Below are 57671 nucleotides of genomic sequence, written 5' to 3' on the forward strand. Positions count from 1 at the left end.
AAGATGGTTATCTTGTACTGAATACATAGGTGCAAGAGGCGAACCAGGGGAACTGAAACATCTAAGTACCCTGAGGAAAAGAAATCAACCGAGATTCCCTTAGTAGTGGCGAGCGAACGGGGACTAGCCCTTAAGTGGCTTTGAGATTAGCGGAACGCTCTGGAAAGTGCGGCCATAGTGGGTGATAGCCCTGTACGCGAAAATCTCTTAGTCATGAAATCGAGTAGGACGGAGCACGAGAAACTTTGTCTGAATATGGGGGGACCATCCTCCAAGGCTAAATACTACTGACTGACCGATAGTGAACTAGTACCGTGAGGGAAAGGCGAAAAGAACCCCGGAGAGGGGAGTGAAATAGATCCTGAAACCGTATGCGTACAAGCAGTGGGAGCCCACTTTGTTGGGTGACTGCGTACCTTTTGTATAATGGGTCAGCGACTTATTTTCAGTGGCGAGCTTAACCGAATAGGGGAGGCGTAGCGAAAGCGAGTCTTAATAGGGCGTCTAGTCGCTGGGAATAGACCCGAAACCGGGCGATCTATCCATGGGCAGGTTGAAGGTTGGGTAACACTAACTGGAGGACCGAACCGACTACCGTTGAAAAGTTAGCGGATGACCTGTGGATCGGAGTGAAAGGCTAATCAAGCTCGGAGATAGCTGGTTCTCCTCGAAAGCTATTTAGGTAGCGCCTCATGTATCACTGTAGGGGGTAGAGCACTGTTTCGGCTAGGGGGTCATCCCGACTTACCAAACCGATGCAAACTCCGAATACCTACAAGTGCCGAGCATGGGAGACACACGGCGGGTGCTAACGTCCGTCGTGAAAAGGGAAACAACCCAGACCGTCAGCTAAGGTCCCAAAGTTATGGTTAAGTGGGAAACGATGTGGGAAGGCTTAGACAGCTAGGAGGTTGGCTTAGAAGCAGCCACCCTTTAAAGAAAGCGTAATAGCTCACTAGTCGAGTCGGCCTGCGCGGAAGATGTAACGGGGCTCAAACCATACACCGAAGCTACGGGTATCACGTAAGTGATGCGGTAGAGGAGCGTTCTGTAAGCCTGTGAAGGTGAGTTGAGAAGCTTGCTGGAGGTATCAGAAGTGCGAATGCTGACATGAGTAACGATAATGGGTGTGAAAAACACCCACGCCGAAAGACCAAGGTTTCCTGCGCAACGTTAATCGACGCAGGGTTAGTCGGTCCCTAAGGCGAGGCTGAAAAGCGTAGTCGATGGAAAACAGGTTAATATTCCTGTACTTCTGGTTATTGCGATGGAGGGACGGAGAAGGCTAGGCCAGCTTGGCGTTGGTTGTCCAAGTTTAAGGTGGTAGGCTGAGATCTTAGGTAAATCCGGGATCTTAAGGCCGAGAGCTGATGACGAGTTAACTTTTAGTTAACGAAGTGGTTGATGCCATGCTTCCAAGAAAAGCTTCTAAGCTTCAGGTAACCAGGAACCGTACCCCAAACCGACACAGGTGGTTGGGTAGAGAATACCAAGGCGCTTGAGAGAACTCGGGTGAAGGAACTAGGCAAAATGGCACCGTAACTTCGGGAGAAGGTGCGCCGGTGAGGGTGAAGGACTTGCTCCGTAAGCTCATGCCGGTCGAAGATACCAGGCCGCTGCGACTGTTTATTAAAAACACAGCACTCTGCAAACACGAAAGTGGACGTATAGGGTGTGACGCCTGCCCGGTGCCGGAAGGTTAATTGATGGGGTTAGCTAACGCGAAGCTCTTGATCGAAGCCCCGGTAAACGGCGGCCGTAACTATAACGGTCCTAAGGTAGCGAAATTCCTTGTCGGGTAAGTTCCGACCTGCACGAATGGCGTAACGATGGCGGCGCTGTCTCCACCCGAGACTCAGTGAAATTGAAATCGCTGTGAAGATGCAGTGTATCCGCGGCTAGACGGAAAGACCCCGTGAACCTTTACTATAGCTTTGCACTGGACTTTGAATTTGCTTGTGTAGGATAGGTGGGAGGCTTTGAAGCGTGGACGCCAGTCTGCGTGGAGCCAACCTTGAAATACCACCCTGGCAACTTTGAGGTTCTAACTCAGGTCCGTTATCCGGATCGAGGACAGTGTATGGTGGGTAGTTTGACTGGGGCGGTCTCCTCCTAAAGAGTAACGGAGGAGTACGAAGGTGCGCTCAGACCGGTCGGAAATCGGTCGTAGAGTATAAAGGCAAAAGCGCGCTTGACTGCGAGACAGACACGTCGAGCAGGTACGAAAGTAGGTCTTAGTGATCCGGTGGTTCTGTATGGAAGGGCCATCGCTCAACGGATAAAAGGTACTCCGGGGATAACAGGCTGATACCGCCCAAGAGTTCATATCGACGGCGGTGTTTGGCACCTCGATGTCGGCTCATCACATCCTGGGGCTGAAGCCGGTCCCAAGGGTATGGCTGTTCGCCATTTAAAGTGGTACGCGAGCTGGGTTTAGAACGTCGTGAGACAGTTCGGTCCCTATCTGCCGTGGACGTTTGAGATTTGAGAGGGGCTGCTCCTAGTACGAGAGGACCGGAGTGGACGAACCTCTGGTGTTCCGGTTGTCACGCCAGTGGCATTGCCGGGTAGCTATGTTCGGAATAGATAACCGCTGAAAGCATCTAAGCGGGAAACTAGCCTCAAGATGAGATCTCACTGGGACCTTGAGTCCCCTGAAGGGCCGTCGAAGACTACGACGTTGATAGGTTGGGTGTGTAAGCGCTGTGAGGCGTTGAGCTAACCAATACTAATTGCCCGTGAGGCTTGACCATATAACACCCAAGCAATTTGACTACTCGAAAGAGCATCAGATTGCGGTGTGTGAAGACGCAATGAACCGAAAGTTCGATGCTCACAAAACACCGACAGCTGTCACATACCCAATTTGCTGAAGCGAGGCCAACTGGCCGCGACTCAGTACCCGAATTTCTTGACGACCATAGAGCATTGGAACCACCTGATCCCATCCCGAACTCAGCAGTGAAACGATGCATCGCCGATGGTAGTGTGGGGTTTCCCCATGTGAGAGTAGGTCATCGTCAAGATTAAATTCCGAAACCCCATTTGCGAAAGCAGATGGGGTTTTGTTTTTGTAGAAGTACATGAATTTCATCGGCACGTTACAAACGTAACGCACCGGTACACAGAATTTCTTGACGACCATAGAGCATTGGAACCACCTGATCCCATCCCGAACTCAGCAGTGAAACGATGCATCGCCGATGGTAGTGTGGGGTTTCCCCATGTGAGAGTAGGTCATCGTCAAGATCAAATTCCAAAACCCCTGTCTGCTAACGCAGCCAGGGGTTTTGTCGTTTAGAGGGTTTGGAGAACAAGCGCCGAAATTTAACAGCAGATACGCCAACCGAACTCCAAAAATACGGGTCATAGCCCCCGGGCGCGCGCAGGCATCAATGAAAAATCATCGCACCGTTTAAAGGAAGAAATGTTTACTCCTAAGGCTTGTACGACAACCTTCGGTCGGGCTTCCTACGTAAAAAGAAGATTCATCCCACAATCCCCTAAGTTTTCCTTCTGCTTAGCCGAAAGCCTTATGAGCCATGCGTGCACCGAAATAGAGCTGCCCATTAGGCTGCCTATACCGTTACATGGAATGTTCCACTCGGCACGCTCATCCCCCTTTGGCAAAAAGAAGTCGATGAAATGAATCTCAAGTTCAGTCATAAAATTCTGTTGGCCGCGTCAGGCGTTGTGGTTCTAGCCTTCGCGTTATTTACTCTTTACAACGATTATCTGCAGCGCAGCACCATCAAACAGAATCTGGAGTCGTCTATCCAACAATCCGGTGAGCTCACCGCCAGCAGTGTGCAGAACTGGCTCAGTGGTCGAATACTGGTGCTCGAAAGTCTGACGCAAAACGTTGCCCACCAGGGTAGTAGCGCTGACCTGCCAGGGTTGGTCGATCAACCGGCGTTCACCTCAAACTTCCAGTTCACCTACGTAGGTCAAACCAACGGTGTGTTCACCCAGCGCCCGGACGCAAAAATGCCTGACGGCTACGATCCTCGCCAGCGTCCCTGGTACAAACAAGCAGTCGCTGCCGATAAACCCATGCTCACGCCGCCCTACATGGCCGCAGTGGGTGGGCAGATCGTAACTATTGCTATGCCGGTGAAAAAGAACGGCGAGCTACTCGGTGTGGTCGGTGGTGATCTGAGCCTGCAAACCCTGGTGAAGATTATCAATTCGGTAGACTTCGGCGGCATCGGCCATGCGTTTCTGGTCAGCGGCGACGGTCAAGTCATCGTCAGCCCTGACGAAGATCAGGTGATGAAAAACCTCAAGGACATCTACCCAGGTACTAACGTCCGCATCGAGAAAGTTAACCAGGAGGTAGTCCTCAAGGGGCAGGATCGTATTCTGTCGTTCACGCCTATCAGCGGCTTGCCCGGGGCAGATTGGTACATTGGCCTGTCGATCGATAAAGACAAAGCTTACGCACCGCTTGGTAAATTCCGTACGTCGGCATTGATTGCCATGTTGATCGCCGTAGTCGCGATTGCCGTGCTCTTGAGCCTGTTGATTCAAGTGTTGCTGCGGCCTTTGACCACCATGGGCATTGCCATGCAGGACATCGCCCAGGGTGAAGGCGACCTGACCCGTCGCTTGACGGTCACCAGTAAAGACGAGTTCGGTGAAGTGGGCAGTGCGTTCAACCGATTTGTGGAGCGTATCCACGCCTCGATTTCCGAAGTGTCTTCTGCAACACGCCAAGTGCATGATTTGTCTCAGCGTGTGATGGCTTCATCCAACGCCTCGATCATTGGCTCTGACGAGCAGAGTGCGCGCACCAACAGCGTGGCCGCCGCTATCAACGAACTGGGGGCTGCTACCCAGGAAATCGCACGTAACGCCGCAGATGCATCACAGCACGCCAGTGGTGCCAGCGAGCAGGCCGATGATGGGCGTAAGGTGGTCGAGCAAACCATCCTGGCCATGTCGGAGCTGTCGCAGAAGATCAGCCTCTCCTGCACCCAGATCGAAACCCTGAACGCCAGCACCGACAATATCGGCCACATCCTCGATGTGATTAAAGGCATCTCTCAGCAAACCAACTTGCTCGCACTCAACGCTGCGATCGAAGCGGCACGTGCCGGGGAAGCAGGACGCGGGTTTGCGGTGGTCGCCGATGAGGTGCGTAACCTGGCTCACCGTACCCAGGAGTCGGCGGAAGAGATTCATAAAATGATCACTTCGCTGCAAGTGGGTTCGCGTGAGGCAGTGACAACCATGAATGCCAGCCAGACCTCCAGCGAAGAAAGCGTCCAGGTGGCTAACCAGGCCGGTGAACGCCTGGTCAGCGTAACGCAGCGAATTGTTGAGATCGACGGCATGAACCAGTCCGTCGCTGCGGCGACCGAGGAACAGACTGCCGTGGTGGAAACCCTCAACGTCGACATCAACCAGATCAACCTGCTGAACCAACAGGGCGTGACTAACCTCAACGAAACCCTGAAAGACTGTGATGCCCTGTCGCAACAGGCCAATCGGTTGAAGCAACTGGTCGATAGCTTCAAGATCTGACCCGCTGAGCGTGTGAGTAGGAGCGAGCCGGTTCGCTCCTACTGCTTACCCAGCAAACGGCGAACATTGTCCAGCGCGTCGTCGGTGAAACCCTGCACAAACTGATCAAATCCTGCCTGTGCCGGGTCTACAGGGTCGGCAATAATGGTCCAGGTTACCTGGGAGCAATGCGCTCCAAGAGCCTCTACTTGGATTGCCGCCCACAACCTTGCCACTCCCAGAGTGTTGTAGATCGTAGTCCAGGTCATGTGCATCGCGTGCTCATCCCGGCTATTGAGCTGTTCCACCACGCGGTTGCCATCGCGGAAAAATTTGGTGCGCAAAGCGCCCACACCAGTACCGGTCATTTCGATATGCGTCAGGGAAGGGATGAACGCATCGAAGCTTGCAAACTGCCCCACTACGTCCCACAGACGGGTAGCAGGGCAGTCGATCACCACAGAGGACACTATCGGCTGGCCGTTCGGGTTATGAATCAACGTATCGGGTTGCAGCGGTTTCATAACGTTGTCCTGAAGCGGTTCAAAGAAAGCCGATGGCCTTGAGGTAGTTGCAACCTTTACTCAGCAGTGCCGGATCTTTTTCGGGGTACTGCTCCCCCATCAGCTCAACGCCGCGTTGCGCGTTGTCATGGAGGATCGTCGAAGTGTCACCGATGTCCTCATCCAGTCGATCAAGGTAAAACCCGAGTACGCCAAACATCGCATTGTCCTGGCTTACCGTTCGCAGCGCCCGCTGCCAATGCGCAGCACTTACCCGTTCGAACCGGTGGCCTGCCCGATTGAATGCATCCAGGTAGTGCTCCCAGCTCAATGGTTGTGGGTTGTGCAGGTTGAATACGCTTCTATCGGCTTGAAAGCGAGTGCAGTGGAACGCGATGAAGCGAGCCAGAAAGTCCACGGGCATCAGGTCGAAATTCAGATCCAACCGAGGCAGCATGCCCAATTGCAGTGACCCCTTGAGCATCAGCATCAGGCGATTCTTCTGTGGCTGGCAGACCCCGTTACCGCTGTTGAAGCTGATATTTCCAGGGCGATGGATGTTCACCCAGGCACCTTGCTCAACTGCCCGTCCCAGCACCCGCTCGGCTACCCACTTGGACAGGTTGTAGCCATTGCGGATGTACAGCGGCAGAGTCGCCGCAGCCGGGGCTTCGAGCACATGCCCCAACGTGTCGATGCTACTGGAGGCAGACAATGTCGAGATAAAGTTGAAGACCTTCTTGCAGCGGGTTTCACACAAGCGCAGGCATTCGAAAATGGGGTCGACGTTGTCCCTTGCCAGTGCGGCGTAATCCATGACGTGATTGACCCGCGCGGCGTTGTGCACCAGCACGCCGAAGTCTGCGGCGAGTGCGTCATACACGTCGCTTGCCAAACCCAATCGGGGCAAGCTGATGTCGGCGGCAAATACCCGTACCCGGCTCAAGTCCAAATGTTCCAGATGGTATTCACGCAACGCCTGGGCAAAGCGTGTAATTGCAGGGAGCCCCGGTAACTCACGCACCAGGCACGCCACCTCGATGGCTCCAGCGGCCAGCAACGCTTCGACAACATGCACGCCGACGAAGCTGTTCGCCCCTGTCACGATCACCTTGTGCGGATTGCCAGCGCAGTCTGCTTGCAACGGATTGAGCTCCCACTCCCGTTGAGCGTCCAGAAACGCTTGGGCAGAGGATGCGTCGGGCAGTTCACCATCCTCCATCAGCGTTGCGAGCGTACGAATCGTCGGTACTTCAATGAAATGGCTCAAGGCGAAACTACGGCCGCATTGTTCTCGAACCCGCAGCAACAGCGTCGACAACAAAATCGAATGGCCGCCCAGTGCGAAGAAGCTTTCATCGATGGACAACTGGCTCGCAGGCACCCCCAGCAACTCGCCCCACAAGCCGCTCAACTGCGCTTGAAGCGGTGTCTGTGCTGCCCGGGGAGTGGTGTGCAATATGGGCCGCAAGGGCAATGCCAGCAGCGCCTTGCGGTCGACTTTGCCATTGTTGGAGCGCGGCATGCCTGGCAGTTCCACCCAGAAACCGGGTTGCATGTAGTCCGGTAGCCACTGGCGCGCATGTTGCTGAAGGGTCACCAACGTGGCGTTATGTTCAGGTTGGGCGACAAAAGCACAGATCCGGCTCTCACGGTCGATCACCACTGCCAATTCGCGATACAGCCGGCTGTTACGCAGATACTGCTCAATCTCCTGAGGGTCGACTCGAAAGCCGCGGATCTTGACCTGATCGTCGCGACGCCCACCGAGCAAAATTCCCTTGGCCGTCCACTGCGCCAGGTCCCCGCTACGATAGGCCTTCAGCCTCTGGCCGCCCGGCACCAACAGTTCGACGAACGGGCTGTTAGCCTGCTGTGGCGCATTCACATATCCCAGGCTCACGCCGGGCCCGATGATGTACAACTCGCCCATCACCGCTTCATCCACCGGTTGCAGATCGTCATCGAGGATCAGCACCTGGCTGTTGCCGATGGGGTGGCCGACGTTGCGATTGTTGTCATCGAGGGCGAACGTCCGGTGTGTAATCAGGACTGTGGTTTCTGTAGGGCCATAGAGGTTGTGCAACTGACACTGGCCGGCCAGCCGCTCGATTACATGGGGTTCGCAGGCATCGCCGCCGGTGAGCAGATGCGTCACGCCCAGGGGCTGATCCAGCGGCAGGATATTAAGCAGCGCGGGCGGCAGGAAGGCATGAGTGACGCGTTGTCGGCGGAGCAACTCCACCAGTTGCCCAGGGTCGCGCCGCTGTTCTTCACTGGGCACGATCAACTCGGCGCCGGCAATCAGGGCGGGAAAGATGTCGATCAATGACGAGTCGAAACCCAAGGGCGAAAACTGCAGCACGCGGCTCTGTTCATCTTGCGCCATGCAGGACCCGAACCAGGCCGTGAAATGCGCCAGGTTACCTTGGCTCAGCAGCACACCCTTGGGCTGACCCGTACTGCCCGATGTATAGAGCACCATGCACGGCATATCCGAGCAGGGGCGATTGTGCATCAACGAGGATGCCGGATTGGCGCTGCACGGCTCGACTGTGCTCACATCCAAAGAAATGAAACGCTCCCTTAATGGATGTTGGCCTGCATCCAGCAATACGCTGGCCCCGGCGTTTTCGAGCATGACCCGATGGCGTTGTGCGGGCTGATCAGATCCCAGTGGCAGGTACACCGCACCACAGCCCATTACGGCAAGAATACTGGCATATAACGCCATGGATTTTTCCAGGCACACGCCGATCACCGCTGGCACCTCAAGCCCCCCCACCAGCGGGCGCAATCGCTGTTGAATCGCCATGGCCTGCAGGTGCAGTTGGTGGTAGGTCGCGCAATCCCCAGCAATGTTCAGCGCTGGCCGTTCGGCGAACAGATGAAGGCTGGCCTGCACCCGTTCGATCACCGGCACCTGGGATTCGCGGATCAGATCGGGGTCCGTCGTATGGTTGAATCGATGCATGAATGCCAATGGCTCAAGCCCATGCAGGTCGTGCTCGGGCCAGTCAGTGGCAACCGCGCTCGTAAACAGAGACTCGGGGTCACGTGAAAAGCCACTGACGAGGAGCGCGACCCAATCCACCAGCGCCTCGGTTGCCCGTTGACGCAGTCGCTGGCCATTACCACTGGGCTCTGCGGCGATGTCCAGTACCGCAGACAAACGCCGGTCATGATCATAGGCGCGCAATTGCAGCATGGGTAACCCGCAGTCGGTTAACGGGCCAACCCCCAGGCGCAGGCTTATACAGGTGGTGTCGCCCACGTCATCGGGCAACGGTAGGCTGCCGTCTTCAATCCAAAGGTCGACGGCTTCATCCGCCGACACATGACCGTACTGTTCCAACATTGGCCTGATTGCGCCAAGAGCCTGGCTTGTGCCGCACCAGCCGATTGTCAGGCACCTCATGGCGACACCGGCAGGTAGTCGTTCAGTGCCTGCGCCACGCTCGGCGTTTGCAGCAAGCCGCTGCGTTGCAGGAAGCCCATGATATTGCCCATCAACGGGTGCTGGCGGGTGATGGGGAACGCCAGTGCCGATACTTCATCGCGCAGCACACCGCGCAGGCGGTCGCTGATGTCGAGGTGTTCGATCAGCCGCAGGTCGAAGTTTTTCTGCAGGTCGTTGGTCAGATAATGCGCCAGGAATGTTGGCAGTACGCGAGCGATGCTGTCACGGTCATCCGGGCTTGCGGCTTGCCAATAGAGGCGCACCAGCCGCGTCCAGAACAGCGCGTGACGACCTTCGTCAAACAAGTGGTCGTCCATCAGGCCGCGTATAGAGGCCTTGACACTGCTGTCCCTGGAAAATGCTGCTACATCGTGAGTGACGGTGTTTTCAGCGATGGCCACGCCAATCAGTTCCACCGCATCGCTTAGATGTGCAGGCGCCTGCGCCTGGGCCGCCGGCAGCGCGCGACTCAGTTCGATATGCCCGGGCAGGTCGAGCGGTTGGATGCCTGTCATGGCGACAGTCTGTTGCATGAAATCCAGTGCCACCAAGGCGTGGTAGTCCTCGTCCACCACGACCGTCATCGCATCCACGCGACAGGCGAGGGGGAAGGGCAGCGAGAAGTGATTCTTGGCAATACTGCGCGCAGTCTTGTCGACGATTTCGGTTTCGAAAATAACCACGTCGTTGATGAATTTGTAGAAGCTTTGCACCAGCACGAAGTCGCGCCATTGCGGGCAATGTTCCACGAAGCTCGCGCTGAGTACCAAGGGTTGACGGCACAGTGGATAGATCAGCTTGTCGTCGTTTTCCAACAAGCGGCGAGGCCGGGTCCGGATGGTAGCGCGGCGTTCCCAGTCGTCGGCGATGGGGGTGTAGCCAGCCGTATTCATGGGTGCACCTCTTGCAGCGCGGCACGCACCTCGTCCCACAACGTGATACGGCTTTCTACCGCGGCAAGGGCGGCGTCGTGGGCCTCTTGCGGGTAAGTCGGATCTGCACCCACGAGGCGTTCGAGCAGGTGCTCTGCTGCTGGCCCATGATGCTCAGTGTCCAGTTCGATGTGGCGTTCGAAGTAGCCACACAAGGTGGGGGCCTGGCGATGGATGAGCGTATCCGGTTGCAGGAGGTGTTCGAACATACTCGGGATGACACGCTCGCGACCGTGAAGGAAGGCGGCTGCTACGCAGTGGGTCGGGGCGTTCAGCGCAATCTGCAGTGTGTCGTTCACGAAGCGTGCTGCGCCAGCCGGAACATCGGCCATGCGCAGGGCAGTGCTTGCGTCCATGCCTTGCTGTTGCAGTGCAACGAAACGGTGTATCGCTGAAGTGCTGGCGCCGACTTCGACCATGGCTTCCAGGTACAACTCGAAGTGGCTGCAATGGCCTTGCCTGTTGGGGTGTGAGTCTGATTCTTCACCCAGCACTATCTCATTGATCAGGCGCGCAGCTTGCGGGTCGGCCGGTGGCAGCCAGGGCAAGCGAGTACAGGTCAAGTCCTGTTGCAGGCGTTTGGTGAGGGTCATGAAGTCCCAAACAGCGAACACATGGTTCTCCATAAATAGTTGTAACTTGCCCAGCGAAGTTATTTCCAGAAATAACGGATGGCTGCACAACAGCAGTTTTCTTTGCTCAAGTAAAGGTTGATACATGGTTGATGCCTATAAGTTATTGCGTCTGCCGCTAAAACAGCATTAGGCGTTTGTCAGCGGCAAGGAGATAAAAAGATGTAAACCAGGCTTGGCGCGCACGAGTGCTCATGCAAGTGGGGCTGCACGGTCGAATTAAGTGTCTGGTTTAGTAATGAAAGATAATAGGCGGGTCAAACAAGTTGGCGAGTATATGAATGCATTAGATGTTTTTCTAAATAATATAAGCTGTCGGCAAGTTGCTTTATAAGAGTGGGAAGTTTCTTAGACGCGCGGCGCTACCCGATCAGGTAGGGCCCCCCGCAGAGCTGGAGGGGCAAGACGAGACCTGGACTTTGTCAGGGCGCCTTCTTTGCGCGGGCGTCGAGGTCATTTAAATAGGTTGTGATCACTTCCATCCCGCGCATCAAGTGATTGCGCAGCGTCAGGATGCTTTCCTGGACTTTCTTCTGTGCCACCAGGTTCAGCAGTTCGCGGTGGTCTTCCTGTGAGGTCTCGCCCAGCCCCATCGCTTCAAGGTTGAAACGCAGGAAGCGCTCCTCCTCGTTCAACCCGTGCTCCACCAACTTGAGCAGCCGCTGGTTGGGAGCCTTGCTATACAGGGTCATGTGAAACAGGCGATTGAGACGGCCAATCTCTGTGTAGTCTTTTTCCTGTTCCAGGGCACAGATGAAAGTGTTTGCCTCGGCGATATCGGCGTCAGTCAGCAGAGGAATCGACAAGCGCAGGGCTTCAGACTCCAGCAACATTCGCAGCCCATAGGTCTCAGCCGAATTATCATCGATTAACGGTGCAACCACGGCGCCCTTGTGGGTGACCACATGCAGCAGTGACTGGGCCTCCAGCTGGCGCAAGGCTTCACGCACCGGCATGCGGCTGACGCCGAACAGGCTGGCCAGCTCCTGCTGACGCATGGCGGTACCGCAGGGCAATCGGCCATCGAGGATGGCATTACGCAAGGTTTCTTCAATCACGGAGCGAGCAAGATGGGCGGGAATAGGGCCGCTGATCTTGATGCTGTTCAAAGGGTTCGGCTTCTGCGTCACGGTTACGCTATCCTCCTTTTTAGAAGGGTGGTGGCTAATTGGATCCAATGCACACTAGAGGCTGCCCATAAGCTTGTCAAACGAGCAGGGTTTCGGCTTGTAAGCGTTTCAACACTTGATTCCGGCGGCCCACGCTCAGGCTTTGCGAGGTCTGACACGCCAATGCCATGTTGCGACATTCCCGCATATAGATATTCTTTAACGGTATTTAAATTGCCGTTCTTATACCTATAAAGTCACTCTCCTGATTGATCGGGAGTGACCTCATGTCCGCCACCTCTACTGTTCCAACAGCGACCCTTGCCGCCCAGGCGTTCGAGATTCGACCACTGCCCGGCAGCGTCGGTGCCGAGATTGTCGGCCTGGACTTGTCCCGGCCAGTCAGCGACCAGGATTTCGCCCGCATTCACCGCGCGCACCTGGACCACCACGTGGTGGTGTTCCGCGACCAGCGCATCACCCCCGAACAACAGATCGCTTTCAGCCGCCGCTTTGGCGTGCTGCAGATCCACGTGCTCAAGCAGTTCCTGCTGGCCAACCACCCGGAAATCCTGATCGTCTCCAACATCATCGAAAACGGCCAATCCATCGGTCTGGGAGATGCAGGAAAATTCTGGCACTCGGACCTGTCCTATAAAGAGCTGCCAAGCCTGGGCTCGATGCTGCATGCCCAGGAGCTGCCGTCCGAAGGCGGCGACACCCTGTTTGCCGACATGCACAAAGCCTGGGACCAACTGCCCGAGCACCTGCGCAAAGCCGTTGAAGGCCGCAGTGCCGCGCACTCTTACACCGCGCGCTATAGCGAAACCAAATTCGAAGGCAACTGGCGCCCGACGTTGACGCCTGAGCAGCTGGCCCAAGTCGCGGAAGTGGTTCACCCGATCGTGCGCACTCACCCGGAAAACGGCCGCAGGGCGTTGTTCGTCAGTGAAGGCTTCACCACCCGCATCGTCGGCCTGCCGGAAGACGAAAGTCGCGACCTGCTCGCCCAGCTCTACGCCCACAGCGTTTTGCCGCACAACATCTACCGCCACCAATGGCAGCCCCACGATCTGGTGTTCTGGGACAACCGCTCGTTGATCCACCTGGCCGCCGGTTGCCCGAGCCATCTGCGCCGCAAGCTGTTTCGCACCACCATCCAGGGCGACGCGCCTTTCTGATTCGGAGCATGACCATGTCCAGGAACATTCCATTTGCACGGCTGGCCGCGACCGTTGGCCTGGGTATCAGCCTGTTGGCCGGCAGCCTGGTCGCTCCGGCGGCCGCACAGGCCGAAGGCGAGATCCGCATTGCCGAACAGTTCGGCATCGTCTACCTGTTGCTTAACGTGGTACGCGACCAGAACCTGATCGAAAAATACGGCAAGCAGGAAGGCATCGACATCAAGGTCGACTGGACCCAACTGTCCGGGGGCGCGGCGGTCAACGACGCACTGCTCTCCGGCTCTATCGATATCGCCGGTGCCGGCGTCGGCCCGCTGCTGACCATCTGGGACCGCACCCGCGGCAAGCAGAACGTCAAGGCCGTGGCCTCCCTGGGCAACTTCCCCTACTACCTGGTGAGTAACAATCCCAAGGTCAAGACCATTGCCGATTTCACCGACAAGGACCGTATCGCCGTGCCCGCGGTGGGCGTGTCGGTGCAGTCGCGCTTCCTGCAATACGCCGCCGCCAAGCAATGGGGCGACAAGGAATTCAATCGCCTCGACAAGTACACCGTCGCCGTCCCGCACCCTGATGCCACGGCTGCCCTGATCGCCGGCGGCACCGAACTGACCGGGCACTTTTCCAACCCGCCGTTCCAGGACCAGGCCCTGGCCAACCCTAACGTGCATGTGGTGCTGAACACCTACGACCTGCTGGGGCCGAACTCGCCAACGGTACTGTTCGCCACCGAAAAATTCCGCAACGACAACCCGAAAACCTACAAGGCATTTGTCGAAGCATTGACTGAAGCCGCACAGTTCGCCCAGAACGATAAAGGCGCTGCGGCTGACACCTACATCCGCGTCACCAAGGCCAAGATCGACCGCGCCGAGTTGCTGAAAATCATCGATAACCCGCAGTTCGAATTCAGTGTCACGCCGAAAAACACCTACCCGCTGGCGGAATTCCTCTACCGCATCGGCGCCATCAAAAACAAGCCTGAATCGTGGAAGGACTACTTCTTCCAGGACGCCAAGCCCCTGCAAGGAAGTTGAGATGAACGCGCCCTTGCAAGGCCACACGGCCAGCAACCTGCAAACCCCTTTGCCATTGCTGGCGGTGGATAACGTCAGCCTGGAATACCGCACCCCCGAGCGCGTGGTGCGGGCCACTCACCAAGTCAGTTTCGAGATCGACCCGGCGGATCGCTACGTGTTGCTCGGCCCATCGGGTTGCGGCAAATCCACGCTGCTCAAGTCCATTGCCGGGTTTATCAAACCCTGCGAAGGCGAGATCCGCCTGCTGGGGCAAAAGGTCGAACAGCCGGGCCCGGACCGCATCGTGGTGTTCCAGGAGTTCGATCAGTTGCCGCCGTGGAAAACCGTCAAGCAGAACGTGATGTTTCCGCTGCTGGCGTCGAAAACCTTACCGCGTCGCGAAGCCGAAGAGCGGGCCCTGCACTACCTCGACAAAGTCGGCCTCAGCGCCTTTGCCGACGCTTACCCGCACACCCTTTCCGGCGGTATGAAAGCCCGCGTGGCCATCGCCCGCGCCCTGGCCATGCAGCCGAAAATCCTGCTGATGGACGAACCCTTCGCCGCCCTCGACGCGCTGACCCGGCGCAAGATGCAGGAAGAATTGCTGCTGCTCTGGGAAGAAGTGCGCTTCACCCTGCTGTTTGTCACCCACTCCATCGAAGAAGCGCTGGTGGTGGGCAATCGCATCCTGTTGCTGTCGCCGCACCCGGGGCGCGTGCGCGCGGAAATCCACAGCCATCAATACGACTTGCACAGCCTCGGTGGCGTGGAGTTCCAGGCGTCGGCGCGGCGGATTCATCGCCTGCTGTTCGATGAAGCGCCCGAGGCCGAACGTGAGTTGGGTTTCGCCGATATCCGCATCGCTTACTAAGGGGACAACCCAATGCGCCAGGAATACGAAATCACCCTTGAGCCGCTGCTCAGCGTCCCCGTTGAACGCGAACTGCCCCTGCGCCAACGCCTGTGGCAGCAAGGCTGGCTGCGCAAGGGCCTGATCCTGATCGTGCTCGCGATCCTCTGGGAAGCCGTTGCGCGCTACCAGAATAACGACCTGCTGCTGCCGAGTTTCCTGCAGACCTTTCACGCGCTCTACGACGGCCTGCTCAGTGGCGAACTGCTGAGCAAGGTGAGTATCTCGCTGGTGGTGCTGATCAAGGGCTACCTGATCGGCATCGTGCTGGCGTTTGCCCTGACCACCCTGGCGGTGTCGACGCAACTGGGCCGTGACCTGTTGAGCACCCTGACCTCGATGTTCAACCCGCTGCCGGCCATTGCGTTGTTGCCCCTGGCGCTGCTGTGGTTTGGCCTGGGCCAGAACAGTCTGATCTTCGTGCTGGTGCATTCGGTGTTGTGGGCGCTGGCGCTCAACACGTATTCAGGGTTCCTCGGCGTGTCCGAAACCCTGCGCATGGCGGGGCGCAACTATGGCCTCAAGGGCATGCGCTTTGTGCTGTTCATCCTGATTCCGGCGGCACTGCCGTCGATCCTCGCCGGCCTGAAAATCGGTTGGGCCTTCGCCTGGCGTACCCTGATCGCCGCCGAGCTGGTATTCGGTGCGACCAGCGGCAAAGGGGGCCTGGGCTGGTACATCTTCCAGAACCGCAACGAGCTGTACACCGACAAGGTATTCGCAGGGCTGGCGGTGGTGATCCTGATCGGCCTGCTCGTGGAAAACCTGGTGTTCGACACCTTCGAGCGGCTCACCGTGAAGCGCTGGGGTATGCAGCGCTGATACACCCACCCTGCTACGATTGCGGCCAGCTCACTCCCGACTGATCACGAGTGCTTGGCATGCAACTACCCGACATGAACCTGCTGGTCGCCCTCGACGCCTTGCTCGACGAGGGCAGCGTGGTCGGTGCCGCGCGGCGGATGAACCTCAGCCCGGCGGCCATGAGCCGCACCCTCACGCGCATCCGCGAAGCGGTGGGCGATCCGATCCTGGTGCGCGCCGGCCGTGGCCTCGTGCCGACGCCCAAGGCCCTGGAGCTGCAAGGCCAGGTGCGCAACGTGGTGGAGCAGGCCGCGTTGCTGTTTCGCTCGGCGGACCAGGTTGACCTGAGCACCCTGCGCCGTCGCTTCAGCGTGCGCGCCAATGACTTTTTCATCGGCGTATATGGCGGCCGTCTGTTCGACACCATGGAGCGCATGGCGCCACTGTGCGAGCTGTGTTTCGTGCCCGAAGGCGACACCGACGACGAAGCGCTGCGTGAAGGGCGGCTGGATCTGCGCGTGAGCAACACCATGCCGGTCACCCCGGAAGTGAAGGTGCAGAACCTGTTTTCCACCACCTTCGTGGGCCTCGCGCGGGAGGACCATCCGTTGTTTGACGAAGAGATCACCGCCGCGCGCTTCGCCAGCTATTCCCATATCAGCATCTCGCGACGCGGCATCGCCCGTGGGCCGATCGACACCGCACTGAATGCCCAGGGCCTGGAGCGGCGCGTGGCGATGATTGCCCCGGGATTTCACGGCGCAATGTTCATGTTGCCCGACTCCGACCTGATTCTGCCGGTGCCCAAAGAGGCGCTCTACAGCGCCAATCGCCTGAAGCTGCCGCTGCGCGCGTTCCCGCTGCCGATCTCCTTACCGACCCTGGTCCTGGCCCAATCCTGGCACCCGCGCTTCGACAAAGACCCCGCCCATAAATGGCTGCGCGAGACGATGCGTGAGAGCTGCCACGCCACTTGGCTGGAAGCTCAACCAACCTGATTTACAAGCCATGCACGGTCAAAATGTGGGAGGGGGCTTGCTCCCGATTGCTGTGTGTCAGACTCAGATTTTCTATCTAATCCACCGCAATCGGGAGCAAGCCCCCTCCCACAAGGGTTCTATAGTGAATTTAGGATTGCGTCTGGCGCACTTATATCCTGCCAACATGTAACTTTTTGTCATGCATGTGCCTGATTAAACTGCTCGGGTATTTCTAATTCCGAGTTACCTGTTCATGACTTCCCTCGCTGCCCCCACCCTTGCGGCCGCAGCCAAACCCACCGCCATCACCCCGCCTGTATTTGGCCCGCGCATCATCATCGGCCTGGTTGGCGTGTTGCTGGCGGTGCTGGTGTCCGGTCTCAACGAGATGGTCACCAAGGTGGCCCTCGCGGATATTCGCGGTGCGCTGTACATCGGTTTCGACGAAGGCACCTGGCTGGTCGCCGCGTACACGGCTACCTCCGTGTCGGCCATGGCCTTTGCGCCCTGGTGTTCGGTGACGTTTTCCCTGCGGCGCTTCACCCTGTGCGCCATCGGCCTGTTCACCGTGCTCGGGATCCTTTGCCCGTTTGCGCCGAACTACGAAAGCCTGCTGTTGCTGCGTACCGTCCAGGGCCTGGCGGGCGGCGCATTGCCGCCGATGCTGATGACCGTCGCGCTGCGCTTCCTGCCGGCCAACGTCAAGCTGTATGGCCTGGCCGGCTACGCACTTACCGCCACGTTCGGGCCGAGCCTCGGCACGCCGTTGGCGGCGCTGTGGACTGAATACGTCGGCTGGCAGTGGGCGTTCTGGCAGATCGTCGGACCGTGCCTGCTGGCGATGGCCGCCGTGGCCTACGGCTTGCCGCAAGACCCGCTGCGCCTGGAGCGCTTCAAGCAGTTCAATTGGCGCGGCCTGCTGCTGGGGTTTCCGGCGATCTGCATGCTGGTGATCGGCATTCTGCAGGGCAATCGCCTGGACTGGTTCGAGTCGGGCCTGATCACCTTCCTGCTGTGCGGCGGCAGCGTGCTGCTGGTGCTGTTCATGTTCAATGAATGGTCGCACCCGATGCCGTTTTTCAAGTTGCAGATGCTCGGCCTGCGCAACCTGGCGTTTGCCCTGATCGTGCTGGCGGGCGTGCTGATGGTGCTGACCTCGGTGATCATCATCCCCTCCAGTTTCCTCGCCCAGGTCCAGGGTTATCGCCCCCTGCAAACCGCGCCGGTGATGCTGCTGATGGCGCTGCCGCAATTGATCGCGCTGCCGTTGGTGGCCGCGTTGTGCAACCTGCGCTGGGTCGATTGCCGCTGGGTGCTGGGGATCGGGCTGGGCATGCTGGTGCTGTGTTGCGTGGGCAGCGCGCACCTGACCTCGGCATGGATTCGCGACGATTTCTGCGGCCTGTACCTGCTGCAAATCTTCGGGCAGCCCATGGCCGTGTTGCCGCTGCTGATGCTCTCCACCGGCAGCATTCAACCGGCGGATGGGCCGTTCGCCTCGGCCTGGTTCAACACCGTCAAAGGCCTGGCCGCCGTGATTGCCACCGGCGTGCTGGATGCGCTGACCACCCAGCGCCTGCACTTTCACTCGACCATGCTGGTGGATCGTTTGGGCAACTCGCCGCTGGCCGACGGCGATGCGCCGGGCCTGGCCCACCGCCTCCACGAGCAGGCCGTGGTGCTGACTTCTTCGGATCTTTATTACGTCATGGCCGCTGTCGCGGTGGCGTTGATCCTGCTGATTTTCTGGATGCCCACGCGGATTTTTCCGCCTCGCGCACCGACCTAGCCACAAGGACTTCCCATGAAACGCAAAGACAAAATTGCCGTCTCCGTTATCGCCGTATTTGCCGTCGGCGTACTGGTGTATCTGGTCGCGCCGGGCCTGCTCGGCAGCCAACGGCAGACCACCAACGACGCCTTCGTCGCCGCCGACTTCACCCTGGTGGCGCCGCGTGTGGCGGGCTTTATCAAGGAAGTGCTGGTGGAAGACAACCAGCGCGTCAAGGCCGGGCAACTGCTGGCGCTGATCGACGACCGCGATTTTCGCGCCGCCGCCCAGGCCGCCGACGCCGACACCCTGGTCGCCCAGGCCCAGCTGAAAAACGCCACCGCGACCCTGGAGCGCCAAAGCTCGGTGATCGCCCAGGCCCAGGCCACCGTGGCGGCAGATCGTGCCGAAGTGGCCTTCGCCGAACACGAACTGAACCGCTACAACCACCTTGCCGGCGTGGGCGCGGGCACCGTGCAGAACGCCCAGCAAGCCAAGACCCGCATCGACCAGGCCAACGCGCGCCTGGCCAACGCCACTGCGGTGCTGGCGGCCGAACGTAAGCAGGTGGAGATCCTCACCGCCCAGCGCGATGCGGCCGAAGGTGGACTCAAGCGTGCCCAGGCCGCGTTGGAAATGGCCAGCTATCAGCTGTCCTACACGCGCATCGTCGCGCCGGTGGATGGCATGGTTGGTGAGCGCGCGGTACGGGTCGGCGCTTATGTGACGCCGGGCAGCAAGATCCTCGCGGTGGTGCCGTTGGCCGAGGCCTACGTGGTCGCCAATTTTCAGGAAACCCAGCTTTTCCATATGCACGCCGGCCAGGCCGTACAGGTGCGGGTCGACAGCCTCGACGGCGAGCTGCTCAACGGCCACCTGGAGAGCCTCGCGCCGGCCACGGGCGTGACTTTCGCCTCGGTCAAACCGGATAACGCTACCGGCAACTTCACCAAGGTGGTGCAGCGTATCCCGGTGAAGATTGTCCTCGAACCCAACCAACCGCTGACCGAGCGCCTGCGGGTCGGCATGTCGGTTGAAGCCAGCGTCGACACCCAGCCGGTCGCGCCGCAGCGTGAGGTGGCCCAGCAATGAGACACCTTGCCTGGCTCACCCTGAGCGTTATCAGCCTGAGCGCCTGCAGCGTCGGTCCGGATTTTCAGCGCCCACACACTTCGCAAGCCACGCAATGGAGCGAACCTCAGGGCCGACAAGCCGCCAGCCGTGCGGTCAGCGAGCCGCTGCAAGAGCGCTGGTGGGACGTGTTCCACGACGAGCAACTGTCGGCCCTCACGCGCCGCGCGCTCAGCGATAACCTCGACCTGAAACTGGCCAGCAGCCGCCTGCAACAAAGCCGCGCCGTGCGCCAGGTGACCACCGCCGAGCGCTATCCCACTGTCGACGCCACGGGTGCCTACCAGCGCAAACGCAACAGCGGCAAAGGCTTGAACGACCCCTCCGGCGAAAACGGCCGTTCCGCGTTCAACCAATGGGACGCGGGCTTCTCGGCGTCTTGGGAGCTGGACTTATGGGGCCGGGTCAAACGCGAAACCGAAGCCGCCGACGCCACCCTGCAAGTCGCCGAAAACGATCGCCGCGCCGTGCTGTTATCGGTGCTGGCCGAGACTGCCCAGGACTACATCCAACTGCGCGGCGTGCAAAATACCCGCGCGGTGACCGAGCAAAACCTCGACGTCGCCCGCCACAGCCTCAAGCTCTCGCAGTTGCGCCTGGCCGATGGCGTGGCCACCGACTTGGACGTCGCCGAAGCCGCCGCCCAGGTTGCCGCCATCGAAGCGCGCCTGCCGGATTTACAGCAACGCCAGGACCAGTTGATCAACGCCCTCAGCCTGCTGATGGGCGAGCCACCGCAAGCCCTGCACGCGCAATTGTCCAAGGATGCTGCCGTGCCGCAGACCCAACGCCAGGTCGCCATCGGCCTGCCGTCGGAACTCGCCGAACGCCGCCCCGACATCCGCCAGGCCGAAGCGCGCCTGCACGCCGCCACCGCCAGCATCGGCGTGGCCAAGGGTGACTTTTACCCGCGTATCACCTTGTCCGGCAACCTCGGCTCCCAGGCCATGCAACTGTCGGATTTCGGCTCCTGGGGCTCCCGCGCGTTTGCCTTCGGCCCGCAATTGAGCCTGCCGCTGTTCAACGGCGGACGCCTGCAAGGCATGGTGAACCTGCGCGAAGCCCAGCAACAGGAAGCGGCCCTGGCCTACCAGCAAACCGTACTGCGCGCCTGGCATGAAATCGACGACCAATTGACCCGCTACAACGCCAGCCAACTGCGCCGCGACAGCCTCGCCGAAGCCGTGCGCCAGAACCAGATCGCGCTGACCACCGCACAGCACCAATACGTCGAAGGCGTGGTGGATTTCGTCAACGTACTCACCGTGCAAAGCGCGCTGCTGGCCACGCAGGAGCAGTGGGTGGAGAGTTCCACCGGGGTGTCGTTGGCGATGGTGGGGTTGTACAAGGCGTTGGGGGGAGGGTGGCAGTCGGTGTATCCGTTGCAAACCGCCGGGCGCTGATTGACAAAGAGTTTTGCCAGCCGTCAAACAAGGTGTAATGATAATTGCTCTCAATAGTGTATCTGAGCTTTTCATGGACACCGCGACTGACGGCCAGCAACAGCTTCACCTCCTGTACCGCGACCATCACGGCTGGCTGCAAGGCTGGCTGCGCAAGCGTCTGGGCGACCGCGAACACGCCGCCGATGTAGCGCAGGACACGTTCCTGCGCCTGCTGGTGTCCGGTCGTTACCCCGGTGACAAGGAAAGCCGCAGCTACCTGGTGCAGATCGCGCGCAACCTGGTGATCGACCAATGGCGACGCCTGCGTATCGAGCGGGCTTACCTGGAAAGCATTGCGCACCTGCCCGAGCCCGAGTCGCCGTCCCTGGAGACCCGCGTGCTGATCCTCGAAACCCTGATGCAGATCGACGCCATGCTCGACCGCATGCCCGACAACGTACGCCGCGCGTTCCTGCTGTCGCAGTTCGAAGGCCTGAGCTACGCGCAGATCGCCGAGCACCTGGGCGTTACCGTCAGTTCGGTGCAGAAGTACATGACCCGCGCCATCGTCGCCTGCTACCAAGTGGCGTACGCAGAATGAGGCCTGACGCCCCCATCGCCCCGGCCATTGTCGAGCAAGCCAGCGAATGGCTGATGCTGCACTGGAGCGGCGAGCTGCAAGGCGAGCAACACCAGGCGTTTGCGCAATGGCAGGCGGCGGATCCGGAACACCGTCGCGCCTGGCAACGTCTGCAGCACCTGCAACAAACCCTTGGCAGCGTGCCCATCGACAGCGCCCGTGCAGTGTTGCGCGACACTCCGGACACCCAGCGCCGCGCCGCGTTGAAACTGCTCGGCCTGCTGTTGGTGGCGGGCGGCAGCGGCTACCTGATGCAGCGCAGCGAACCCTGGCAGGCAGCCTTTGCCGACTACCGCACCACCACGGGTGAGATTCGCCACGTGACCCTCAGCGACGGCACGCGCCTGGACCTCAACAGCGACAGTGCAGTGGACCTGCGTTTCAGCGCCAGCGAGCGGCGCATTCGCCTGATCCGTGGTGAGATCCTGTTGACCAGCGGCCACGACCCGATGCGTCCTTTGATCGTCGAAACGGCGGCCGGTGATGTGCAGGCGCTGGGCACCCGCTTTGCCGTGCGCGAACTGCCCGACGGCAGCCGCGTCGACCTGTATGAAGGCCGCGTGCGGGTCACCCCGGTGCATGGCCCGGCGGTGCAGATGAATGCCGGCGACAGCCTGTGGTTCGACCAGCGCCACAGCTCGGCGCTCCCGGCGACGGACGCCAACGCCAGCAGTTGGACCGAGCATCGCCTGATCGCCGAGCGCCAGCCACTGGGTGAGTTTGTGGCGCGGCTGAGTCGCTACCGCCCGGGGCTGTTGCGCTGTGATCCGGCGGTGGCCGGCCTGCTGCTGACCGGCGTGTTTCCGCTGAACGATACCGACGCAATCCTGGCGGCACTGGAGCGTTCATTGCCGGTGCAGGTGCGGGCAGTGACGCGTTACTGGGTGACGATCAAGGCGCGAGTCTGAAAATATTTTTGCCGAGTCTTGTCGGTTTGCGCGCTCCGTTCGGGATACCTCTTGAAAGCCAATCAAGAAGCGTTCTCACGGGGAGTCCTGCAATGCCGCACCACCCAATCCAACCCTTGGCCCGCGCCTTGCGCCGTGGCCTGTTTGTCAGCCTGCTGGCGACGGTACCGATGCTGCCGACCCAGGTGCATGCCGAAGAACGCACCGAAGCACTGCGCGCCTACAACATCCCGGCGGGTAGCCTCGATCAGGCCTTGAACCAGTTCGCGAGTGCGTCGGGCATCTTGTTGTCGGTCGATGCCTCCCTTACCCAAGGCAAGCGCACCCCAGGCCTGCAGGGAAGCTATGGCGTCGGGTCCGGCCTGGAGCGGCTGCTGGCGGGCAGCGGCCTGGTGGCGGTGCAGGCCCAGGGCGGTTGGTCGTTGCAGGCGATGCCATCCGCCGGGCCGTTGCAGCTCGGCGCGACGCAGATCAGCGCCCAGCAGGCCGAGGAAAGCGCCTGGGGCCCGGTGGACGGCCTTGTCGCCACGCGCAGTGCGTCCGGCAGCAAGACCGATTCGGCATTGGTGGAAATCCCCCAGACCATCAACGTGATCACCGCCGCCGAGATCAAGGCGCGTGGCGCCCAAAGTGTCACCCAGGCGTTGCTCTACACCCCAGGCATGACCGCCGGTGGCTTTGCCGACCGGGTCAAGTTGTTCGACGAACCCACCTCGCGCGGCTTCACCCCCACGCCCTTGTACCTTGACGGTTTGCACCTGCCCTACGGCGGCGGCAGCACGGGTGGAGCGCTGCAGATCGAGCCCTACTCCCTGGAGCGCATCGAAGTGCTTAAGGGCCCGGCCTCGGTGCTGTACGGGCAGAACCAGCCGGGCGGTATCGTCAATATGGTCAGCAAGCGCCCCAGCGAAACCCCGGTGCACCAAGTGGTGCTGGAAGCCGGCACCTACGAGCACAAGAGTGCGGCCATCGACCTCAGCGGCCCGCTGGATGAACAGGGGCAATTCCTCTACCGCCTTACCGGCCTGGCCAACGACGGACAGGACGAGATCAACTACGTCGAGAACAAACGCCAGTTCATCGCCCCCAGCCTCACCTGGCGCCCCAACGACGACACCCGTGTGACGCTGTTCGCCCAATACCAGAAGGACAAGGGCGTGCCCGAGGCCCAAGGGTTGCCGGCGTCCGGCACCTTGTGGGCCAACCCCAACGGCAAGATCAAGCGCGATGTGTTTATCGGCGAGCCCGGCGTCAACCAGTACAACCGCGAGCAGTACGTGCTGGGCTACGAGATTTCCCATCGCCTCAACGACACCTGGACCCTCAAGCAGAACGCGCGCTACGCCGAGGTGGACGACCGCTACACCGCACCGCTGCACGGCTACCGCTTCGTCGCCAACCCGGCCACCGGTGTGCAGGACCAACGCTACCTGCAACGCTTCGGGGTGGACTGGGCGCAGAACAACAAAGTGTTTGGCGTGGACAGCATCGCCCAGGCCGAATTCGATACCGGTGCGTTGTCCCATACGGTGATCGTCGGCCTGGATTACTACCACTCCGGCTCGCTGTTTCATGGCCTGTATGACCGCAACCCGCCGGTAATCGACCTGTTCAAGCCGGTCTACGGCCAGCGCCTGAATTTTGGCCAACCGTACCGTTGGGACCGGACCCTGAGCCAGACCGGCCTGTATGTGCAGGACCAGATCAAACTGGATAAGTGGGCCTTGGTGCTCGGTGGGCGTTATGACTGGGCCAGCGTGGTGAACAAGGAGCCGCTGCAAGGCACCCGCTTCGCCAGCAAGGACGAAGCCTTCACCGGCCGCGCCGGCCTGGTGTACCTGTTCGATAACGGCCTGGCGCCTTTTGTCAGCTATTCCGAATCGTTCCTGCCGCTGACCGGCACCGACGCCCAGCGCAAACCGTTCGACCCTTCCACCGGTAAGCAATATGAAGTGGGCATGAAGTACCAGCCGCCGGGCCAGAAGAGTTTTGTGCAGGTCGCGGTCTACCAGCTCGACCAGGAAAACGTGATCACCACCAACCCCAACGACACCTTCAGCACCCAGAGCGGCGCCATGCGTTCACGCGGCGTAGAGCTGGAAGCCAAGGCCGCCCTCAGCGACGCCTGGGAGATCATCGCCTCGGCCGCGCGCAACGACATCAAGTACACCAAGGACGAAGAAGGTCGCCAAGGCCGCCACCCCGCTGGCATCTCGCCGCTGACGGCGTCGATGTGGGTCAACTACACCGTACTGGGAGACACTCCGCTCGCCGGCCTCGGTGCCGGCCTGGGCGTGCGCTACGCGCGCCAAAGCCTGGGCGACTATTACGAAGGCGCGTTCAGCGTGCCGTCGTACAGCGTCTACGACGCCAGCCTGAACTACGACCTGGGCACCTCGCCGCTCAAGCTCAAAGGCGTGAAACTGGCGATGAACGTGCAGAACCTCACCAACAAGACCTATGTCTCGCAGTGCACCAGCGACCTGGATTGCTACTACGGCGAAGGGCGCACGGTGGTGTCCAGCCTGACCTATGACTGGTGACTGTGTTTCTACGTCCGCAATAGCATGAACGTGGCGTCATCCTCCGTTGAGGCTCCATCAAGGGTCTGCTTTGCGATGGCCTTGAGTTGGTTCTGGGTCGAGAGTTCGGCCCAGAACCCATCGGTCGCCAAGATCCATGTTGTACCTTGGGTGATTCGCATGGATTGAATATGAGGCTCATGGGCCCGTCGGAGGCTCATGCAGTTGAGCAGCGTTTTGCGTGCGGGGCTGCTGGCGATGAATGAATGGCTCAGATCACCTTTCCAGTTGGGGCCGCAATGAGGTGGGCTCAGCCAGTTCATGCTTTGGTCTGTCTCCAGGTAACCCAGACAGCAGTCACCGGCGTGAATGGAGATGGCCGTTTGGCCAACCACCAGCATTACGAGATAGCTGGTGGAGGCAAATGGAAAGTCTGGGCATACATTCGAGTGCACTTCGTCCAGTGAAGTCAGTACCTGTTTCAGGGCTTGATCGGGACAAGACACGACAGAAGGTTGCGCGCCGGAAAAGCACTCAAGCAGATGGTTGCTCAAGGCTCTCGCTAATTGCCCGCTGCCTGGTTTTGAGGTGCCGTCGGCAATCACGTAGAGGTACGCGCCGCAGTTCTGTGTGGAACCGCTGGCATCGCGATTTTCTGTTCTATGAGTTCCTTTGCGACTGAGGCTCGCGTGCAGGATCAAGCGGCCACTCCCAGCTTAATCAATGCCTTCAGGCGTCCGTAAATCAACGCCTCACGATCGTGATCTTGAGCGGTGCTTTGGATCACGTCGTGAAACGCGGATAACGACAATAATGCGGTGAATTGTTCGCTCACGAACTGCCGCAGGTCGATGGGTGCACACTTCACCTCTTCAATGAGTTCTTCCCTGCCGTCCAATAGCGCGATGATGTCTTCTATGTCGTTGGACATCAGCACATCGCCACGACCGCGACCCTGATAAGCCTGAAGTTTTGCTGCGAGGAACCACGGCGCGGCAAACACCTTGATAGAGGTGCCGTTGGGGAGTACGTAATCGACGGCGTTTTCCAGCCCGCCGACAAACCAGGTATTGGAAAAGCCCAATACCTTTTCATCGGTCGGCATGAAATCGACTTTCAAGGCGCCGAGCCGTAAGCGACAGGTGACGGAGTCCTGGCCAGTATTTTTGAAGCCTCTGGGTTTCAGGTTTTCTTCCAACCGATACCAGTCAGGGGTGCCGGTCAGATGAATGACCAAATCAACATCATCCGTGCCGCGAATCGATTCCAGGGTGTATTCATCGGTGATAAGCAGAACGGTGGTGCAACCGCCGACGAAGGCGACTTGCGTGCGCAACTCTTCGCCCAACGCCTCAGCAACCTCTTCAAGCATTTGCAGCATCATTGTTCTGTTGGACGTCACAGGATCCACTCCCGCAGCATGGCATCGGCCACTTTGGCTTCGCGAGGGCCCCCGATGCGGATGGCGTCAACCAGGGCCAGGAAATGATAAAGAAGCTCATCTTTCTTCACGGCGCCAGGAACGGTTTTATACAACGGTGTGATTTCCTGGCCTTTGCTTTTTCCGTATGCGTCCGGCCAGACGGGAATGAGGTCGCCGCCGCTCATCACTTTTCCCGCCAAGACTGGCGCGGCGAAGGCTGTCGGAATACCGCGAACGATAGGGCCTGGTTTAACCGGGAAAATATAGCGGATGCCGTACGTGACCAAATCAAGCAGTGCCTTGCTTCTTACCAGAGGAATTCCGTCGGTGTGGCTCGTATAGATCAAGCCAATTTCCCTGCAACGATTCAGGGATGAGGAAACCTCTGTTTTGCTTAGGCCCAACGCTGAGGACAGCGCTCTCACAGAATAGGTTTGTGAGCTGTGTCCTTCAAAGTCTTCGTCTACTCCCTCCCAGCCCCGCCAGTCATCAATTGACGAAAGTTGAACAGTTTCGAAGTTTTGAATGTAATCCGGAAGGTTTTGAAACCCGAGGCTCGCGCTCTCTTTTTCCACAGAAAACACGCGTTTTTTTACGCGCTCCCCTTTGGCCTGTAGTTCCAGGCTGATCAGTTTGAACAGAATGACGATGTCTTGACTTTTCATGGGGCTCCAAAAGCGAGTGTCCTCTGTCCGCGGACAGAGGACACTTTCTGGCACAGGGCTGACACTCATGTCAACGGTTTTGCAAAAACACCACATACCCCCGAAACCACTCACTCCCCTGCAAATACCTCGGCTCCTCCCACTCTCCACCCTGAATCAAACCGATCTTGAACGGCAGCCCCATCCGGTTCATCCGTGGCAAATACGCCGCGTAATCCGGAATGCTCTGGCGGCCCTGATAAGTCTGTACCACCACTTCATCCACCACGCCCTTGAGCTGGGCGATGGCGGTGGGGTCGGCGTTGCTGCTCCAGTCCATCAGGCCGGTGATGCTCAGGCGCAGCTCAAAGGGCAGGCGCTGGCGCAGGTCGCGCAGGAAGTCGGCGTATTCGTGCAGGTATTGGGTGCGGGCGTCGAAGTCGATCTGGATGCCGACCACCGGGTTGCCTGCGTCGCGCCAGCGTTGTACCTGGCCGAGCAGTTGGGTGTAGACCTGTTCGGGCCAGCGCAGGGTGTGGGCGCGGTAGACCACCCAGACGTCGCCTCGGGTGAGGCGCGGCACGCTGATGCCTTGGGCGATCAGTTGCACACCGCGCTGGGGCGCGCGGCGGGTGGAGTTGATCTGGCCCTGGAGGATGTACAGGGTCTTGGCCTGCTTGAGTACCGGCTGCGGAGTGACGCCGCTCCACAGCCAGAAGGCGTCATAGTCGCGGGCATCGACGGCACCGAATGCCGGGCTTGCCAGCAGCAGCAAGCCCAGCCACAGGTGTTTCACCAGTAGTACTGCAGCGATTTGCCCCACTGGGTGTCGGCGAAACCACTTTTCAGTTGGCGGAACCAGGCTTTGCGCACGCCAGGTTCGACGTCCTGGCCGCCGCAGCTGTTGTAGCCGGCCGGCGCGTAGCAGTTGATGGCGCGGAACAGGGCGTAGGCCTTGTCGGTTTTTGGCGCCTTGGCGTTGCCGATCACCTGCCTGTAACCGTCGAGCCGCGAGAAGGTTTCACCCTTGAAGTCCGATGCGGTGCTGCCCAGGCTGCCAGCGGCGCGCGCCTGCTCCAGGGGCATGCCGTCCAGGCCGTTGCGCAGGATGAATTCGCCGAAGCAGTTCAGGGCCTGGGGGTTCTTCGCGTCGGCCTGCAAGGTCGCTGCGGTTTGCGCGATGCTCGGGCAGGCGTAGCCGGATTCGGCCTTGTCGCCGTTCCACTGGAACAGCTTAAGCGTCTGGCTGGCGCTGTAGACATAACCCAGGCTGGTGCCCAGTTTGTCCTCGGGGGCCTGGGGCGGCAGTTGCTTGAGGTCCTCGGCGAAGGTGGCGAATTGGCCGCGCAGCAAGTCTTTGTAGAGCAGCACGAATTGCGCGGTCTGGCGTTCCAGCGGATCGCTGGCCTGGGCGATCTGTTGGCGCAGCAGTTCAGGCCCGGCAACATTGCGCAGCAGGATGTAGCGCACCTGCTTGGCACTGATCGGCGAATCGGCGGCGAATACTTTGGCCAACTGGCCGCTGCGCTCGTAGTTCATGGCCAGTGCCAACTCCAACTGGTCGCGTTGCAGCGGCAGTTTTGCCAGTGGCAACAGTTGCAGCCACACGGCCTCGGCGCCTTTCCAGTCTTGCTTGGCTTCCAGGGCCAGGGCGCGCAGGGTCTGCTGGCTGAAGGCGAAGTAGTTCAGGTTCGACGGCACGCTCTGCGGCAACTGCTTCAAGGCGGCGTCCGGTTGATGCTCGATGTACAGCGCACACACGGCCAGCAAGTACTCATAGAGCTCTGGCTCGCCGGCGAACACGGCCTTTTGCTTCTCAAGGTCTGCGCGGCTGATGGCGGGCTGGTTGCCGCCGCGCATCACCATCAGGTCGCTGACGAGCTGGATCATCGGGGTCTTGACCGTATCGCTGTTGACCATCAACAGCTTGAGGTCAGCTTCTTCTACCAGCTCATCCTCAGACACGTTGCGCTGCTCGTCGGTGGCCGTCAGTGCCCAGGCGAACGCGTCGGCGAGCTTGGTGTTGTCGTCGGCGAGCCAGTACACCCGGCGCAGCAGGCCGTGGGCCGAGGCCGCGTATTCGCCCTGTGGATAAGTTTTCAGGTAGGCGTTGAAACCCTGCTCGGCCGTGGCCAATGCGGGCTTATCCACACGGTCCAGGTGCGGTACGCCGTCTTCGTCATAGGTGTCGGCCTGGGCCTGGTTGAGCGCTGTGCGGGCGGTCATGTACAGCGCGGTTTCCTTCAGCCACGGCGATGGGGCGCTGCCGATGCCAGCAAAGCCCTGTGCGGCCTCGGCGAAGCGGCCGCTGTAGAAATCGGCGGCGGCTTGCAAGTAGGTGCGAAACAGTTGGCCGTCGGCTGACTGGATCTGCTGCGGCTCGGCGATCACCGGGCCATCCCAGGTGCAGGTGGTGAGCAGTTGCAGCCGCGCCTTCGCCAGCAACTCGCGCTCGGCCGCCGGCATGTCGGACTTGACCACTTGGCGGATAAACGCCGTGGCGCTGTCATCGTCGTTGCTGCGGCAGCGGCTGCCTTCGCCATTGAGGAACGCTTCGCCGGCGGTTTTGTACGCCTCGCGCTTGATGCCCAGGGGCGTCAGCAGGGTGTCGAGTTCGGCGGTAGGCGAATCGTCCGAGTCGGGCTCAGTCTCGGCGCTGGAGGCAGCGGCCAGGCGATACACCGGGAACGGCACCGGGCCGAACCCCTGGGCCAGGTCATCTTCGCTCAACGCCTTGGGCGCCAACGGCGCGGCCTTTTTGTCGGCCAGCAACAGGCGCAGGTTGGCCCGGCTGTCATTGCCTGGGCTCAGGAACGGCACGTTGTTGCAAGGGTCCAGGCTGTCACGCGAGACACGCCAATCGGGGTAGCACGAATCGTCGGAACTGGCCTGGGCCTGCTGGGAAATACCGGCCAGCAGGGCCAGTGCCACGGGGGAGAGAAAACCGATGCGCATGACGTGTCCTTGATCCTGGGTCCTTGGAGGGCGCCAATCATAACGTGTTCCTACTCAGGCTTCGGTGAAGCCCTACACAAATTGCTGATTTGTCGGGTGGGAATAGTGGCAATTTAATTGTGCTGCCCTAGACTGCGGTCATCTTCAGGGAGAAGCACACGCATGACGCGCCTACGTAAATGGATCTTAAGTTTTTCCTGTGTGTTGGGTGTGGCAACCATGGCCATGGCCGACGATCCGCTGTTGGATCATCCCTCCACGGCGACCGCCGCCGGCACCGACAGCGAAGCCCGTGGTGTATTACGCGCCCGCGACCAGGCGATGCTGGCCAGCGAATTATCCGGGCGCATCGTCGACCTGCCGTTCAGCGAAGGCGAATCCTTCAAGAAGGGTGACACCCTGGCGCGTTTCGATTGTTCGGCCTACCAGGCCCAACTCAATGCGGCTTCAGCGGCCAGCCGCGGTGCCAGTGAAGAGTTGGCGCATAACAAGCAATTGGCCGCGCTGAATTCCGTCGGGCGTTTCGAAGTCGCCCGCGCCGAAGCCAAACTCACCGAAACCCAGGCCCAGTCCCAGGTCTACCAGGTGCAGGTCAAGCGCTGCAGCGTGCTGGCGCCGTATGACGGCCAGGTGGTGCAGCGCAAAGTGCAGCGCTATGAAAGCGTTTCCGCGGGTGCGCCGCTGCTGGAAATCGTCGACAACCGCAGCCTGGAAATCCACCTGCTGGTGCCCTCGCGCTGGATGGGCAAACTCAAGCCCGGCCAGACCTTCAGCTTCATCCCCGACGAAACCGGCCAGGCGTTCATCGCCACGGTCAAACGCCTCGGCGCGCGTATTGATGAAGGCAGCCAGACCCTGCTGCTGGTCGCGAGCCTGCCCAAGGCCGATGGCTTGCTGGCAGGCATGAGCGGCACCGCGCATTTCGAGGCAGCTAAGTGAATGCGCCCATGACGGGTAGCGCCGAGCGTTTCTTTGCCCAGTTCCTTGACCTTGAGCGCCTGGCTCGCGCCGCTCGCACCCTCGATCAATTGGCCTACAGCCTGGTGAACGACGGGCAGGCGCTGTTCGGCTTCCGCCATGCAGCCCTGTTGATCGCCGGCAAAGTGCGTGCGGTGACCGGCGTGAGCATGATCGAGCCGAATGCGCCGTTTGTGGCGTTTGTCGAGCATGCCGTGGCCGAGGTGTTCAAGCAGGGGCGGTCTGCACCTGCGACCGTGTTGCCGATGGAGGCTTTCGGTACCGCAGTGCGTGAGGACTGGCAAAGCCTGTCGGCGCCCCATGTGTTCTGGCTGCCATTGCTCGATCATCACGGCGAGGTGTTCGGCGGCATCTGGCTGGCGCGCGATACGCCCTGGAGCCCACCGGAGCAGGTGTTGCTTGCGCAATTGGGCGATACCTACAGCCACGCCTGGCTGGCCTTGCAGCCACGACGCCCATGGCGCCTGCGGTTTACCCGCAAGCGCCAGGTACTGCTGGCGGCGACAGTGTTGCTGGGGCTGTTGATTCCGGTGCGTCAGTCCGTGCTGGCACCGGCGCAAGTGGTGCCGCTGGGCGGGCGGGTGGTCGCTGCACCGCTGGATGGGGTGATTGCCGAGTTTCTGGTCAAGCCCAACCAAGCGGTGAAAAGCGGCGATCTGCTGGTGCGCTTTGAAAGCACCACCCTCAAGGCCCAGGCCGATGTGGCCGAGCGGGCGCTGGGGGTGGCAGAAGCCGAATTGAAGGCCAACGCACAACGGGCGTTCGCCGATGCCGAGTCCAATTCGAAAATCGATTTGCTCGCCGCCCGCGTCGAGCAAAAGCGCGCCGAACGCAACTACGCCGAACAGTTGCTCAAGCGCAGCGAAGTGCGCGCCGAGCGCGACGGTATCGCGGTATTCGCCGATGCCGAGCGCTGGACCGGCAAGCCGATCCAGACCGGCGAGCGGCTGATGGATATCGCCGACCCTGGTCAGGCCGAGCTGCGCATCGAGTTGGCCGTGGGGGACGCCATCGCCCTGGCGACGGACGCCGAGGTGGCGCTGTTTCTCGACAGTGACCCGCTGCAACGCTATGCCGCTCGGGTCGAGCGCGTGGCCTATGAAGCGCAGCCGACGCCGTCCGGGCAGTTGGCCTATCGGGTCGATGCGGCCTTTACTGAATCACCGCCCCCACGCATCGGTCTGCGCGGTACCGCCAAGCTGTTTGGCCAGCGCGCGCCGTTGGCCCTGTACCTGCTGCGTCGCCCTCTGGCCGGGCTGCGCCAGAGCGTGGGCCTGTAATGGGGTTGCCCAGCCTGCGCGCCGACCTGCAACTGACCGTCGCCGCCCCGGCCCTGGACGGCTCGCCACGTTGGACACTGGCCGACCCGCTGCGCGGCCGCTATTTCAAGTTGGGCGCCCAGGCCATGCGCCTGCTGCGTCATTGGACCCTGGGGGATGCGGCCCAAGTGCTGCACGCGGCCAACCGCGAGCCGGGCTTGAAGCTGGGCGAGACGGAGCTCGAAGAGTTGCTGGCGTTCCTGCGCGCGCATGACCTGATCGCCGCGCTGGACCCGCAGCAGCGCGCCAGCTACGTCTTGAAGTCCGCCGCATCACGCCAGAGCCTGTGGCAAAAGGCACTGCACCAATACCTGTTTTTCCGCATTCCATTGTGGCGCCCGGACGCCTTTCTCAATCGTGCCTGGCCGTGGCTGCAGCGGTTTGGCCCGCGCCTGTTGCGCTACGGGTTGCCGGCGACCCTGGGGCTGGGTGTGTTTCTGGTGTCCCGTGACTGGGAGCGGTTCCTGGCGACCTTTCCCCATCTGTTCAGCCTTGGCGGCGCCATCGCGTTTGGCATGGCGTTGTTCTTCGCCAAGCTGTGCCATGAGTTCGGTCATGCCTTCATGGCCAAGCGCGCGGGGTGTCGGGTGCAGAGCATGGGAGTGGCGTTCATGGTGCTGCTGCCGTTGTTCTACACGGATGTGAGTGATGCCTGGCGGGTCAACGACCGCAAGGCACGGCTACTGATCGGTGCCGGTGGGGTGATGGCCGAATTGCTGCTGGCCTGCATCGCATTGCTGGCGTGGTCGTTGTTGCCGGACGGGCCGGCGCGCACCGCTGCATTCATGCTTGCCAGCGCGACGTGGATCACCACGCTGGTGGTCAATCTCAACCCGTTCATGCGGTTTGATGGTTATTTTCTGATCAGCGATCTGTGGGGGGTCGACAACCTGCAAGGACGCGCCTTCGCCCTGTGTCGCTGGCGCCTGCGTGAGGCCTTGTTCGGCTACGGCGAACCGGCTCCGGAGGCGTGGTCGCCCGCCATGCGTCAGCGCCTGTTGTGGTGGGGCTATTTGTCATGGCTGTGGCGCGCCGCATTGTTCTTCGGGATTGCGCTGGCGGTGTACCACTTGTTCTTCAAGCTACTGGGAATCTTCCTGATGTTGGTGGAGTTGGGCTGGTTTATCGTCCTGCCGATTCTCAAGGAAGGTCGTGAGTGGTGGACCCGACGTGAGCAGGCGCATACCCCGCGTGTGCTGATGACGGGCCTGGGGCTGCTGGCGCTGTTGCTGCTGGTGGCGGTGCCGTGGCGCAGCAGCGTTGAGGTGCCGGCGATGCTTGAGGCGGCGCGGGTCACGGCGTTGCATGCGCCGGTGGCGGCGCGGGTCAAGCAGGTGAATGTGGTCGATGGCCAAACCGTGGAGCGGGGCGCGGTGCTGGTGGAGCTGGAGTCGCCGGACATTGATTCGCGGCTGCTGATCGTGCGCCGCGAAATCGACATCCTGCAATTGCAGATGCGTCGCCAGGCCGGGCGCAGCGAAACGGCGGCAGATGTCGGCATTCTGGAGCAACGTCTGGCCGAAGCCGTGGCCGAATACCGTGGCTTGCAGGCCCGGCGTGAGCGACTGCTGCTGCGCGCGCCCGAGGCTGGCCAGGTGCGTGACCTGATGCCGCAACTGGTGGCCGGCCGCTGGGTGTCGACCCGCGACCCACTGGCGCGCATCGTCGAAGGCGGCACACGCCTGCGCGGTTACCTGGCCGAGGCGGATTTGTGGCGTGTGGCGCCGGGTGCCAGCGGGCGGTTTATCGCCGACGACCCGATGCGCCCGGCGTGGCCGGTGGAACTGCTGGACGTGGATGCCAACGGCGTTGCCGTCCTCGACCAGGAAGCCCTGACCTCGGACCAGCACGGGCCGATTGCCGTACGCCGTGACGAGAGCCGGCGACCGGAGCCGGTGCAGGCGCAGTATGGCGCGCGCCTGAAACTGCTCGAAGACGCGCCGGCGCCCCCCCATCCACTGCGCGGTGTGGTGGTTTTGCAGGGGCGCAGTGAATCATTGCTAGGGGCAGCCTGGCGGCGCATGGCGGCGTTGGGTGTACGCGAAAGTGGTTTTTGATCCAAGGAGATGATCAATGCTGGACAGTTCGTCGTGCGCGGGTTTATCCATGCGCCCTTCACGGCCCACCGATGCGCCGTTTTTGCACAACCTGTACCGCTGCGCGCGGCCGGAACTGCAGTGGGTCGATGCCCATCCCGAGGTGATCGAGCAGATCGTCGCCCAGCAGTATCAGGTTCAGGAGCAGGGGATCGCCGAGCATTTTCCGGGAGCGATGCACTACGTGGTGGAGAAACTCGACACCCCGATCGGCGTGTTGACGGCGGACTTCGGCGCGAATGAAGTGCGCGTGCTCTATCTGGCATTTGTCCCGGCTGCGCGTGGCCAGGGTTTTGGCCGCGCAGTGCTGCAAGGCGTGCAAAAAGCCGCCGCCCAAGTGCGCTGCCCGGTGGCGACGGTGGTGTGGGCCAGCAACCCCGGTGCGCGCCAGCATTACCTGGCGCTGGGGTTTCGCGTCGAGGAAACCGTGCCGGGGGCCGAGCGGCTGGTGTGGTACCCGGGGCTCAGTTGAACACAATGTTGAAATAGCCAAGGTTCGGGTCGCGGCCCAGGGCCGGTTCCCGGGACACGAAAATCCCGTCGACGCTGCCAAGCTCTGGCAGGGCCAGGGCACACAGGCCATCGACGAAGTCCGTGGGCGCCAGGCTGCGCAGCGTGACGTTGAAGGGTGTGCGGGAGTTGTCCGGCAGGCGCGATTGTGGGCGCAGGTCGACGGCCTCGATGTGCACGTGCAGCACTCGGCCATCGGGCAGTTGCAGCGGGCAGGACTGATTGATCAGGGGCTGGAAATGTTCGTTGCATACCTGTTGCAGCATGGCGCGTCTCCGGTCGTTGCGGCAGGCACCGGGGCGATTGCCCCGGTGTTGGAGCGGTTTACGGGCGGGGCGGGAAAAGCCCTGTCAGGGCGATGCTGAAATTCAGCGCGAGGTACGGTGCCATTGTTGGCAACGGCTGGTTGCCGCCTGGAACCGTCAAGTTGCCGCCCAGGGTGCTGCTGGCGCCTTTGAGGGCGACGGGTGCGCTGCCGGGATTGTCGGAGTAGATCGCCGCCGAGCCGGGGCCACCCGTGCTGGAGGCGCCGATGTAGGCATTGGTGCTGGTGGGTGTGGTGGTGGCGGCACTGGGCTCGTTGGCCAGGTTGATGGTGGTGGTGACCGTCAGGCCGGTGGTGGGGATCAGTTGGGTCGGAAGGTTGCCGCTCAGGATGTTCGATTTTTCGGTGCCGCCGACTTCACCGATGACCCGTGGTGTCAGGCCGGCACCATTGCCCATATGGATCGGTGCACGGCCTTGCAGGTTGGGTAGGGCAAAAGTGTTCTGGCCGTCACCGCCATAGACCGTGCCCAACAAGGCAAACAGTGCGTTGTTTTGCGCGATCGATACTAATTGGCCGTTGCAATAGGCCCATCCCTGGGGTGCGTAGTTGAACGCGAACATCTGAACCGTACCGAGAAAAACTTCCATGAAAACCTCTCCTGCTAAGTGTCGGATGAGATGCGCCGCGCGATGCAAACCTGGCGCACCGCCCCACAGCCTAGACGCGGGTCTGCACTTCGTCCGCTTTTTGGTCGGGCTTTGGGGTAGAGGGAGGATTACACCGGCCGCCGGGGATGCTTCTGGCCTACAATCAGCGCGTTCGAGCACCCGGCCGGGTGCGGGTGTCGATTTCAGAGGGTGGTAATGGGCGTTCCGAGTCGTGATGAAACAACAAGCACCTGTCAGCCTGTCACACCTGCGCACTCTCTTTTTCAATTGCTTCGCGAACCCTGGTTACTGCCGCTCCTGGCGCTGGCCCTGGGGTTGCGCTGCTATGAGTTGACGGCAGCGGCGATCTGGGGCGATGAAGGCTCCAGCCTGCTGCTGGCCCATTACGCGCTGCCTGGCATCTGGTTCCATGCGGCCCACGATGTGCACCCACCCCTGTATTTCATGCTGCTGCACGGCTGGATCGCGGTGTTTTGCGACTCCATCCTGTCGATCCGCCTGCTCAGCGCACTGCCGGGGGTGGCCGCGGTCTTTCTGGGCACCTGGCTGGTGCACCTGATCGCCACGCGCCGGGCCACGTTGCTGGCCTGCCTGCTGCTGGCCTTGCTGCCCACGGCGGTGCGCTACAGCCAGGAAATCCGCATGTATTCACTGCTGGGTGTCTGGCTGTTGGGGGCGACCCTCGCGCTGGTGTATTGGGTGAAGGCGCCGCAGCGTTCGCGTTACCTGGTGGTCTACGCGTTGCTGATGACGGCGGCGTTCTACACCCATTATTTCGCCGCCTTGTGTGTGCTTGCCCACTGGCTGTATGTGGCGCTGCTGGGGCCCGTGCCCGGTGCACGCCAGCGTTTTATCGGCCGTCACGACTGGTGGCTGGCCAACGTCGCGATTGTGCTGCTGTTTGCGCCCTGGCTGCCGGGGCTGATTGACCTGGTACTGCATATGGAGGAGCTGAAGGCCGGCAACGATGTGGGTTGGGAGTTGCCGGTCACCTGGCGTTCACTGCCGTCGATGGTCTGGCAGCTGTTGGCGCTGGATGATGGAGAAACCATGTCGCCGTGGCTGTTGCTCACGTTGCCGACTGTGGTCACGGCGGTACTCGGTTATGTGCTGTGGAACGACCGCAGTCGCTACCGCTTCGCCACGCTGGTGGTGATCTATTGCACCTTGCCGGTGCTGCTGGTGTTTGCGATATCTTTTATTTCGCCGGTATTTATCGACCGCTATTTGACCGCACCCGCCCTGGGCTTGCCGATTGTCCTGGCGCTGGCCATCGACCGCCTGGCCCTGCGCCACAGAGCCTTGGCGGCGGTGCTGTTGGCCGTGGTACTGGGCGCTTCGGCCGTGGGGCTGAAGAATAACTACACGGTCGACCCCGATGATCAATTCAGCAACATGGTCGACTACATGAACCAGCACACCGTGGCCGGTGACCAGATCGTCCTGGGGGATATGTTCTGGTACCTCACTTGGGGTTATTACGATAAAAGCGCAACCGCGCCCCGTCTCTACACCCCACCGACGGCCAAGGGTGTATCGACCCGCCCCAATGCCTACGGCTTCGGTACCTTGATCGAGCCCGATGCCGGGGTTTATCTGGACGATTTGAACGACCTGCCCATTGGCAACGGCCGGGTATGGCTGGTGATGAGCCGGGTGGCCCCTGACGAATTCCCCTCGATTCCGAAGAACTGGCGAGCCATTGATCAGCATGCAGGCGGTGATACCCAGGCAGTTTTATATGAGGTTTGTCATCTCACCTGCACCCGGCCCTGAGGGGCGGTAGCTGTCTTTCGTCGGATATATCGCAAAGCCCCGAAAATAAAGGGCATTTATGCCGAATTAAACCAGTTGATGGCAAAGTAATATTGGCTGGAAATGATTCCTTACGCTACGCTTTGTCCTACAAAGGACTGCTAGTAAAGGTGAAAGGATTGAGCCGTTTTCACTTCATTTCCGGGTTGCCGCGTTCCGGTTCGACCCTGTTGTCCGCCATTCTTTTACAGAATCCGCGTTTTCATGCGGGCATGACCAGCCCGGTCGGTGCGCTGTTTGCCGGTGTACTCGGCCAGTGCAGCGCCGGCAGTGAGTTTGGCGCGGTCATCAACACGGATGTACGACGCCGCCTGCTGGGCGGCTTGTTCGACTCCTATTACGCCGATCAGGCTGACAAGTCCGTGGTGTTCGACACCAATCGGCAGTGGTCCGCCCGTCTCCCGGCTATTCGCGATTTGTTTCCCCAGGCCAAGGTCATCGCGTGTGTGCGCAACGTTGCCTGGGTCATGGACAGCATCGAGCGGCTGTACCGCGCCAATCCCTTCGAGAATACCAAGCTGTTCAATGATGACGGTGAGCGCAACACCGTTTACAGCCGGGTCGAAACCTTGGCTCAGCGTAATCGCCTGGTGGGGTTTGCCTGGGCGGCACTCAAGGAAGCCTATTACGGCGAGCAGGCCGATTCTTTGCTGATCATCGACTACGACCTGCTGAGCCAGGCGCCTGAGCGTGTGCTGCGCCTGGTCTACGAGTTCATCGGCGAGCCCTGGTTCGAGCACGACTTCGACAACCTGGCCTATGACGCACCGGAATTCGATGACGCGCTGGGCCTGGCGGGTCTGCATAAGGTCAAGCGCAAGGTGGCCTTCGAGACCCGGCGCACGATCCTGCCGCCAGATTTGTTCGAACAGTATTCCAAGCTGTCGTTCTGGCTGGATGGCGCCTCCAGCGCCGCCAATGTGATTCGTATCAAAAACAACCTCGCGAGTCACTGATCGCGATTTTTCCTGAGTTTCAGACGTTCGATCCCGGGTGAGTCTCATGTGGTGGAATAAACAGAAGTCGCGTGGGGCATCGCAGGCAACCGCCGCAGCCCGGTCCCTGGGTTCGCCCATGATCATGTCCCTGGAACCGCGCATGTTGTTCGACGGCGCCGTGGCGGCGACGGTGGCGACGGCGGCTGATAACCACTCGACCGTGGACGCGGCCAAGCCACCCACCGCAGACCAGCCCACGGCTGCCAAGGACACTCATGGCCAGACGGATGCCGCCCCGGCGACTGCACCTGTTGCCGTGCCCGGCCAGGGTGTGGTGTTTGTCGACTCGCGGGTCAAGGACTTCGACAGCCTGCTCAAGGGCGTCGCTCCCGGCACTCAGGTTGTGGTGCTGGACGGCAGCAAGGACGGTCTGCAACAGATCGCCGAATACCTGGGCAGCCACCAGGGCGTGAGTACCGTGGAGATCATTGCCCACGGCAATACCGGTGACTTGTGGCTGGGCAGTACCTACCTGTCGGCGGACAACGTGGCGGCGCGCGCCGATGTGCTGGGCCAGATCGGCAAAGACATGAACGTGGGCGGCGATATCCTGATCTACGCCTGCAACACTGCCGAAGGCGAGCGCGGCGTGAGCTTCGTCGATTCCCTGGCGCAGTACACCGGGCGTGACATTGCGGCCTCCACCAACCGCACCGGCGTGGGCGGCGACTGGACGTTGGAAATCGCAACCGGCGCCATCGAAAGCACGCCCCTGCTGTCGCAACAGGTGATGAACGATTACCAGTGGGGCCTGGCGACCTGGACCGCGACCAACGGCAATGATTCGGGTGTCGGCTCCCTGCGCGCGGCGCTGGCGTCCTCGCAGAACGGCGACATCGTGACCTTCAACAACGGCATGACCGTACTGTTGAACAGCCAGTTGGTGGTCACCAAGAACATCACCCTCGACGGCGACCTGAACAATGACGGCGTCGCTGAGGTAACCCTGGACGGGCAGTACAAGACCAGCGTGATCCAGGTCAACAGCGGTACCACCGTGACCTTCGACGGCCTGGTGATTACCCGTGGCCTGATTGCCGGTAACGGTGGCAATGGCGGCAGCGGTACCAGCGCGGGCAACTCGCTGGGCGCGGGGCTCAGCAACTTCGGCGACCTGACGCTGAGAAACGTCAGCGTCACGGCAAACGCGGCTTCCGGTGGCGGTGGCGGTGGCGGTGTCACCGGTGGCGCGGTCGGCGGCGCCGGGGGCGGCGGCGGTGCACTGGGCAACGGCATCGGCGGGCATGGCGGCAGCACCGGCAGTGGTACTGGCAACTACGCCGGCACCGCTGGCTCGGCCAATCAGGGCGGTACGGGAGGCGGGTATAACCTGGTGGTGATGGGCGGCAAGGGTGGCTCGGGCAGCGCCGGCGCGGGCTCGACCAACCCCTACGGCTACTCCAACGGCAGCGCCGGCGGCGCTGCGGCCGTCGGCGGAATATCGATCGGCGGTGGTGGCGGCGGTGCCGGCTGGAACGCCCTCGGCGGCAAGGGCGGTGGTGCTGCGGGCGGTATCTACAACGCCGCTGGCGCCAAATTGACCATCATCGGCAACTCGGCGATTACCGGTAACATCGGTGCCGGCGGCGGTGGTGGCGGTGGCGGCTCCATCAACAGCGGCAGCAACGCCAGCGGCGGCGACGGTGGCCTGGGCGTTGGCGCAATCTGGAACAAGGGTTCGGTACTGATCACGGCGGCCAACTTCGCCAGCCTGGGCGGTAGCGCCAACTCCGGCGCCAGCGGCAATGGCGGCCTGGCCAGTGCGGGTACAGCCGGCAACAAACCGACGGCGGCCAATGGCCTGTTCAACGATATCGGCGGTACGTCGGACAATGCCTATGTGCCGAACCCGACCGCGACCATCGTGGTTGCAACCCCAGCGCAGCACATCGGCAGTACGTCGCAGGTGACCATTACCTTCAGCGAAGCCGTCAACGGTTTCACCCTGGCTGACCTGACCGCTGCCAACGGCGTTCTCACTAACCTGACCACCAGCGATAACAAGACCTGGACCGCGACCTTCACCCCGAACGCGAACGTCGCCAGCAGTGCCGGCCAGATCACCTTGGACAACACCGGTGTCACCAGCCAGTCGCTGGGTTTGGCAGGCATCGGCACCACCGCGTCCAACAGCTACACCGTCGACACCGAACGCCCGAGCGCGACCATCGTGGTCGACAGTCCGGCGTTGAAAGTCGGTGGTTCGTCCCAGGTGCACATCACGTTCAACGAGGCAGTGAGTGGTTTCAGTCTGTCGGACATGACGGCAACCAACGGCACCCTGAGCAACCTGACCACCAGCGACAACATCCACTGGACCGCCACCCTGACCCCGGCTGCCGGCAACAACAGCAGCGGCAACAGCATCTCCCTGGACAACACGCTCTACACCGATACTGCGAGCAACGCGGGCACTGGCACCAGCACGTCCAACGCCTACGTGATCGATACCGTGCGGCCGACCGCGGGCATTGTGGTGTCCAACACCGCGCTCAACATTGGCGGTTCGTCCCAGGTGACCATCACCTTCAGCGAAACGGTCAACGATCTGGACCTGAGCGACCTGAGCGCATCCAATGGCGTCCTGAGCAACCTGGTCCAGGTCGATGGCACCCACTGGACGGCCGTCCTCACCCCCAACAGTGGGGTTACCCACAGCGGTGACCTGGTCACCCTGAACAACACGTTGATTACCGACGGTGCGGGCAACGCCGGCAGCGGTAGCACCAACTCCAACACCTATGTCGTCGATACCCAGCGCCCGACCGCGACCATCGTGTTCGGCAGCGCCAATCTTGGGATCGGCCAGACCTCCCCGGTCACTATCACCTTCAGCGAAGCCGTGACCGGTTTTACCCTGGCCGACCTGACGGCGAGCAACGGCGTCCTGAGCAACCTGAGCACCAGCGACAGCATTACCTGGACCGCGACCTTCACCCCGACTGCGGCTGTCGTCAGCGCGAGCAACCACATCACCCTGGACAATACCGGGGTCCAGGATGGGGCGGGCAACGCTGGCAGCGGCACCACCACTTCCAACAACATCGCCATCGATGGCGTGCGCCCGACCGCCACCGTGGTGGTCGCCAACGACTCGCTGAACATCGGCGACACCTCGCTGGTAACCATTACCTTCTCGGAAGCCGTGGTCGGATTCAGCAATGCCGACCTGACCATTACCAACGGCACGCTGACGGCAGTGGGCAGCAGCGATGGCGGCATCACCTGGACCGCAACCTTCACACCGAGCGCGAGCATCACCGACACCAGCAACCTGATCACCCTCGACAACACCGGCTACAGCGACACCGTCGGCAATACCGGCACCGGCTCCACCGACTCCAACAACTACAGCATCGATACCCAGCGGCCGACCGCGACCATCGTCGTCGCCGATCCGACACTGACGGCCGGGGAAACCTCGCTGGTGACCATTACGTTCAGCGAAGCGGTAACCGGCTTCAGCCTGAGCGACCTGAGTACCAGCCACGGTAGCCTGAGCGGCTTGAGCAGCGCTGACGGCATCACCTGGACCGCGACCTTCACGCCAGGTACGAACACCAACAGCGCAACCAATGCCATCACCCTGGCCAATACCGGTATCGCTGACCTTGCCGGCAACGCGGGGGCGGGCAGCACCAACTCGGCCAACTTCACCATCGACACCGTGCTGCCCACGGCGAGCATCGTAGTCGCGAGCCCAGCGTTGAATATCGGTGGCACGTCGTTGGTGACCATCACGTTCAGCCAGGCGGTCACCGGTTTCAGCAATGCCGACCTGACCATTACCAACGGCACCCTGAGCGCGGTGGCCAGCAGCGATGGCGGCATCACCTGGACCGCCACCTTCACCCCGAGCACCAATCTTACCGACGCCACCAACCTGATCACCCTGGACAACAGCGGGGTGCAGGCGATGGCGTCGGGCAATGCGGGCAGCGGCACCACCGACTCCAACAACTACGTTATCGACACCCAGCGTCCGACCGCCACTGTGGTGGTGGACAACGAAAACCTGGGCGTCGGTGGCACGTCAACGGTGACCATTACCTTCAACGAAGCAGTGACCGGCTTCGACCTGTCCGACCTGACCGTCGGCAACGGTACCCTCAGCAACCTGAGCACCAGCGACAACATCACCTACACCGCAACCCTGACGGCGCTGGCGGGCATCAACCAGGCCAGCAACCAGATCACCCTGAATAACACCGGCGTGCTCGACACGGCTGGCAACAGCGGCTCCGGCACCACTGACTCCAACAACTATGCGATCGACAGCCAGAGGCCGACCGCGACCATCGTGATAGCCGATCCGGTGCTCGCAGCGGGTGAAGCCTCGCTGGTGACCATCACCTTCAGCGAGGCGGTGAGCGGTTTCGACAACAGCGACCTGACCGTGCCCAATGGCACGTTGAGCGCGGTGAGCAGCAGCGATGGAGGCATCACCTGGACCGCGACGTTCACGCCGACCAGCAACATCAAGGACACCACCAATATCGTCAGCCTGAACAACGCAGGCTATACGGACCTGGCGGGCAACGCTGGCACCGGCTCCACCCTCTCGGGTAATTTCACCATCGACACGGTACGGCCGACCGCGACGATCGTGGTGGCGGACAACGCCCTGGCGCTGGGTGAAACCTCGACGGTGACCATCACCTTCAGCGAAGCGGTGAGTGGCTTCAGCACCGCCGACCTGACGATCAGCAACGGTACGTTGACGAACCTTGCCAGCGGCGACGGCGGCATCACCTGGACGGCGACCTTTACGCCGACCAGCAACATCACCGACAGCAGCAACCTGATCGTGCTGGACAACACCGGCGTGGCGAATGCCTCGGGCAACGCCGGCATCGGTACTACCGATTCCAACAACTTCAGCATCGACACCCAGCGGCCGACGGCGACCATCGTGGTCAGTAACGACGCCCTGAATGCAGCGGGTTCATCGGTGGTGACCATCACCTTCAGTGAAGCCGTGACCGGCTTCACCCTGGGCGACCTGACAGCCCCCAACGGCACCCTGAGCAACCTGAGCACCCTGGACAACATCACCTGGACCGCAACCCTGACGCCGAACGCCGCGACCACCCATGCCGGCGACGTCATCAGCCTGGACAATAGCCTGGTCAGCGACAGTGCCGGTAATGCCGGTGCGGGGAACACCGTCTCCAATGCGTACAGCGTCGATACCGTGGCGCCGACGGCCAGCATTGTGCTCGGCAGTGCGAGCCTGCTCGTCGGGCAAACCACGACGGTGACCATCACCTTCAGCGAAGCGGTGGCCGGCCTCGACAGCAGCGACCTGAGCGTGCCCAACGGCAGCTTGAGCAGCCTGCTCAGCAGCGACGGCGGCATCACCTGGACCGGGACCTTTACCCCGGACAGCAATGTTCACGACACCACCAACCTGATCAGCCTGAACAACACCGGCTACACCGACCTGGCCGGCAACACCGGTACCGGTACCACCGACTCGGCCAACTTTAGCATCGATACGGTACGTCCGACGGCGACGATCGTGGTGGCGGACACTGCCCTCAAGGCCGGCGAAACCTCGACGGTGACCATCACCTTCAGCGAAGCCGTGAGCGGTTTCAGCAATGCCGACCTGACCCTCAGCAACGGCACACTGACGAACGTCACCTCCAGCGACGGCGGCATCACCTGGACCGCGACACTCACGCCGACCAGCAATATCACCGACACCACTAACGTCATCACCCTGGACAACAGCGGTGTCGTCAACGCCTCCGGCAACGCTGGCAGCGGCACCACAGACTCCAGTAACTACAGCATCGACACCCAGCGCCCAGGCGCGACTATTACGGTGGCCAACGGCCTGTTGGGGATCGGCCAGACCACCACCGTGAGCATCACCTTCACCGAGGCGGTCAGCGGCTTTGACCTGTCGGACCTGAGCGTGGCCAACGGTGTGCTGTCCAACCTGACCACCAGTGACAACATCCACTGGACCGCGACCCTTACCCCCACTGCGGGCATCACCGATGCCACCAACCTGGTGGTACTCGACAACAGCCTGGTCAGCGATGGCGCAGGCAACACCGGGTCGGGCGTGGCCATCTCCAATAACTACGCAATCGACGGCGACCTGCCCACGGCGACTATCTCGGTCGCCAACCCCAACCTGGTTGTCGGCCAGACCACCACCGTGACCTTCACCTTCAGCGAAAAAGTCACGGGCTTCGACCTGAATGACCTCAGCGTCGCCAACGGCACCTTGTCCGACCTGGCCACCAGCGATGGCGGCAAAACCTGGACCGCCACCCTGACACCGACGGCGAATATCACCGACCCGAGCAACTTCATCACCCTCGACACCAGCCTGGTGACTGACCTGGCAGGCAACGCCGGCAGCGGTTATGCCAACTCCAATAACTACGGGGTGAACACCACCGCCCTCACCGGCGACCCGCTGTTTCGCGTCACGGTCCCTACAGTGCCTGTGGATGCGCCGAACGTGCCCTTGCAGCCGATCATTTTTGGCCGGCCGGGTGGCGACCTGGGCTCACCGATTGGTTTCCCGCCGCTGTTTGAACAGCGTGAAATGGGCGCGGGCCTGCCGCCGATCGGCAGTATCTTCATCAACAACGGCGCGTCGTCGCCCAGCTTTATTGCCCAGGTGTTCAGCACCGATGGCAGTGGTGACGGCAGTGGCAATGGCTTCCTCGGCTTCGGCGGTGGCGACGGCGGGGTGTTTGGCTCAAGCACGTTGTCGGGCCTGTTCAACCGCGATAACAGTGGCAGCGACTCAGGCTTTAAAGCGTTCGACAGCAAGTCGATCAAGGGCGGCGGTGATCCGGCCCAAGGCCTGCGCGGCGTCTTTGGCGCACCGACCCTAGGCCAGCAATTGCAACAGATCAACGACAGGGAGCATCGCCAGGTGATCGACCTGGCACAGGCACTGCAACAAGTCGGCATCAGCGAAATGCAGGCTTGAACACCACTAATTTCGACGCAGGAACAGGGGCAGTACAAGGATGAATACACGTCATAAGGTGTTCGGCGCCAGCTTGCTGGTGCTGGCGATCAGCGGTTGCGCGGTCACCAGTGAGCCGATTGAGCGCAGTGTCAGTGAGCAACGCGCCCGCAATGATCTGCAAGGCATGTACAAGGATCAGGAACCCCTCAGTGGTCCGCTTACCCTGCACCAGGCCATGGCCCGCGCAGTGAAATACAACCTCGAAGGCCGCCTGAAGGTGATGGAAGAAGCCTTGGCCAAGCGCCAGTCGGACCTGTCCAGCTTTGACATGCTGCCGCGCATGGCGCTGTCCGCCGGTTACGCCGGGCGCAACAACACCAACGCCTCCAGCAGCCAGAGCGTGCGCACTGGCACCCAGTCCCTGGAGCCGTCGACCTCCCAGGACCGCGACCGCCGTGTGGCCGACTTGACCATGGTGTGGAACGTCCTCGACTTCGGCGTCAGCTACATCAGTGCCAAACAGCAAGGCGACCAGCGCCTGATCATCCAGGAGCGTCGGCGCAAGGTCATCAACACCATCGTCCAGGACGTGCGCTCGGCCTATTGGCGAGCGGTGGCAGCCGAGCGTCTGCTGACTCAGATTGACAGCCTGATGGTACGGGTCGACCAAGCCCAGACCGACAGCCAGAACATGAGCGAACAGCGTATCGGCGACCCGGTCCAGGCCCTTGGCTACCAGCGCTCGCTGATCGAAGCCACGCGCCAGTTGCAGGAACAGCGCCGCGCCTTGTCCCTGGCCAAGACTGAACTGGCGACCTTGATCAACCTGCCCATGGGCACTGACCTGAAACTCGCCACGCCGGACGATTACGTGGTGCCCCAGCTCAAGGTCAACCTGGCCAGCCTGGAACAGGAAGCCTTGGCCAATCGTCCCGAACTGCGCGAGCAGGACTACCAGACCCGTATCAGCGCCGCCGAAACCCGCAAAGCCATGCTGCGCCTGCTGCCTGGCCTGGAGTTCTCGGCCGGCGGCCACTACGACAGCAACTCGTTCCTGGTGGACAATCGCTGGGCCGACTACGGCGCCAAGATCACCTGGAACCTGTTCAACGTGATCTCCGCCCCGGCCGCCATCGACGTCGCCAAAGCCGGTGAAGAAGTCGCCACCGCTCGGCGCCAGGCCATGTCCATCGCGGTACTGGCGCAGGTCTATGTGGCCAACGCGAACTTCCAGGATGCCGTACGCCAGTTCAAGACCAACGAACAACTGGCCAATATCGACGGGCAAATCCTCACTCAACTGCGCAACCGCCACCAGGCGGCGGGCCTGGGCGAACTCGACCTGATCCAGGGCGAGCTCAACACCCTGCAAGCCGACCTGCGCCGCGACCTGGCCTACGCCGACCTGCGCAACGCCTACGGCCAGATCTTCGCCAGCGCCGGGCTCGACCCGCTGCCGGAACAACTGGACTCCGACCGCGTACAGACCATCGCCACGGCGCTGGCCAGCCGTGAGTCAGCCTGGGCCGCCGGCAACATTGTTACCGCACCGGTGCCGCGTGCCGTCGCCCACTAACCGGGTGGCGGCGCTGCGGGTGGACAACGGGCAGATCGTGATCATTGGTTCGCCCTACGGGCCACCCCCTCCCGCTGCGCTGGTACTGGACACCGGCGCGCTGTCGGCACCGCAGAGTGTCGAGCGATTGTTGGCCTGGCTGGCGCCTGAACTAGACTCTGGGAAATCCTCTTCTTAGGAGCCCGCCATGCAATCGCCCGTGCACAGCTTGCCGTCACTGTTCAAACAGCTTGGACTGCCGGATGACCCGATCAGTATTGATCAGTTTGTGACCACCCACTCGCCACTCAAGCCGGATCTTAAATTGGCAGATGCGTTTTTCTGGACAGACAGCCAGAAAGCGTTTTTGCGCGAGGAAATTTTGGACGATGCCGATTGGGCGGAAGTGGTGGATGAGTTGAATCTGATGTTGCGGGGTGGGCGAGGGGTGTAAAAAAATCTTTTGGAAATTGTGTTTTTGTAAAAAAAAAGGTGAGGAGTAAAAAAAATCTGGGTTTTGATCGCCTGAGTAATTTTTTCTGAGGTCGCGCGATGGCCTGGACATTTTGGACCAAAACCAGCGCCGCCTGGATGGCCAGGCCGCACAGCAATCCTGAAGCCGACGCCGATCCGATTGTGGGAGGGGGCTTGTCCTAATGCCAGTCAGTGAAGGCTTTTTGTAGGAGCGAGCTTGCTCGCGAAAAACTCATAGGCGCCGCGTTCATTCAGGAAGCCCGCGTTATCGTTGGCGTTTTTCGCGAGCAAGCTCGCTCCTACAGGAGGCCATGTACGCTTAACTGACTGTCCTTAGGGCAAGCCCCTCCCACATTCGTCCTGCGGTGTTGCCACTGAATCGCTCCACCCATCCGCTAAATTGTTTCAAAACTTGACGCAATTCGATCCCTCGGCCATATTGATAGTTAGCAAACTAACTGTATGCGAACTATCCAGTGCCTCAATCCCTCGAACAACTCCAGATGAACCTCAGCAGCAGCATGGTGGTGGGCGCCCGTAACTGGCGCAAAATCTGCCAGACCACGCTGGTCAGCTATGGCATCTCCGAAGCCTGCGCCGTGCCGCTGTTGATGATCGGTCGCTTGGGCGACGGGGTGCATCAGGTCAAAGTGGCCCAGGCGTCGGGGATGGAAAGCCCGTCGCTGGTGCGCCTGCTCGACCGGCTGTGCCATGACGGCTATGTGTGCCGTACCGAAGACATCCACGACCGCCGCGCCAAGGCCCTGAGCCTGACCGAGCGCGGTCGCGAGTTGGTGCAGGCGGTGGAGGTGCAGTTGGTGCGTCTGCGCCGCGAAGTGCTGGCGGACATTCCGACCGCCGACATGGAAGCGGCACTGCGCGTACTGCGGGCCTTTGAGGCGGCGACGCTTTGAACGGATTTTTCAGCGGCTTTCCGCCCGCCCGTGACTGGTTCTACGGCGTTCGTACCTTCGCCGCGTCGATGATCGCGCTGTACATCGCCATGCTCATGCAAATGCCGCGTCCTTACTGGGCGATGGCCACGGTGTATATCGTCTCCAGCCCGTTTGTCGGCCCTACCAGTTCCAAGGCCTTATACCGCGCCATCGGCACCTTGATGGGGGCGGCGGCGGCGGTGTTTTTTGTGCCGATGTTCGTGCAATCGCCGTACATCCTGGTGGTGGTGATCGCATTGTGGACGGGCACCTTGCTGTTCCTCTCCATGCACCTGCGCACCGCCAACAACTATGCCTTGATGCTCGCCGGCTACACCTTGCCGCTGATCGCCCTGCCAGTGGTGGATAACCCGCTGGCGGTATGGGACGTGGCCGAGGCGCGTACCGAAGAAATTTTCCTCGGTATCGCGGTCGCGGCGGTGGTGGGCGCGATGTTCTGGCCGCGGCGCCTGATGCCGGTGTTCGATGGCTCGGTGGCCAAGTGGTTCAGCGACGCCCAGGTCTATAGCCAGCGCTTTCTTTCGCGCAATGTGCAGCCGGAAGAAGTCAGCACCCTGCGCGGCGGCATGGTTGCCACCTTCAACACCCTTGAACTGATGATCGGCCAGTTGCCCCACGAAGGCGCGCGGCCGCAGACGGTGCGCAACACCAAGGAACTGCGCGGACGCATGATCCATCTGTTGCCGGTGATCGATGCGCTCGACGATGCGCTGTACGCCATCGAACACCGCGCGCCGCAGTTTCTCGACCGGCTCATGCCGTTGCTGGAAGCCAGCCAGCAGTGGCTGGAGAACACCACCGAAAGCGCACCGCTGGAACGCTGGCGCGCCCTGCGTGACCAGGTCGACGCCCTGCAACCCCACGGCGAAGCCCTGGATGACCGCCACACGCTGCTGTTTTCCAACGCCCTCTACCGCCTCGGTGAGTGGATCGACCTGTGGCAAGACTGTCGCAGCCTGCAAGCCGCCATCCAGTGCGAAAGCCAGGACACCTGGCGCGCCGTGTACCGCCACTGGCGCCTGGGCCGGCTCACGCCGTTCCTCGACCGTGGCCTGATGTTCTACTCGGCGTTTTCCACCGTCACCGCGATCATCGTCGCTTCGGTGCTGTGGATTCTGCTGGGCTGGACCGACGGCGGCAGCGCGGTGATCCTGGCAGCGGTGGCCTGCAGCTTTTTCGCCTCGATGGACGACCCGGCACCGCAGATCTACCGGTTCTTTTTCTGGACCGCCATGTCGGTGCTGTTCGCCAGCCTCTATCTGTTCCTGGTACTGCCCAACCTGCATGATTTCCCGATGCTGGTACTGGCGTTCGCCGTGCCGTTTATCTGCATCGGTACGTTGACCGTGCAGCCGCGTTTTTACCTGGGCATGCTGCTGACGCTGGTGAACACCTCGTCGTTCATCAGCATCCAGGGCGCCTACGACGCGGACTTCCTCAACTTCGCCAACGTCAACCTGGCCGGGCCCGTGGGCCTGCTGTTCGCCTTTGTGTGGACGTTGATCGCACGGCCCTTCGGCGCCGAACTGGCGGCCAAGCGTCTGACCCGGTTCAGCTGGCGCGACATCGTCGGCCTGACCGAGCCCGCCACCCTGAACGAACACCGCTACCTGGCGGTGCAAATGCTCGACCGCCTGATGCAGCACCTGCCGCGCCTGGCGTTGATCAATCAGGACACCGGCAGCGCCCTGCGCGACTTGCGCGTGGCGCTCAACCTGCTCGACCTGCTGGCCTACTCGCCGCGCATCCTCGGCGTCCCGCGGGTACTGCTCAACCAAGTGGTGGAAGGTGTGGGCGGTTACTTCAAGGCCTGCCTCAAGGCGGGTGAACGCTTGCCCGCGCCCAGCGGTCTGCTGATGACCCTCGACCGCACGCGCCGCGCCCTCAACGGCCAGGGCCTGCAAGACGAAGACGATACCCGCCTGCACCTGCTGCACGCGCTGGCCGGCCTGCGCCTGGCGTTGTTGCCGGGTGTGGAATTCATTGGCGGCACGGAGATGGAAGCGCCGCTACCCGATGGAGCGCCTTTATGATCGGTGATCTGGATATCAGCGGGGTGTTCCTGCCCACGCTGCTGGTGCTGATGGGCATTACGTACGTGTTGTTTCTGGTGGTGCACGGGCTGTTGACCCGACTCCACTTCTATCGCCTGGTCTGGCACCGGGCATTGTTCAATGTGGGGCTCTACGCGCTGTTGCTGGGCGCGGTGGACTCACTCAGTCGATACCTGATGACATGAAAAAACCTTTTTTGACCATCGGCCGTGTAGTCCTGACGTTGTTGATCGTGAGCTTCGCGGTCGTCGTTGTGTGGCGCATGGTCATGTACTACATGTTTGCCCCCTGGACCCGTGACGGCCACATCCGTGCCGACATCGTGCAGATCGCGCCGGACGTGTCCGGGCTGATCCAGCGCGTCGATGTGCGCGATAACCAGCTGGTGACCAAGGGCCAGGTACTGTTTGCCGTGGACCAGGACCGCTTCAAGCTGGCCCTGCGCCAAGCCCAGGCCGCCGTGGCCGACCGCCAGGAAACCCTGGCCCAGGCAAGCCGCGAGTACAAGCGTAACCGTGGCCTCGGCAACCTGGTGCCCAGCGAGCAACTGGAAGAAAGCCAGTCCCGCGTTGCCCGCGCCCAGTCGGCCCTGGCCGAAGCGCAAGTGACGGTGGATTCGGCCCAACTCAACCTCGACCGTTCGGTGATCCGCAGTCCGGTGGATGGCTACGTCAACGACCGCGCGCCGCGTACCCAGGAGTTCGTCACCGCCGGGCGGCCGGTGCTGTCGGTGGTGGATAGCAACTCGTTCCACATCGACGGCTACTTCGAAGAGACCAAGCTCGACGGCATCCACGTCGGCATGGGCGTCGATATCCGTGTGATCGGCGACAACGCCCGCCTGCACGGCCATGTGCAGAGCATCGTCGCCGGTATCGAAGACCGTGACCGCAGCAGCGGCTCGAACCTGCTGCCCAACGTCAACCCGGCGTTCAGCTGGGTGCGCCTGGCCCAGCGGATTCCGGTGCGCATCGCCTTTGACGATGTACCGGCGGACTTCCGCATGATCGCCGGGCGTACGGCCACCGTATCGATCATTGGCGACAAACCCAATGAGGGAGCCCAGCCATGAAGCAGCTTTGGGCAACCGCTGCGCTGGGGTTGTTGCTGTCGGCCTGCCAAGTGGTGGGGCCGGATTACAAGCTGCCGCAAACGTCCGCCGTCAACCGCAGCGACCTGCAAGGGCAACTGGCGGGTGAGGGCAACAACGTGGTGTCGGCGCCGGTGCCGGCCGACTGGTGGAAGCTCTACAAAGACCCGCGCCTGGATGAACTGGTGCACCAGGCCATGGCCTCCAACACCGACTTGCGTGTGGCCGCTGCCAACCTGCAGCGCTCGCGTTACCAGGTGCAGCAAGCCGAGTCCGCCGGCGGCTGGAGTGCCGGCGCCAAGGCCGAGGCCCAGCGTCTGCAGGAATCCGGTGAAGCATTCTTGCTGACGGAAAAAGTCCCGGTATCGAACATCGGCAGTGTCGGTATCAGCACCTCTTACCAGTTCGACCTGTTTGGCACGTTGCAGCGCGGCATCGAAAGTGCCCAGGCCAGTGCCGACGCGGCTCAGGCTGCCGCCGATATTGCCCGCATCACGTTGGTGGCGGATGTGGTGCGCTCCTACACCCAGGTCTGCGCCGCCAACGAAGAACTGGCGATTGCCAACGAGTCCCTGGAGCTGCAAGCCCAGAGCACCAAGCTGACCCAACGCCTGCGTGATGCGGGCCGTGGCGATGAAACCCAGGTCACCCGCTCGCAAACCCAGTACAAATCCTTGCGCGCCGACATGCCGCGCTACGAAGCGGCGCGCCAGGCCGGGCTGTTCCGCCTGTCGATGCTGCTGGCCAAGCCAGTGGACCAACTGCCGGCGGGCACCGGCACCTGCGCCGAGCTGCCGCACATCGCCCAACTGTTGCCGGTGGGCGACGGTGCGGCACTGCTCAAGCGTCGCCCCGACGTGCGCCAGGCCGAACGCCAACTGGCCGCCGCCACTGCGCGTATCGGCGTGGCCACCGGCGCGTTGTACCCGGACATCGCCATCGGCGCCACGGTGGGCACCGTGGGCCTGCTCGACAACCTCGGCCAGCCCGCGACCAACCGCTGGGGCTTCGGCCCGATGATCAGTTGGACGCTGCCGACCAACGGCGCCCGTGCGCGCATCCACGAGGCCGAAGCCGCGACCCAGGGCGCCCTGGCGCATTTCGACGGGGTGGTACTCAACGCCATCCGCGAAACCCAGACCGGCCTGGCGCAATACACCGCTGTGTTGCAACGGCGCGAGGCGCTGGCTGACGCCGAGCAATCGGCCCAACAAGCGGCAGACCAGACCCACCGGTTCTTCCAGGCCGGCCGCGAATCGTTTCTCGCCGACCTGCAAGCCACCCGCACCTACACCGCGATGCGCGCGCAACTGGCGGCGGCGAACACTGAGGTTGCCATGAGCCAGATCGATCTGTTCCTGGCCCTGGGCGGCGGCTGGGAAAGCGGACGAACGCAAGCGTCACAGCCCGGCAAACCCTGAGCGAATGACTATGCTTTGTCAGGTGGAGCGCACTGCGGTTTGACGGGCAGGTGCTCCCCTGACACTGCTCGCGTTTGCTCATGGGGATTCCAATAATGAAAAACCCTTATGCTCCCGCTTTCTGGTGCGTGCTCTTCGCACTGGTGTTGTTATCGGCCGCGTATTTTTACGGCGTCATGCTCTCCCATCAACTCGACAAGGCCATGGTGTTTCTCGACAGCGCCTGCCTGGTGATCGGCTCCTTGTCCATCGGCGTGGTGGCCTGGGCGTCCTACCAGAACCAACGCGTGAAGAAAAAACTCCTCGAACAAGGCAAGACCCGCGTGGCGATCTGGGACACCAAGGTCGCGCTGCGTCGGGTCGAAACCGTGTTCGACCGCTATTTCTGGGGCAGCTATTGGCAGCCGGGGCGTACCTTCCAGGAAGTCATGGGCGACCTCACCGGCACGCCCTTGGAAAAAAGCCTCGAAATCCTGAAAAAACAGTGTGTGTTGCTTGATCGGCAGGTCGCCGATGGCAGGCATTGGCTCAATAACGCGCGGGAATTATCTGACGTTGCCACCCAGATGGCCCGTGAGCGCTACCAACTGGACTTCTGCGACCCCAAGTCCGACACCCCCGGCAATGCAGTCATACACCGCGAGTTTGAGGTGCTGGTATACACCTGGACCGCACGCCTGAAGACCTTCGACCACCAGCTCGACGAGATCGAATTGGAGTATTCGTGAACCAACGGCGCGCCTGACCCCTCTGAGAAAGCTGGGCCGTTCGCGGCAGCCAGTGCTAATCTTCCCCCGTTTTCGGCGGGCTTGAGCCAACCCCAACAGGGTTCAAGGAAGACAGCCCACTTCTCACAGGATTTGATCAGGTCACTTCATGAATAAGCCAGCAGTCGTTCTTTTGGGTTTTGTTGTCGCCGTAGGCGTCGTCAGTGCAGGCGGCGCCTGGTACACCGGTAAACAACTGGAGCCGGTGCTGCAAACCGCGATCCAGAACGCCAACAAGGAACTGCAGACGTCCATGGCGGGCGTCGACGGCACCGTGGCCCTGGAGCTGGTGTCCCTGGACCGTGGCGTGTTCAGCAGCACCGCCCATTACCGCTTGAAAGGCCAGGGTTCGGTCTTCGGCGAAGAAAACCCTAATCCGGAATTGCTCTTCGTCGACCATATCGAACACGGCCCGCTGCCGTTCTCGCGCCTGGTGACGCTCAAATGGCTGCCGGTCATGGCCACCAGTCACTACGAACTGGAAAAGAACGCCACCACCGAGAAGTGGTTCGCCGCCGCCAAAGACGTGTCGCCGCTCAAAGGCGTGGCCAATATCGGCTATAGCCGCTCGGTCAACGGCAACATCGAGTTGCTGCCCCTGGAGTTCAAGGACGCCGCAGCGTCGGCGAGCTTCTCCGGCGCCAACCTGAACTTCGACAGCACCGCCGAAGGCCAGAAGGTCAAGGCTGACGGCTTCATGAACAGCTTCAAGATCGCCGGGCAGGATGGCAAGGGCGAACACTTCGAAGCTGAATTGTCTGGTCTGACCATCGCCAGCAATCTGGAAAAATCCACCTTTGGCTTCTACACCGGGCAAAACACCGTTGAGCTGACCGACAGTAAGTTCACCTTCGGCCCGCAGAAAGCCGTACTGACCGTCAAAGGCTTCGAGCAGAAAGACTCCAGCGAAACCAAGGACAACAACCTGGCCGGCCGTGTCGACTACAAGATCGACGAGATCGGTTACCAGGGCAAACCCGTGGGTTCGGCGGCCATGGCCCTGAGCATGAAGAATGTCGACATCCCGGCCATGCTGGTGCTGACCAAGCTTTACCAGGACAAGATGCAGCCGGTGCAAGCCGCTGCCGCAGCCGGCGAGCCCGCACCTGAGTTGCAACTGACCGAAGCCGAGCAGGCCCTGGCCGAAGCGAACGTCAACCAGGTACTGGCCGCCAAGCCGCAAGTGGCGGTGGAAAACCTGTCCCTGAAAACCACCCATGGCGAAAGCAAGTTCAACCTGCTGGTGGACCTGGCCAAGCCGGCGTCCATGGAGCTGCCGCCGGTTGAACTGGGCAAGCAGATGATTGCCCTGCTGGATGCCAACCTGACCCTGTCCAAACCGATGATAGGTGACGTTGCCGCCCTGCAAGCGCAACTCGGTGGCGTCACCGACCCGAAAGCCATCGAGCAGCAGTCGCAGATGGCCGCTGAGATGGTCAGTGGCATGGCGGTTGGCACCCAGTTGGCAACCCTGGTCGGTAGCGACGTGGTGTCCAAGTTGCACTACGCCAACAATGAAGTGACGTTCAACGGCCAGAAGATGACCGTCGAGCAGTTCATTGGTTTTGTGATGGCCAAGGTCGGCGCGGTCAGCGGCGCGCAGTAAAGATTTTGCCATCGCCCGGAAATAAATAATGGGGGCGCGGGAGTGCCCGCGATAGGGGTCAAACAGTCGGCGCCCGTGGCGGCTGCCAGCCGTTATCGCAGGCAAGTCCGCTCCCTCGTTCACATTTCAGGCGGCTGGCCAATTCTGAACAATTGTTCTGAATTGGTCTTTTTCCTACTTTCCTAAGAGATAGTTCGCATAGGAAAGCTAGGCCGGGTCATTAGACGCCGGCACCCTGCAGCAATTCGCTCAGGACCACCTATCGTTACAGCTTTCCTTGTGTAAGGAAGCTCACGATATGTTGCGAAACCTACCACTCAGTGCATCAGGCCGGTTGCGACTGCTCATCGGTGCAGCCTTATGCAGCCAATTGCTGATGCCCGCCTTCGCCATGGCCGATCCGGCCTACGACGCCCTGATCATCCAGGCGCGCAACGGCAACTTCACCCCCGCCCTGACCCAATTGCGCCAGTTGTCTGCCGAACGCCAGACGCCAGGCCAGGTCAGCGATCATCTGGTGATCGCCGGTTGGGCCGGCCAGGACGCCGAAGTGTTGAAGGTGTACGAGGCTCAGGGCAAACATATCAACCTCAGCACCCAGGCGCTCGCCACCGTCGCGCGTACCTACCGGAACCAGAAGCAATGGGCCCAGGCCGAGGCGGTCTATCGCCAGGCGCTGCTGCGCGAACCGAATAACGTCGACCTGCAACTGGGCCTGGCGCTGACCCAGGCCGATGGCGGCAAGGCTGACGAGGCGGTGCAACGCACCCGAGCATTGGTCGCCGCCAAGCCCGATGACCCCAACCGCCGCATGGCCCTGGGTTATGCGCTGACCCGTGCCGGCTTGAACTACGACGCACTGTTCGAGTTCGACCAGGCGTTTATCCGCGCCGGCGACAAGCCTGACGTCGCCCGCGAATACATCGTCGCCCTGCAAAAGGCCCGCCTGCCGGAAGCCGCATTGCGCCTGTCGGCCCAGCGTCCTGGCCTGCTGGACCCGGTGACCCAGCGCCGCCTGGAAGGCGACCTCGCTGCCGAGCGTGTGCGCATGGCCGAGTTCGCCACCCGCAGCGAAAAAGAACGCTACGTGATTGCCGACCGCGCCCTGGCCGATTACGACAAACTGCTCGCCCGCTGGACCCCGGACGCCACCGCCCATGACGATGTGGTGCGCTGGCGTATCGACCGCCTGGGAGCACTCAAGGCCCGTGCGCGTACCGCTGAAGTGATCCGCGAGTACGAAGTGCTTAAGGCCGAAGGTGTGCAACTGCCGACCTACGCCGTGCGCTGGGTGGCCGCGTCCTACCTCGACCAGCGTCAGCCGGAAAAAGCCGAGCCGCTGTATCGCCAGGCCCTGAGCGCCACCGACGCCGAGCCCGATGATCGGGTCGAAGACACCACCGCGCTGTTCTACGCCTTGCAGGAAAGCGATAAAGCCGAGGACGCCAACGAGGTCGCCAAGGGGCTCGCCAACAGCCAGAACCCGCGGGTCGAACTCAAGGGCTTGCCCATCGGCAACCCCAACGACGCATGGATGGACGCCCAGCAACTGTCGGCCCAGGCCGGCGTCTACGGCGGCGACCTGCCGGGCAGCGAAGCCGGCCTGGAAGCGCTGGTGGCAAAAGCCCCCGGCAACGTCGGCCTGCGCCTGGCCCAGGCTGACATGTACCGCGCCCGTGATCTGCCTCGGCGCGCCGAAGGTATTCTCAAGGAAACCGAAGCCCAGGCCCCGCGCG

The 57671-nt window shown here is 61.4% G+C and carries 42 protein-coding genes and 3 rRNA genes (1 of these 45 running past the window's edge); 33 read left to right on the forward strand and 12 right to left on the reverse strand.

The annotated features are described in order from the left end of the window. From AD670_RS22405 to AD670_RS22420, 4 genes are all read left to right on the forward strand, one after another. Positions 1-2753 (forward strand): 23S ribosomal RNA (locus AD670_RS22405); the annotation flags it as partial. A gap of 157 nt (positions 2754-2910) precedes the next feature. Next, a 5S ribosomal RNA gene (gene rrf / locus AD670_RS22410) occupies positions 2911-3026 on the forward strand. A 107-nt stretch (positions 3027-3133) separates the two neighbouring features. After that, positions 3134-3249: ribosomal RNA gene (gene rrf, locus AD670_RS22415) — 5S ribosomal RNA — on the forward strand. Positions 3250-3645: 396 nt separating this feature from the next. Then, positions 3646-5526, forward strand: coding sequence for a methyl-accepting chemotaxis protein (locus AD670_RS22420; RefSeq protein WP_053137495.1), 1881 nt, complete (start codon positions 3646-3648; stop codon positions 5524-5526). A 38-nt stretch (positions 5527-5564) separates the two neighbouring features. Here AD670_RS22420 and AD670_RS22425 read toward each other — a convergent pair whose 3' ends face one another. The 5 genes from AD670_RS22425 to AD670_RS22445 form a co-directional block, all read right to left on the reverse strand. Next, a complete protein-coding gene (locus AD670_RS22425; protein WP_053137498.1) occupies positions 5565-6029 on the reverse strand; it encodes an SRPBCC family protein in 465 nt (154 codons plus the stop codon). A gap of 19 nt (positions 6030-6048) precedes the next feature. Next, complete coding sequence (locus AD670_RS22430; RefSeq protein WP_053137502.1) at positions 6049-9426, reverse strand: amino acid adenylation domain-containing protein; 3378 nt, start codon at positions 9424-9426, stop codon at positions 6049-6051. Beyond that, on the reverse strand, positions 9423-10361 hold the full coding sequence (locus AD670_RS22435; protein ID WP_053137505.1) for a diiron oxygenase: 939 nt from the start codon (positions 10359-10361) through the stop codon (positions 9423-9425). The genes AD670_RS22430 and AD670_RS22435 overlap by 4 nt, the downstream gene beginning before the upstream one ends. After that, the gene (locus tag AD670_RS22440; protein WP_053137508.1) at positions 10358-11119 is read right to left on the reverse strand and encodes a DUF3050 domain-containing protein; all 762 of its coding nucleotides are present in this window, start codon (positions 11117-11119) and stop codon (positions 10358-10360) included. The genes AD670_RS22435 and AD670_RS22440 overlap by 4 nt, the downstream gene beginning before the upstream one ends. 335 nt (positions 11120-11454) lie before the next feature. Next, positions 11455-12162, reverse strand: coding sequence for a GntR family transcriptional regulator (locus AD670_RS22445; RefSeq protein WP_053137511.1), 708 nt, complete (start codon positions 12160-12162; stop codon positions 11455-11457). Positions 12163-12428: 266 nt separating this feature from the next. Here AD670_RS22445 and AD670_RS22450 point away from each other — a divergent pair, with 266 nt between their 5' ends. The 11 genes from AD670_RS22450 (at position 12429) to AD670_RS22500 (ending at position 25416) form a co-directional block, all read left to right on the forward strand. Then, positions 12429-13322 carry a TauD/TfdA family dioxygenase gene (locus AD670_RS22450; RefSeq protein WP_053137512.1) on the forward strand — a complete coding sequence of 298 codons (894 nt, stop codon included), beginning with the start codon at positions 12429-12431 and terminating at the stop codon, positions 13320-13322. A gap of 14 nt (positions 13323-13336) precedes the next feature. After that, on the forward strand, positions 13337-14362 hold the full coding sequence (locus AD670_RS22455; RefSeq protein ID WP_053137515.1) for an ABC transporter substrate-binding protein: 1026 nt from the start codon (positions 13337-13339) through the stop codon (positions 14360-14362). A gap of 1 nt (position 14363) precedes the next feature. Next, a complete protein-coding gene (locus AD670_RS22460; RefSeq protein WP_053137518.1) occupies positions 14364-15215 on the forward strand; it encodes an ABC transporter ATP-binding protein in 852 nt (283 codons plus the stop codon). 12 nt (positions 15216-15227) lie between these two features. Beyond that, positions 15228-16076, forward strand: a complete 849-nt coding sequence (locus AD670_RS22465; RefSeq protein WP_012721565.1) for an ABC transporter permease — start codon at positions 15228-15230, stop codon at positions 16074-16076. Between the two features lie 59 nt (positions 16077-16135). Continuing rightward, entirely contained in the window at positions 16136-17056 is a 921-nt protein-coding gene (locus AD670_RS22470) for a LysR family transcriptional regulator (RefSeq protein ID WP_053137521.1), read from the forward strand. A 235-nt stretch (positions 17057-17291) separates the two neighbouring features. Beyond that, on the forward strand, positions 17292-18827 hold the full coding sequence (locus tag AD670_RS22475; protein ID WP_053137524.1) for an MFS transporter: 1536 nt from the start codon (positions 17292-17294) through the stop codon (positions 18825-18827). A 15-nt stretch (positions 18828-18842) separates the two neighbouring features. Next, the gene (locus AD670_RS22480; RefSeq protein ID WP_053137527.1) at positions 18843-19901 is read left to right on the forward strand and encodes an HlyD family secretion protein; all 1059 of its coding nucleotides are present in this window, start codon (positions 18843-18845) and stop codon (positions 19899-19901) included. Then, positions 19898-21343, forward strand: a complete 1446-nt coding sequence (locus AD670_RS22485) for an efflux transporter outer membrane subunit (RefSeq protein ID WP_053137530.1) — start codon at positions 19898-19900, stop codon at positions 21341-21343. The genes AD670_RS22480 and AD670_RS22485 overlap by 4 nt, the downstream gene beginning before the upstream one ends. Before the next feature lie 73 nt (positions 21344-21416). Continuing rightward, on the forward strand, positions 21417-21926 hold the full coding sequence (locus tag AD670_RS22490) for a sigma-70 family RNA polymerase sigma factor (RefSeq protein ID WP_053137533.1): 510 nt from the start codon (positions 21417-21419) through the stop codon (positions 21924-21926). Further along, positions 21923-22873 (forward strand): FecR domain-containing protein, encoded by a 951-nt coding sequence (locus AD670_RS22495; protein ID WP_053137536.1) that lies wholly within the window; start codon positions 21923-21925, stop codon positions 22871-22873. The genes AD670_RS22490 and AD670_RS22495 overlap by 4 nt, the downstream gene beginning before the upstream one ends. Positions 22874-22965: 92 nt before the next feature. Continuing rightward, positions 22966-25416 (forward strand): TonB-dependent siderophore receptor, encoded by a 2451-nt coding sequence (locus tag AD670_RS22500; RefSeq protein ID WP_053137539.1) that lies wholly within the window; start codon positions 22966-22968, stop codon positions 25414-25416. Between the two features lie 8 nt (positions 25417-25424). Here AD670_RS22500 and AD670_RS22505 read toward each other — a convergent pair whose 3' ends face one another. The 5 genes from AD670_RS22505 to AD670_RS22525 all read right to left on the reverse strand — a co-directional run bounded on the left by AD670_RS22505 (position 25425) and on the right by AD670_RS22525 (position 30417). Next, complete coding sequence (locus tag AD670_RS22505) at positions 25425-26096, reverse strand: protein phosphatase 2C domain-containing protein (RefSeq protein ID WP_053137542.1); 672 nt, start codon at positions 26094-26096, stop codon at positions 25425-25427. Further along, a complete protein-coding gene (locus AD670_RS22510; RefSeq protein WP_082341030.1) occupies positions 26093-26776 on the reverse strand; it encodes a hypothetical protein in 684 nt (227 codons plus the stop codon). Before AD670_RS22510 ends, AD670_RS22505 begins: the two co-directional genes overlap by 4 nt. 17 nt (positions 26777-26793) lie before the next feature. After that, positions 26794-27483 (reverse strand): hypothetical protein, encoded by a 690-nt coding sequence (locus AD670_RS22515; protein WP_053137548.1) that lies wholly within the window; start codon positions 27481-27483, stop codon positions 26794-26796. A 70-nt stretch (positions 27484-27553) separates the two neighbouring features. Beyond that, positions 27554-28258, reverse strand: a complete 705-nt coding sequence (locus tag AD670_RS22520; protein ID WP_053137551.1) for a DUF3142 domain-containing protein — start codon at positions 28256-28258, stop codon at positions 27554-27556. Beyond that, positions 28255-30417 carry a hypothetical protein gene (locus tag AD670_RS22525; RefSeq protein WP_053137553.1) on the reverse strand — a complete coding sequence of 721 codons (2163 nt, stop codon included), beginning with the start codon at positions 30415-30417 and terminating at the stop codon, positions 28255-28257. Before AD670_RS22525 ends, AD670_RS22520 begins: the two co-directional genes overlap by 4 nt. Positions 30418-30579: 162 nt before the next feature. On the opposite strand from AD670_RS22525, the gene AD670_RS22530 reads away from it, so the two are divergent. Genes AD670_RS22530 through AD670_RS22545 form a run of 4 tightly spaced genes read left to right on the forward strand, consistent with a single transcriptional unit; the run spans position 30580 to position 35282 of the window. Then, positions 30580-31356 carry an efflux RND transporter periplasmic adaptor subunit gene (locus AD670_RS22530; protein ID WP_053137556.1) on the forward strand — a complete coding sequence of 259 codons (777 nt, stop codon included), beginning with the start codon at positions 30580-30582 and terminating at the stop codon, positions 31354-31356. Next, positions 31353-32675 carry an efflux RND transporter periplasmic adaptor subunit gene (locus AD670_RS22535; protein WP_053137558.1) on the forward strand — a complete coding sequence of 441 codons (1323 nt, stop codon included), beginning with the start codon at positions 31353-31355 and terminating at the stop codon, positions 32673-32675. Before AD670_RS22530 ends, AD670_RS22535 begins: the two co-directional genes overlap by 4 nt. Further along, positions 32675-34771 (forward strand): efflux RND transporter periplasmic adaptor subunit, encoded by a 2097-nt coding sequence (locus tag AD670_RS22540; protein ID WP_053137561.1) that lies wholly within the window; start codon positions 32675-32677, stop codon positions 34769-34771. Before AD670_RS22535 ends, AD670_RS22540 begins: the two co-directional genes overlap by 1 nt. Before the next feature lie 16 nt (positions 34772-34787). Beyond that, positions 34788-35282: an N-acetyltransferase gene (locus AD670_RS22545; RefSeq protein WP_053137564.1), complete on the forward strand. Its 495-nt coding sequence runs from the start codon at positions 34788-34790 to the stop codon at positions 35280-35282. On the opposite strand, the gene AD670_RS22550 is transcribed toward AD670_RS22545, so the two are convergent. Continuing rightward, positions 35275-35586: a hypothetical protein gene (locus AD670_RS22550; protein WP_053137566.1), complete on the reverse strand. Its 312-nt coding sequence runs from the start codon at positions 35584-35586 to the stop codon at positions 35275-35277. The two genes, AD670_RS22545 and AD670_RS22550, sit on opposite strands and share 8 nt — an antisense overlap. Positions 35587-35644: 58 nt before the next feature. After that, positions 35645-36235 (reverse strand): phage tail protein, encoded by a 591-nt coding sequence (locus tag AD670_RS22555; RefSeq protein WP_053137568.1) that lies wholly within the window; start codon positions 36233-36235, stop codon positions 35645-35647. Positions 36236-36451: 216 nt separating this feature from the next. On the opposite strand from AD670_RS22555, the gene AD670_RS22560 reads away from it, so the two are divergent. From AD670_RS22560 to pgaA, 14 genes are all read left to right on the forward strand, one after another. Continuing rightward, a complete protein-coding gene (locus tag AD670_RS22560; RefSeq protein ID WP_053137571.1) occupies positions 36452-38032 on the forward strand; it encodes a glycosyltransferase family 39 protein in 1581 nt (526 codons plus the stop codon). A gap of 149 nt (positions 38033-38181) precedes the next feature. Beyond that, complete coding sequence (locus AD670_RS22565) at positions 38182-39027, forward strand: sulfotransferase (RefSeq protein WP_082341029.1); 846 nt, start codon at positions 38182-38184, stop codon at positions 39025-39027. 46 nt (positions 39028-39073) lie between these two features. Then, a complete protein-coding gene (locus tag AD670_RS22570) occupies positions 39074-46030 on the forward strand; it encodes an Ig-like domain-containing protein (RefSeq protein ID WP_053137578.1) in 6957 nt (2318 codons plus the stop codon). Positions 46031-46070: 40 nt separating this feature from the next. Continuing rightward, the gene (locus AD670_RS22575) at positions 46071-47588 is read left to right on the forward strand and encodes a TolC family protein (protein WP_053137581.1); all 1518 of its coding nucleotides are present in this window, start codon (positions 46071-46073) and stop codon (positions 47586-47588) included. After that, positions 47572-47766, forward strand: a complete 195-nt coding sequence (locus AD670_RS31145) for a hypothetical protein (protein WP_177331618.1) — start codon at positions 47572-47574, stop codon at positions 47764-47766. The genes AD670_RS22575 and AD670_RS31145 overlap by 17 nt, the downstream gene beginning before the upstream one ends. Before the next feature lie 9 nt (positions 47767-47775). Next, positions 47776-48021 (forward strand): DUF2789 domain-containing protein, encoded by a 246-nt coding sequence (locus tag AD670_RS22580; RefSeq protein ID WP_053137584.1) that lies wholly within the window; start codon positions 47776-47778, stop codon positions 48019-48021. A 523-nt stretch (positions 48022-48544) separates the two neighbouring features. Continuing rightward, positions 48545-48955, forward strand: a complete 411-nt coding sequence (locus AD670_RS22585) for a MarR family winged helix-turn-helix transcriptional regulator (protein WP_053137587.1) — start codon at positions 48545-48547, stop codon at positions 48953-48955. Further along, entirely contained in the window at positions 48952-51030 is a 2079-nt protein-coding gene (locus tag AD670_RS22590; protein WP_053137590.1) for an FUSC family protein, read from the forward strand. Before AD670_RS22585 ends, AD670_RS22590 begins: the two co-directional genes overlap by 4 nt. Continuing rightward, positions 51027-51236: a DUF1656 domain-containing protein gene (locus tag AD670_RS22595; RefSeq protein WP_010214247.1), complete on the forward strand. Its 210-nt coding sequence runs from the start codon at positions 51027-51029 to the stop codon at positions 51234-51236. The genes AD670_RS22590 and AD670_RS22595 overlap by 4 nt, the downstream gene beginning before the upstream one ends. Then, a complete protein-coding gene (locus AD670_RS22600) occupies positions 51233-52123 on the forward strand; it encodes an efflux RND transporter periplasmic adaptor subunit (RefSeq protein WP_053137592.1) in 891 nt (296 codons plus the stop codon). Before AD670_RS22595 ends, AD670_RS22600 begins: the two co-directional genes overlap by 4 nt. Then, positions 52120-53562 (forward strand): efflux transporter outer membrane subunit, encoded by a 1443-nt coding sequence (locus AD670_RS22605; RefSeq protein WP_053137594.1) that lies wholly within the window; start codon positions 52120-52122, stop codon positions 53560-53562. Before AD670_RS22600 ends, AD670_RS22605 begins: the two co-directional genes overlap by 4 nt. A gap of 95 nt (positions 53563-53657) precedes the next feature. Further along, positions 53658-54290 (forward strand): hypothetical protein, encoded by a 633-nt coding sequence (locus AD670_RS22610; protein WP_053137597.1) that lies wholly within the window; start codon positions 53658-53660, stop codon positions 54288-54290. 148 nt (positions 54291-54438) lie between these two features. Next, positions 54439-55935, forward strand: coding sequence for a YdgA family protein (locus AD670_RS22615; RefSeq protein ID WP_053137600.1), 1497 nt, complete (start codon positions 54439-54441; stop codon positions 55933-55935). A 298-nt stretch (positions 55936-56233) separates the two neighbouring features. Then, on the forward strand, positions 56234-57671 hold the 5' portion of the coding sequence (pgaA, locus tag AD670_RS22620) for a poly-beta-1,6 N-acetyl-D-glucosamine export porin PgaA (RefSeq protein WP_053137603.1). It continues 1043 nt past the right edge of the window; the window shows 1438 of its 2481 coding nt (coding positions 1-1438); it begins with the start codon at positions 56234-56236; its stop codon lies off the right edge, out of view.

This window comes from Pseudomonas sp. MIACH, from assembly GCF_001269925.1.
Classification (GTDB): domain Bacteria; phylum Pseudomonadota; class Gammaproteobacteria; order Pseudomonadales; family Pseudomonadaceae; genus Aquipseudomonas.

Coding starts and splice junctions, on each gene's coding strand:
- AD670_RS22430 (WP_053137502.1), bottom strand. CDS start 9,426: ATGAGGTGCCTGACAATCGGCTGGTGCGGCACAAGCCAGGCTCTTGGC.
- AD670_RS22605 (WP_053137594.1), top strand. CDS start 52,120: ATGAAGCAGCTTTGGGCAACCGCTGCGCTGGGGTTGTTGCTGTCGGCC.
- AD670_RS22510 (WP_082341030.1), bottom strand. CDS start 26,776: ATGCTGCAAATGCTTGAAGAGGTTGCTGAGGCGTTGGGCGAAGAGTTG.
- AD670_RS22545 (WP_053137564.1), top strand. CDS start 34,788: ATGCTGGACAGTTCGTCGTGCGCGGGTTTATCCATGCGCCCTTCACGG.
- AD670_RS22585 (WP_053137587.1), top strand. CDS start 48,545: ATGAACCTCAGCAGCAGCATGGTGGTGGGCGCCCGTAACTGGCGCAAA.
- AD670_RS22540 (WP_053137561.1), top strand. CDS start 32,675: ATGGGGTTGCCCAGCCTGCGCGCCGACCTGCAACTGACCGTCGCCGCC.
- AD670_RS22475 (WP_053137524.1), top strand. CDS start 17,292: ATGACTTCCCTCGCTGCCCCCACCCTTGCGGCCGCAGCCAAACCCACC.
- AD670_RS22465 (WP_012721565.1), top strand. CDS start 15,228: ATGCGCCAGGAATACGAAATCACCCTTGAGCCGCTGCTCAGCGTCCCC.
- AD670_RS22550 (WP_053137566.1), bottom strand. CDS start 35,586: ATGCTGCAACAGGTATGCAACGAACATTTCCAGCCCCTGATCAATCAG.
- AD670_RS22490 (WP_053137533.1), top strand. CDS start 21,417: ATGGACACCGCGACTGACGGCCAGCAACAGCTTCACCTCCTGTACCGC.
- AD670_RS22515 (WP_053137548.1), bottom strand. CDS start 27,483: ATGAAAAGTCAAGACATCGTCATTCTGTTCAAACTGATCAGCCTGGAA.
- AD670_RS22570 (WP_053137578.1), top strand. CDS start 39,074: ATGTGGTGGAATAAACAGAAGTCGCGTGGGGCATCGCAGGCAACCGCC.
- AD670_RS22580 (WP_053137584.1), top strand. CDS start 47,776: ATGCAATCGCCCGTGCACAGCTTGCCGTCACTGTTCAAACAGCTTGGA.
- AD670_RS22480 (WP_053137527.1), top strand. CDS start 18,843: ATGAAACGCAAAGACAAAATTGCCGTCTCCGTTATCGCCGTATTTGCC.
- AD670_RS22450 (WP_053137512.1), top strand. CDS start 12,429: ATGTCCGCCACCTCTACTGTTCCAACAGCGACCCTTGCCGCCCAGGCG.
- AD670_RS22595 (WP_010214247.1), top strand. CDS start 51,027: ATGATCGGTGATCTGGATATCAGCGGGGTGTTCCTGCCCACGCTGCTG.
- AD670_RS22440 (WP_053137508.1), bottom strand. CDS start 11,119: ATGTATCAACCTTTACTTGAGCAAAGAAAACTGCTGTTGTGCAGCCAT.
- AD670_RS22435 (WP_053137505.1), bottom strand. CDS start 10,361: ATGAATACGGCTGGCTACACCCCCATCGCCGACGACTGGGAACGCCGC.
- AD670_RS22615 (WP_053137600.1), top strand. CDS start 54,439: ATGAATAAGCCAGCAGTCGTTCTTTTGGGTTTTGTTGTCGCCGTAGGC.
- AD670_RS22610 (WP_053137597.1), top strand. CDS start 53,658: ATGAAAAACCCTTATGCTCCCGCTTTCTGGTGCGTGCTCTTCGCACTG.
- AD670_RS22495 (WP_053137536.1), top strand. CDS start 21,923: ATGAGGCCTGACGCCCCCATCGCCCCGGCCATTGTCGAGCAAGCCAGC.
- AD670_RS22425 (WP_053137498.1), bottom strand. CDS start 6,029: ATGAAACCGCTGCAACCCGATACGTTGATTCATAACCCGAACGGCCAG.
- AD670_RS22600 (WP_053137592.1), top strand. CDS start 51,233: ATGAAAAAACCTTTTTTGACCATCGGCCGTGTAGTCCTGACGTTGTTG.
- AD670_RS22500 (WP_053137539.1), top strand. CDS start 22,966: ATGCCGCACCACCCAATCCAACCCTTGGCCCGCGCCTTGCGCCGTGGC.
- AD670_RS22420 (WP_053137495.1), top strand. CDS start 3,646: ATGAATCTCAAGTTCAGTCATAAAATTCTGTTGGCCGCGTCAGGCGTT.
- AD670_RS22555 (WP_053137568.1), bottom strand. CDS start 36,235: ATGGAAGTTTTTCTCGGTACGGTTCAGATGTTCGCGTTCAACTACGCA.
- AD670_RS22485 (WP_053137530.1), top strand. CDS start 19,898: ATGAGACACCTTGCCTGGCTCACCCTGAGCGTTATCAGCCTGAGCGCC.
- AD670_RS22525 (WP_053137553.1), bottom strand. CDS start 30,417: ATGCGCATCGGTTTTCTCTCCCCCGTGGCACTGGCCCTGCTGGCCGGT.
- AD670_RS22530 (WP_053137556.1), top strand. CDS start 30,580: ATGACGCGCCTACGTAAATGGATCTTAAGTTTTTCCTGTGTGTTGGGT.
- AD670_RS22455 (WP_053137515.1), top strand. CDS start 13,337: ATGTCCAGGAACATTCCATTTGCACGGCTGGCCGCGACCGTTGGCCTG.
- AD670_RS22460 (WP_053137518.1), top strand. CDS start 14,364: ATGAACGCGCCCTTGCAAGGCCACACGGCCAGCAACCTGCAAACCCCT.
- AD670_RS22470 (WP_053137521.1), top strand. CDS start 16,136: ATGCAACTACCCGACATGAACCTGCTGGTCGCCCTCGACGCCTTGCTC.
- AD670_RS22560 (WP_053137571.1), top strand. CDS start 36,452: ATGGGCGTTCCGAGTCGTGATGAAACAACAAGCACCTGTCAGCCTGTC.
- AD670_RS22575 (WP_053137581.1), top strand. CDS start 46,071: ATGAATACACGTCATAAGGTGTTCGGCGCCAGCTTGCTGGTGCTGGCG.